This window comes from uncultured Sphingomonas sp., from assembly GCF_913777625.1.
Lineage (GTDB): Bacteria > Pseudomonadota > Alphaproteobacteria > Sphingomonadales > Sphingomonadaceae > Sphingomonas.
Genome location: NZ_CAJYTI010000031.1, coordinates 1 through 45031 on the forward strand (window position 1 = coordinate 1; position 45031 = coordinate 45031).

Here is a 45031-nt window from a genome sequence, read left to right on the forward strand (position 1 = left end):
TACACGCCCGGCACCCCAGCCCGATCGGCGCGGCGCGGCCGGCCAGGTCCACGCCGCGCGCCGCCGCCAGCGTCCCCGCCTCCGCCGCCGGCAGGCCCAGCGCGATCACGAAGCGCGGGCGCACGCCCCCGGGTGCACCCCCATGCGGATGCACGCAGCGCGCGATGGTGAAGGCGCGCGCGCCGTCCTCCAGCTCGACGAGCTGCACCGCCGTCTCGTCGGTCCGCGCAAAGGCGTCATAGGCGTTCCACAAGGGGCACGGCACCGCCGCCTCGACCAGCGCCGATCCGCTGGCGCCGGCATAGCGTTTCGAGACCTGCCCCGCGCGATCGAACCGCATCAGGAAGAAGCTCAGCCCCCGCGCGCCCACCCGCTGCAGTGTCGTCAGCCGGTGCGCGACCTGCGCCGCGCTCGCGCCGAAGCGCCGCTGGAGCAGCTCCAGGTCATAGCCGCTCGCCTCGCACGCGCGCAGGAAACGGGCATAGGGCATCGTCACCGCCGCGGCGAAATAGGCGGTGAGATGGCGGCGGAACGGGCGTTCGGCGGCGCGGTCCAGCCCGGCGCCGCGGACCAGCGCCTCGATCTCGTCGCGCGCCTCCACCGCCAGCTGCTCGGCCAGCGCAAAGGCGCGCGCGCTGGGATCGAGCGCCTCGGAGAGCTGCAATTGCCGCGCATGCAGGTCCAGCCGTTTCAGGGCATCGCCCATCACCTCGGCGGGCAGGATGCGCACGGCGAGCTGGTGCTTCACCCGCAGCCGATCGGCCATCGCGCCATAGGGCTCGCCGGCCATGCGCAGTTCGTCGGCCAGCGCCTCGCCGGCGGCGTCGAGATCGGCGAAATGGTTGCGCCAGCGCTCGATCGCGCGGCGGACCTGGGGGCCGGGATCCTGCGCGGCGCCGGGGAGCGGGGCGGCGGCGCTGCCCATCCGGTCATAGGCGCGGGCAAAGGCCTCGGCCCCGTCGGGCGCGCCGGCCAGCCATTCCTCGAGCTGGTGGCGATCGATGGCGAGATCGGCGAAGAGCGGGTCGGCCAGCCGCCGCCGCAGCGCCTCGGCCCCGCCGCCGGGCTCGGCCGCGGCGAGGCGGCGGGGGTCGAAGTCATAGGTCTCGGCCAGCTTGAGCATCAGCGCGGCGGAGATCGGCCGCTGGTTGCGTTCGACCAGGTTGAGATAGCTGGGCGAAATCTCCAGCGCCTGCGCCATCGCCGCCTGGCTGACGCCGAGCTGGAAGCGCAGCCGCCGGATGGCGTGCCCGGCGAAGAGTTTGCGTTCGGCCATGGTTCGTCGCGCTCCTTCTTCGATCCTCCCCGGCACGGGGAGGGGACCAGCCGCAGGCTGGTGGAGGGGGACCGCAGCGGGCGAGTCCCTCGTGGCGATCCCCCTCCACCACCGCCTGCGGCGGCGGTCCCCCTCCCCGTTCCGGGGAGGATCTAGGGGTGTCCTACACTTTGCGTTCTTGCTACGTTCCTAGCAAAGAGCCGCAAACCATCTGTAAATACTTTACACCACAACAAGGAGACCCCGCAACCCACCACACACCTACACCCTGTGCGAAGACGAAGTTGAATTCCCCGAACGCCTGAACTTCCTAAACTTAGCCACACAAGGTTCAGGCAGTCAGTCAAGGAATTCACAATGTCCCAGCCGCTTGGTTTCGAGGATCTCGTCCCCGCCCCTGCCGGGCGATTCGACGGCATCCAGCGCCCCTACACCGCCGCCGATGTCGCCAGGCTGCGCGGCTCGCTGCCGGTGGAGCACACGCTGGCCCGCCGCGGCGCGCTCAAGCTGTGGGAGCTGCTGCGCACCGAGGACTATGTCCATGCCCTCGGCGCGCTGTCGGGCAACCAGGCGATGCAGATGGTCCGCGCGGGGCTCAAGGCGATCTACCTGTCGGGCTGGCAGGTCGCGGCGGATGCCAATACCGCCGGGCAGATGTATCCCGATCAGTCGCTCTACCCGGCCAATGCCGGGCCCGAGCTGGCACGGCGGATCAACGCGACGCTCCAGCGCGCCGACCAGATCGAGCATCTGGAAGGCGGCGCGACGCGCGACTGGTTCGCGCCGATCGTCGCCGATGCAGAAGCCGGCTTCGGCGGGCCGCTCAACTGCTTCGAGATCATGAAGGCGTACATCGCGGCAGGTGCGTCGGGCGTGCATTACGAGGACCAGCTCGCCAGCGAGAAGAAGTGCGGCCATCTCGGCGGCAAGGTGCTGATCCCCACCCAGGCGCACATCCGCAACCTCGATGCGGCGCGGCTGGCGGCGGATGTGTGCGGTGTCCCCACGGTGATCTGCGCCCGCACCGATGCGGAATCGGCGCGGCTGATCACCTCGGACGTGGATGAAAGGGACCACCAGTTCCTCACCGGCGAGCGGACGCCCGAGGGCTTCTTCCGGCTGAAGGAGGGGACGGGCGTCGATCACTGCATCCAGCGCGGGCTGGCGTTCGCAGCCCATGCCGACCTGCTGTGGTGGGAGACGTCGAAGCCCAATCTCGACGACGCCCGCCGCTTCGCCGAGGCGATCAAGAAGCAGCATCCGAACAAGATGCTGGCGTACAATTGCTCGCCCAGCTTCAACTGGGAGAAGAATCTGGACAAGGACGATATCGCCCGCTTCCAGCGCGAGATCGGCGCGATGGGGTACAAGTTCCAGTTCGTCACCCTCGCCGGCTTCCACAGCCTCAACTACGGCATGTACGAGCTGGCGCGCGGCTATCGGGATCGCGGCATGGCGGCCTATTCGGAGCTGCAGCAGGCCGAATTCGCGGCGGAGACCGAGGGCTATACCGCGACGCGCCACCAGCGCGAGGTCGGCACCGGCTATTTCGACGCCATCGCCCAGACGGTGGCGGGGGGCGCCAGTTCCACCACCGCGCTCGCCGAGAGCACCGAAGCCGCCCAGTTCAATGCACAAGCCGCGTAAGGAGAGTATGTGATGACCAACGAACCGCAGCGCAGCCGCGCCGTCTTTTCCACCGAGGATTTCCGCCTGCTCCGCGAGGCCGTCGGGGCTCATCTGCAGGCGGTGAAGGACAAGCCGGAATCGGTAAAGTTCTCCAACCTCTACCACCGTTTGGGCCGCGTGGCCTGAAGTCTTTCCTGGGGAGGAAAGGATGCCCGCCGGGTTACGTACCCGGCGGGCATTTCCCGTGTTCAGGCGATGGGCACGGTCCAGCGCCGGAACCAGTCGGTCAGCGCCTCCACGGTCAGGGCACCGGCCGCCAGTTCCAGGAAGGTGGTCACCAGTTCGATATCGTCACAGGTGAGCGCATGGCCATTGAGGACGAGAAAGGTTTCGCTGACCACCGCCGCGGTCCGCTTGTTGCCATCGACAAACGGATGGTTGCGGGCAATGCCGTACGCATAGGCGGCCGCAAGCTCGGCAACGTCCGGCGCGCCGCAGGCGACGAGGTTGATCGGCCGCGCCATCGCGCTTTCCACCATGTTGCGGTCGCGGATGCCACACGCCCCGCCATGCTCTGCAAGCTGCTCGCCATGCGCGGCGATCGCCACCGCGACATCGACCCAGACCCAGTCGGCCACTTACTTCGCCAGTTCGCGCAGCGCCGCTCTCCGGCGTGCCATCACCTCGCGCGCCGCCTTCATCTGCGCTTCGAAATCCGGGTCGTTCCTGGTCAGCGTCACGCCGCTGTCAGTGTCACTGAGGAACAGCTCGTCCCCCAGCTCGACCCGGAGCCGGGCGAGGATTTCCTTGGGCAAGATGATACCGGCGGAGTTGCCGATCTTGATGATCTTGAGCGGCTTGGTCATACGCCTGTTATAACATCAGTTCGCACCACCTTCAACGCCGCGCAGCTGCGCCAGCCGGGCGGCATGCTCCGCCTTGCCGAAGGGGAAGCGCCGGTAGAAAAACGCCGCAATGCCGCCGAGCGCCAAATAGACGGCGCAGAAGATCAGGGTGAACCGGTCGACCACCGCCTCGGGCACCGTCCCCGGCTTGGCGCCGTCCGGGAAGCCCGAGACGCTGAGGATCAGGCCGGTTGCGAAGATACCGAGCCCGCTCGAGCATTTCTGGACGAAGAAGAAGCCGGCGAAGAACACGCCTTCGGAGCGCCGCCCGGTCTCGACCTCGCTGTGTTCGACCACATCGGCCAGCATCGAGGCGCCGAGCATGGTCGAGGAAACCGCGAAGGTCGCGTTGACGGTGAAGATGGTGAACAGCACCGGCAGCAGCAGCGGGTCGCCGGGCGTGGGGAACAGCCCGACGAGGCGGAGGACATAGGGCGCGGCGAGCAGCAGCACTGCGCCGATCAGTGCGATGGTCGCAGCGGTCGGCTTGCCCAGCCAGCGGGCGAGCCGCGGGGCGATCAGGAAGGCGAGGACGACGCCCAGGAACAGCGTCGCGCCGAGCAGCTGGAAGGCGAGGTTCCCGAAATGCCAGACATGGGCATAGAGATAGTTGGACATCGAGAAGCTGATGCCCTGTGCCACGAAATAGGCGAGCGCGGCGGTCATCAGCACCAGGAAGGCCGGGTTGCGCAGCGTGGCGAACAGCTCGGCGATACTCTGGCGGAGCGGCTGGGGCGCAATGTCGACCGGCGGCAGGTTCTTGATCTCGCGGTGCGTGCCCAGCGCCGAGCCGAGAATCGCCACCACCATCAGCGCCGCTCCGCCGATCGCGAAGCCGGGATAGCCGGCGCGGTCGAACTGGCCGTGTGGCTGGCCGGTCCGCTCGGCGAGGAACCAGCCATAGGAGAGCATCAGCATCGCCATGCCCCCGCCCCAGCCGAACAGGAAGCGATAGGCCATGATCCGCGTCCGCTCCTCATAGTCGGAGGAGAGCTCGGGGCTCAGCGCCTGCGAGGGCACCTCGAAGGCGGAAACGGCGGTGCGCACCACCACGGCGGAGACGAACAGCCAGCCGAGCAGCGCGCCCTGCGACCAGCTGATCGGCGGGTTCCACAGGAACAGCCAGCCGATGGCGATCGGCAGCCAGGCGGCGTACATCCACGGATGGCGCCGGCCCCAGCGGCTCCGCGTCCGGTCCGAGAGCATGCCGATCGCCGGGTCCACGAACGCGTCGAACAGCAACGCGCACATGATCACGAAGCCGACCTGCGCCGCAGGCAGCCCCACGACCTGGTTGTAGAACAGCAGCAGGAAGGTGACGAAGCAGAAGTCCTTCACCCCGTACGCCGCCGCGCCGAAGCCGTACGCAAGCATCGTCGGCGTCGCCACGCGCCGGCTGGGCGGTACGGGCGGGGTTTCGGCGGTGCGACCGGCCATCATTCTGTTCTCCATTTGCCACCCCGTTACAGGCCACGCACAGCTGCCGCAAACGAAACGCTTTGGAAGATCGGGTATGGCTTGCGACACGCAGCGCACCCGTTATACCTGCCGGCAATTAGAACCGAGAGGATGGCCATGGCCCTCGAACCCGAGCTGTTCGACGCGCTGATCGACACGGTACGCCGCTTCGTCGCCGAGCGGCTCCGCCCGCTGGAGGCGGAGGTGGAGGCGGCCGATGCGATCCCCGAACCTATCGTCGAGGAGATGAAGGCGCTTGGCCTGTTCGGGCTCTCCATCGACGAGGAACATGGTGGCCTCGGCCTCACCATGGCCGAGGAATGCCGGGTGGCGATCGAGCTGGGGCGGACCACACCCGCCTTCCGCTCGGCCTTCGGCACCAATGTCGGGATCGGCAGCCAGGGGCTGGTGATCGCCGGCACCCCCGAGCAGAAGGCGCACTGGCTGCCCAAGATCGCCCGCGGCGCGATCATCACCAGCTTTGCGCTCACCGAGCCGGACGTGGGTTCGGATTCGGGCGCCGTGCAGACCCGTGCGGTGCGCGACGGTGACGTCTATCGGCTGAGCGGCACCAAGCGCTACATCACCAATGCCGACAAGGCGCAGCTGTTCACCGTCATGGCGCGGACCGGCGAGGAAGCGGGCGGCCGCGGCGTCTCCGCCTTCCTGGTGCCGCGCGACCTGCCCGGCGTCTCGATCGGCGAGCCCGAGAAGAAGATGGGGCAGAAGGGCGCCCGCGTCGCCGACGTCCGCTTCGACGACGTGCCGGTGCCGGTGGCGAACCGGCTGGGCGCGGAGGGCGAGGGCTTTCGCATCGCGATGCAGGTGCTCGATCGCGGGCGGCTGCACATCGCGGCGGTATGCGTGGGCGTCGCCGAGCGGCTGGTCGCCGACTGCGTGGCCTACGCCAGCGAGCGCAAGCAGTTCGGCAAGCCGATCGCCGAGCACCAGCTGATCCAGGCGATGCTCGCGGATTCGAAGACGGAGGCGCTCGCCGCGCGCGCGCTGGTGCTGGAGACGGCGGCGGCCAAGGATGCGGGGGCGAACACCACCATGGAGGCGGCGGCGGCCAAGTATTTCGCCAGCGAGATGGTCGGCCGCGTCGCCGATCGGGCGGTGCAGATCTTCGGCGGCGCCGGGTACATCGCCGATTACGGGATCGAGCGTCTCTACCGCGACGTGCGGCTGTTCCGCATCTACGAGGGCACCAGCCAGATCCAGCAGCTGATCATCGCCCGCGAGACGCTGAAGCGGGGTGGATAAAAGCCCTCTTCCCGCCGGGGAGAGGGTACGGAGAGGGGCAGTCTGCAATACGAACCACAGGGCCGGATCGGAGAGACTGCCCCTCTCCCCGGCCCTCTCCCCGGAGGGGAGAGGGAGACAAAGCATGGACGTATCGTCGCTGTTTCGCCTCGATGGACGCGTGGCGCTGGTTACCGGCGGCTCGCGGGGCATCGGGCGGATGATCGCAGAAGGGTTCGTCGCGTCCGGCGCGAAGGTCTATGTGTCGTCGCGCCGCGCCGACGCCTGCGAGTCGACCGCCGCCACGCTGGGCCCCAACGCGATTCCGCTGTCGCATGACGTCTCCACGGTCGAGGGTTGCCGGGCCCTTGCCGCCGACCTGGCGGCGCGGGAGCCGCAGCTCGACATCCTCGTCAACAATGCCGGCGCCGCCTGGGGCGAGCCGTTCGAGAGCTTTCCCGAAAAGGGCTGGGACAAGGTGATGGACCTGAACGTCAAGTCGCCCTTCTTCCTGACCCAGGCGCTGCACGGCCTGCTCAAGGCGGGCGGCAGCACCGAGCGCCCGGCCAAGGTGATCAACATCACCTCGATCGACGGCCAGCGGCTCAATGCCTGGGAAACCTACAGCTACCAGGCATCCAAGGCGGCGCTGATCCACCTCACCCGGCGCATGGCCGCCCGGCTGGTGCGCGACCAGATCCACGTCACTTCGATCGCCCCCGGCGCCTTTCCCAGCGACATGAACAAGGCCGCGCGGGACCATGGCGGCACCGTCGCCCAGGCGATCCCGGCCAAGCGCATCGGCGTGGCCGAGGACATGGCGGGCGCCGCGATCTTCCTCGCCGCCCGTGCCGGAGACTATCTGGTGGGAGAAACGGTGACGGTCGACGGCGGGCTGGTCAATGCGGCCGTGGGCGCCAGCATCGATGGCTGAGCGCCGTCACAGCCGGTTGGCGACCTCGACCAGATTCTCGTCGGGGTCGTAGAAATAGACCGAGCGGATGGGGCCCTGCGCGCCGGTCCGCTCGATCGGCCCCTCGACGATCGCGATGCCCTGTGCGGCAAGATGCGCCATCACCGTCTCGATGGGCGTGCGGGTCAGCAGGCAGAAGTCGCCAGCGCCGCGCGCGGGGTGCCGGGTGTTGGGATCGACGCCCTTGTGCAGCTGCTGCAGGTTGATCTTCTGGCTGCCGAAATGGAGGGCGCCCCGCCCCTCGCCCACGCGCTGCGGCGTCATGCCGAGCACGCGGGCATAGAAGGCGAGGCTCGCCTCGACGTCGAGCACGGTGAGGACCAGATGGTCGATGGCGTCGATCATGCCGGTCCTCCGCCTGCGATCAGCGCGCGATTTCACCCGCTGCCAGCACCGCCAGCGTGACCAGTTCGCTGGCGGTCGCGGTCATCGGCGCGATCTGCACCGGCTTTTCCATGCCGATCAGCATCGGGCCGATCATCGAATCGCCGCCCAGCTCGCGAAGCAGCTTGGCCGAGATGTTGGCCGACTGCAGGCCGGGCATGATCAGGATGTTGGCGGGGCCGGAGAGGCGCGCGAACGGATAGTTGGCGAGCAGCTTCGGGTTCAGCGCCACGTCCGGCGCCATGTCGCCTTCATATTCGAAGGTCACGCCGCGCGCGTCGAGCACCTTCACCGCGTCGCGGATATTGTCGATCCACTTGCCCTCGGGATTGCCGAAGGTCGAGTAGCTGAGCAGCGCGACGCGCGGTTCATGGCCCATCCGCCGCGCGACCTGCACGGTGCGCTCGGCGATGTCGGCCAGTTCCTCGGCGTTCGGGCGCTCGCTCACCGTGGTGTCGGCGATGAACACGGTATGCGACTGGCCGACCAGCACATGGATGCCGAACGGCGTGCGGCCGTCGACCGGATCGATCACCCGGCGCACCTGGCGCATCGTCTCGGCATAGGTGCGGGTGACGCCGGTGATCATCGCATCGGCATGGCCCATGCGCAGCAGCAGCGAGCCGAAGATGTTGCGATCGCGATTGACCATGCGCTCGCAGTCGCGGTGCAGATAGCCGCGGCGCTGGAGGCGCTTGTAGAGCGTCTCCACCATCTCGCCGACCAGCGGCGAGTTGACGCTGTTGTGCAGCTCGAACAGCTCCGGGTTGGCGCCGAGCGCGCGCAGACGGTCGTGCACCGACTCGCGGCCGATCAGCACCGGCGTGCCATAGCCGCCTTCCTGGAAGGCGATGGCAGCGCGCAGCACCACTTCTTCCTCGCCCTCGGCGAAGATGACGCGCTTCGGCTGGGCGCGGGCGCCTTCATAGGCCATGCTGAGCACCGACGTCGTCGGGTTCATCCGGGCGCGCAGCTGCTGGCGATAGGCCGTCATGTCGATGATCGGGCGCGTCGCCACGCCCGAATCCATCGCGGCCTGCGCCACCGCCGCGGGGATGATCTCGATCAGACGCGGGTCGAACGGCGTCGGGATGATATAGTCCGGGCCGAAGCTGTGCGAGGTGCCATAGGCGCTCGCGACTTCCTCGGGCACCTGCTGGCGGGCGAGTTCGGCCAGCGCGCGCGCAGCGGCGACCTTCATCGCGTCGTTGATGCCGGTCGCGCGCACGTCGAGCGCGCCGCGGAAGATGAACGGGAAGCAGAGCACGTTGTTGACCTGGTTCGGATAGTCCGAACGGCCGGTGGCGATGATCACGTCGGGCCGCACGCGCTTGGCCTCGGGCGGAGTGATCTCCGGATCGGGGTTGGCCATCGCGAAGATGATCGGCTTGGGCGCCATCTTCGCGAGCAACTCGGCCGGCAGTGCATTCGCGGCGGAGAGGCCGAGGAACACGTCCGCGCCCTCAAGCGCCTCGGCCAGCGTGCGGCGATCGGTCCTGGCGGCGTGCGCCGACTGCCACTGGTTGATGTCTTCGCGGCCCTGGTAGATCACGCCGGTACGATCGCACATCAGCAGATTGTCGTGCGGCAGGCCCATCGCCTTGATCAGCTCGGTGCAGGCGATCGCGGCGGCGCCGGCGCCGTTGACCACCATCTTGGTCGTCTTGATGTCGCGGCCGGTCAGGTACAGCGCGTTGATCAGGCCGGCGGCGGCGATGATCGCGGTGCCGTGCTGGTCGTCATGGAACACCGGAATGTTCATGCGCTCGCGCAGCGTCTGCTCGATCACGAAGCATTCGGGCGCCTTGATGTCCTCGAGGTTGATGCCGCCGAAGCTCGGCTCCATCAGCTCGACCGCGTCGATGAAGCGATCGACATCCTCGGTCTTCAGCTCGAGGTCGATCGAGTCGACATCGGCGAAGCGCTTGAACAGCACCGCCTTGCCTTCCATCACCGGCTTGGAGGCCAAGGCGCCGAGATTGCCGAGACCCAGGATAGCGGTACCGTTCGAGATAACGGCGACGAGGTTGCCCTTCGCCGTGTAATCATAGGCGGTCGCAGGATTTTCGGAGATGGCGAGCACCGGCACGGCGACGCCGGGGGAATAGGCGAGCGCCAGGTCGCGCTGGGTTGCCATCGGCTTGGAGGCGACGATCTCGATCTTACCCGGGCGGCCTTCGGCGTGATAGCGAAGCGCCTCGCGATCGGAAAACTGGACGTTGCTCTCTTCGGCCATCCGCTCGGCTCCTAATTTCTCGGACTGTTTGCGCCCCTAAAGCAGCCCGAGACGGCGATTGCAAACCGCAGAAGGGGGATTCCGTGCTTTCCCCTACGTCCTTTGGATAGGACGAGCGGCATAGAGCGCGCTGCTCCCCCACCGCCACACCGGCACCAGCCGCGGATCGCACGGGCCGGGCGGCAGCGCCGGCATCCGCGCATGGGCGAGCAGCAATGCAGCACGCGGGGGAGCATGCACGGACGGGAAGCTCGGCAGGGCGCCGCCTTATCCCCAGTTTCCACCAGCGTCATCCCATGGCGGCGGTTGTGCCGCCCCCCGTGCATCCGGTAGCGAGGCACGATGTCTTCCGCCGCCCCTACCCCGATGATGGCCCAGTATCTCGCGCTCAAGGAAGAGGCGGGAGATTGCCTGCTATTCTACCGCATGGGCGACTTTTTCGAACTGTTCTTCGAGGACGCCAAGATCGCCAGCGCGGTGCTCGACATCGCTCTCACCTCGCGTGGCGAGCATGATGGCGACAAGATCCCGATGTGCGGCGTGCCAGTGCACGCGATGGAGGCCTATCTCGCCCGGCTGATCAAGGCCGGCCAGCGCGTCGCCATCGCCAACCAGACCGAAACGCCCGAGGAAGCGAAGAAGCGAGCGGGCTCCAAGGCGCTGGTTTCGCGCGCGATCGTCCGCGTGGTGACCGCGGGCACGCTCACCGAAGAGGCACTGCTCGACAGCCGCACCGCCAATTGGTGCGTCGCGGTGGGGGAGGCGAGCAGTGGAGTCGCGATCGCCTGCGCTGACATTTCCACCGGCCGCTTCGAGCTGATCGAGACCGATGCTGCCCGGCTCGGCGCCGAACTCGCCCGCCTCAATCCCGCCGAGACCATCGCCTGCGAGGCGACCGAGTTCGCCGAGCTGGCGACCGCGCTTCGGCCGAAGATCGACTTCGACAGCACCGGGGGCGAGGCGCGGCTGAAGCGGCTGTTCGGCGTGGCGACGCTTGACGGCTTCGGCCAGTTCTCGCGCGCCGGCCTTGCGGCGGCGGGCGGATTGGTCGCCTATCTGGAGCATACCGCGAAGGGCTCGCTCCCCTTTCTCCGCCCGCCACGCGTCAGCCGAGCGGAAGCCGCGATGGCGATCGACGCCGCGACACGCGAGAGCCTGGAGCTCACCGTCAGCGCCGCCGGCACCCGCAAGGGCAGCCTGCTCGACGCCGTCGACCGCACGGTGACCGGCGCCGGCGCCCGCCTGCTAGGCGCCGACATCGCCGCGCCGCTGATGGACCGCGCCGCGATCGACGCGCGGCTCGATCTCGTCACCCTGTTCCATGACGATGCCGGCCTGCGCGACAGCATCCGCGCGACGCTCCGCGCCCTGCCGGACATTGGTCGCGCGCTCGGCCGGCTTGCTGCCGGCCGCGGCTCCCCGCGCGACCTCGGCCAGCTCCGCGACGGTCTCGACGGCGCCTGGCGTCTCGGCGAGAAGCTCGACCGCATTGCCGACGCGCCGCAGCTGCTCCGCGACCTCGCCCCCCAGCTGCGCGGGCACGGCGCGCTGATCGACCTGCTCACCCGCGCGCTGGTGCCCGAGCCGCCGGTCGACGCCGCGCATGGCGGCTATATCGCCGAGGGCTATGACGCAGCCCTCGACGATCTGCGCGACGCAGGCGCCGGCGGCCGCCGCGCGATCGCCGCGCTGGAGGGCGAGTATCGCGCCCGTACCGGCATCACCGCGCTCAAGATCCGCCACAACGGCGTGCTCGGCTATCATATCGAGGTGCCCGCGCGCTCCGCCGATGCACTGATGAAGCCGGACAGCGGCTTCACCCATCGCCAGACGCTGGCCGGCGTCGTCCGCTTCAACGCGCCCGAGCTGCACGACGTGGCGGTGAAGGTGACGCAGGCGGGCGCCCATGCGCTTTCCGCCGAGGCCGCGCATCTGGAAGAATTGACCGGCGAGGCGCTCGCCCGCCGCGAGCCGATCGCCGCCACGGCGGACGCGCTCGCCCGCATCGACGTCGCCGCCGGGCTTGCCGAACGCGCGGCCGCGGGTGGTTGGGCGCGGCCGGAGCTGGTCGAGCATAGCTGCTTCGACATCGAGGGCGGGCGGCATCCGGTGGTGGAAGCCGCCGTCGCCCGCGCAGGCGGCCGCTTCGTCGCCAATGACTGCAAGCTTTCCGAAGAGTCGCGCCTCTGGCTGGTCACCGGCCCGAACATGGGCGGCAAATCGACGTTCCTGCGCCAGAACGCGCTGATCGCCGTACTCGCCCAGGCGGGCAGTTACGTCCCCGCCGCCCGCGCGACGCTGGGGCTGGTCGACCGGCTGTTCAGCCGGGTCGGCGCCTCGGACAATCTCGCGCGCGGCCGCTCGACCTTCATGGTCGAGATGGTCGAGACCGCCGCGATCCTCGCCCAGGCGACGCCGCGCAGCTTCGTCATCCTCGACGAGGTCGGCCGCGGCACCTCCACCTATGACGGCCTGGCCATCGCCTGGGCGGTGGTCGAGGCGATCCACGAGGAAAATCGCTGCCGCTGCCTGTTCGCCACCCATTATCACGAGCTGACCCGACTGGCCGAGCGCTGTGACGCGCTCAGCCTCCACCATGTCCGCGCGCGCGAATGGAAGGGCGAACTGGTGCTGCTCCACGAGCTGGCGGAAGGACCGGCGGACCGCAGCTACGGCATCGCCGTGGCACGCCTCGCCGGCATGTCGCCTGCCACGGTCAGGCGCGCCAAGGCCGTGCTCGACAAGCTCGAAGCCGGCCGCGCCAAGACCGGCGGGCTGGCGGCCGGCCTCGACGACTTGCCCCTGTTTGCCGCCGCCGCGCAGGCCGAGGAGGAGAAGGTAGACGCGCTCCGCCACGAACTGGACGGCATCGATGTCGATGCGCTCAGCCCGCGCGAGGCACTGGACGTGCTCTACCGGCTGAAGGGGCTGGCCAAGGAAGCGTAGGCGCGCGGAGCGTTCGCCAGGCGCTCGGCGCCGGCGTAGATTGCGGCTCCTCCTTCGGAGTCGCGCCGATGCTCCTGTTCGCCCTGATTGCGACAGCCGCACCGCTTCCTGCCGGGGCGGCTGCCTACATCACCGGCACGCTGCACCTCACGCAGTACCGCGCAGTGGCGACCGATCTGAATGGCGACGGGGTGCCCGAGGTGCTCGCCTATGCGGAAGGGCCCGAGCATTGCGGCAGCGGCGGCTGTGATCTGTACGTGCTGACCCGACGCTCCCATGGATGGCGGATCGTCACCCGGACGAGCGTCACCCGGCTGCCGATCCGCATGCTGCCCGGCAAGGCGCATGGATGGCACGACCTGGGGGTGCATGTCGCCGGCGGCGGGATCCTGCCCGGCCAGGACGTGCGGCTCAGGTTCAACGGTGCGCGCTATCTCGACAACCCCAGCCTGCTTCCGCCCCGCTCAAAGGGAGCTGCGCCGGGACGCATCCTGCTGCGCTGATCAGGCAGCCTCGCGGGCCGCGTGCGCTTGGAGGAACGTCGCGGCGTCGCCGGCGGGAAGCGGCCGCGAGAACAGATAGCCCTGGAATTCGTGGCAGCCGAACGCGCGCAGGAACAGCTGCTGCGTCTCGTCCTCCACGCCTTCCGCCGTCACGCCAATGCCGAGCGACTGGCCGATGCCGAGCACCGCCTGGATGATCGCGCGCGCATCCTGCGAGCTGCCAAGGTCGCGCACGAAGCTCTGGTCGATCTTCACCCGGTCGATCGCCAGCTTGTGGAGGTGCGACAGGCTCGAATAGCCGGTACCGAAATCGTCGAGCACCAGTTGCACCCCTGCCGCGCGCAGCCGGGCAAGACCTTGCTCAACGCCGCCGTCCATCGCGAGCATCGCGCTTTCGGTAACCTCGAGCTGCAGCTGGCGCGGCTTCATGCCGTGCCGCGCCAGGATGGCGAGGACCCGGCCGTCGAGATCCGGGCTGCGCAGCTGGATCGGCGAGAGATTCACTGCCAATGCGATCTCCGGGAAGCGCACCATCATCGCGACGGCGCGATCGAGCACCCAGTCGCCCAGCGGGACGATCAGGCCGCTCGCTTCCGCGATCGGGATGAAACTCGCCGGCGGGATCATCCCCTGTTGCGGATGCTGCCAGCGGACCAGCGCCTCGACACCGACGACCCGGTGACCGCTGGCATCGATCACCGGCTGGTAATGCACATCCAGCTGATCGCCAGCGACGAGCGCCTGGCGCAGGTCCGCCTCCAGCGCCCGGCGTTGCTGCACCTCGACGGCGAGCGCTTCGTCGAACAGCCGGAACTCGTTGGCGGAAAGCTGCTTGGCCTCGTAAAGCGCGAACTCGGCACGCCGGTGCAGCTCGGCCGCCCCCATGCCCGGCTGCGCGCAGGCACAGCCGATGGTAAGCCCCAGCGAGACCTCCCCCGCAGGACTTGCGAGCGGCAGATCGGCCAACGCGAGCAGCCGACGGCACTCGGCCTCCGCCGCGGCGACGTCGGAGCAATCCGCCATCAGCAGCGCGAAGGTGTCTCCGCCCGTCCGCGCTACCCGGTCCGACCCGCGGGCAGCGCCCGCGAGCCGGTTCGCAAAAGCACGTAGCAGGGCGTCGCCGGTGCATTCTCCAAACGCATCGTTGATGTCCTTGAACTGGTAGAGGTCGATCAGCAGCAGCGCGGGGTGCGCCGCCGTGCGGGCCGCGAGCACCTCGGTCAGCTGATCGTGGAGCGCCGCGCGGTTGGGCAGCCCGGTAAGCGCATCGTGGAAGGCAAGATGCCGTACCCGTGCCTCGGCATTGCGCAGGGCGGTGATGTCGGTGAGGATGGTCAGCACCAGTGCTTCGCCGTCCAGCTCGATCCGGCGTCGCCGGGTAACGACGTGGCGCGGGAGGCCGTCATGGCCGTCGATCGTTTCCTCGGTTTCCATGTCCTCGCCCGTGGCGAGAACCTGGGCATGCTCGGCGGTGAACCGTTCGATCTGGGCAGGCGGGAGATACGCCTCCATCGGGTGGGATAGCCAATAGTCGCGGTCTTGCCCCGCAAGCGTACAGAAGGCGGCGTTGACCTCGACGAGGCGGTCGTTGCCGTCGATCAGCATCACGGGCGAAGGCAGCGCTTCGAGCATGGCGCGCAAGCAGGCGCCGCCCGCCGCGCCTCCTTCAATCTGCCCTGACTGCGCCATCTGGCACTCCGCCGCCCTGTTCGACCAGCATGCACCTCTGCCCGCCCGACTCGGCGGCGGCCAAGTTGGGGCAAGTCCATATCGACATCGTAACTTTTTGCTAATCTTCGGGCGCAGGCTGCGCGGGGGAAGACACCCCAAAATGAAAGAGGTCGCCGGGCCCCTATCCAGGGTACCCGACGACCCCCGACATGGTCAGCGGCCGGAGCGCTCCAGCCCGGGAGACCATGCGGACCGCTTTACCTGCAGCTGCCGGCGTTGATTGGAGGAAAATACCTCCCGCGCGGCACCACGGACGGAGGACTTCCGTCCGCGCGGCAGGGTCAGCGGCGCGTCTCCCGAACGAACTGAACCGACCTCACTGCTGAACCATGAGACATCGGATCACCTCCTTTCGCTTGTTGAAGAGCCTGTGCCTCTCGACACACTTGACATGTAGGATGACCCCGAGTCGTAGAACAAGTCTTGTAAAAGATTTTTATCGGTGCGATTCTGGAAGTCTGGGCCGAACGGGTGCCGCGCGCCGGATCATTTCCGGCAGTCCTCCACCACCCGCAGGATCTCCGGCCAGGCCGGGATCACCAGCGTCGGCAGGCCAAGCCCCTCCACCACGAACCGCCCGCGGCTATAGCCGATCGCGTCGAGGAAACTGTCGTTCGCAGCGAAGCTGACGACGATCATGCCGGATGCGCGGGCATCCGGCACCGCGGGTACCCCGCGGACCGCGCTTGTGGTGCGCAGCGTGAGCGTCGCGGCCGTGGCCGTGGCGCCCATACGGGCCAGCGTCACGCGCCGCGTCGCGAGATCGCAGCGCAGGGTGGCGACCGGCATGCTCCCCGCCACGCCGAAGCTGGCGCTGCCGCCGCCCGGCTCGGCGCGATAGCGCCAGTCGCCCGGCGTCAGCGGCCAGTCGCGCCAGTCCGCCCCCAGCGTCGGAGCCGGGCGAGGCGCGACAGGAGTCGCCGCGGGCAGAGGGCGCGGCGCAGGCGCGGGCGGCGCGACGGTCGGGGCGGGCACGCAGCCGGCGAGCGCGACGAGGCCGGCACCGGCGAGCAGGGAAAGCGAACGCATGGCGCGCTTATGGGGGAGCATGCGCGACGGCTCAACCGGCGGCTGCGGCGATCACGACGGAACGTAAGCTGACGACGACATGTTGGGCGTCAGGCGGCGCGGGGGGCGATCCGGTCGAGCGCACCGTTCATCGCGCGCTTGGCTTCTTCGAGATCGAAATCCATCTGCAGTCCGAGGAAAAAGCCCTCGGACATGCGGAGGTAGCGCGTCAGGCGCAGATCAGCGTCGGCATCTACGGGCGCCTCACCTGCGACTAATGCTGCCAGCTTCGCCGGGTCGAGACCGGTACCGACCGCAACCTCCTCCAGCGAGAGTTCGGACCCGACGAGAAAATCCTCACGCAGGACGTCGCCCGGGTGGACATTGTCCAGCCGGTCCTTATCCGCGATGGTAATCCTCGATCCGGACATCGTCCGCGCCTCCGTCGACCCAGCGGAAGGTGATCCGCCACTGGTCGTTGATCCGGACACTATATGTCCCTTTGCGCTCCCCCTTCAACTCCTCCAGCCGATTCCCCGGCGGCACGCGCAGTTCGAGCGGGCTCTTCACCCGGTTGAGGATACGCAGCTTGCGGCGGGCAGTCTGCTGCATATCCGGCGGCAACTTGCGGCTGCGCTGACCCGCAAGGATGAGCTCGGCTTCAGACTCGATGCTGCGGATCATTTTGGATCAATCCACTACCGCGTGCGCGAGAATGATGTTCGCAAGGCGCTTAGCCTCTGCTTGGGTCAAGTCAGCTGGGACATTCGCAATGCGAATAACCGTTCCAGGCCGGATAGGCACCCGGATGGTGCCGTCCCAGTCCTCCTCAACCTTTTGTTGAACGGGGGTAGAACCCGAGCCATTCTGAACCAAGCCCATCTGCAGCCACACCGCAGGCACGCCAAGGATCTCAGCCAAAACAGAAATTTTCTCCTGCCGAGGGGCGGTCTCCCCTTCATGCCACTTTCGCACCGTTTCGGTGGAAATCGTATCCCCCGTTCGCTCGGCAAACTGCTTAACAATGAAGACATACCGCCCTTCATGCTTTGCAGGGACAGAGGGCGAATCGTCACAAGCGCGCCTAAATCTTTCGGCGAACTCACGTGCACGAGCCCGCTTCACAAATTCTAGCGCCATCGCAGCCTCCAATCGAAGAAGGCACGAATTATCACGCAAAGCGTGATTTTACAACTAGCCCCGTCGCGGCCCGCCGAACTTCGTCTTGGTCTGCTTGCCGAAGCGCGTCTTTCGCGTGCCCGGCTTGCCTTCGTTGCTCCGCCCCATCACCGGCGCCTTGCGCTCGCCCTCGGGCAGGCCGAGTTCCTCCGCCTCCAGCGCGCGAATCTCGTCGCGCAGCCGGCCCGCTTCCTCGAACTCCAGGTTCGCGGCGGCGTCGCGCATCTTCTTCTCGAGCTCCTCGATATAGCCGCGCAGATTGTGGCCGACCATGTGCGGGCGATCGGCGTCGATCTCCACCGTCACCCCGTCCTTCGACGCGACATGGGCGATGATGTCGCCGATATTCTTCTTCACCGTTTCCGGCGTGATCCCGTGTTCGAGGTTGTACGCCATCTGCTTCTCGCGGCGGCGGCCGGTCTCGGCGAGCGCGCGCTCCATGCTGCCGGTCATGCGATCGGCATAGAGAATCACCCTGCCCTCGACGTTGCGCGCGGCGCGGCCGATGGTCTGGATCAGCGAAGTCTCGGAGCGCAAAAAGCCCTCCTTGTCGGCATCGAGGATCGCGACCAGCCCGCATTCGGGAATGTCGAGCCCCTCGCGCAGCAGGTTGATGCCGATCAGCACGTCATACACGCCCATCCGCAGGTCGCGGATCAGCTCGATGCGCTCCAGCGTCTCGGTGTCCGAGTGCATGTAGCGGACCTTCACGCCCGCCTCGTGCATATATTCGGTGAGGTCCTCGGCCATGCGCTTGGTCAGTGTGGTGACGAGCGTGCGATAGCCCTTGGCCGCGGTCGCCTTGCACTCCTGGATAAGGTCCTGCACCTGCTCCTCGACCGGCCGGATCTCCACCGGCGGATCGATGAGGCCGGTGGGGCGGATCACCTGCTCGACGAACACGCCGCCGGTGCGCTCCATCTCCCAGTCGCCGGGCGTGGCCGAGACATAGGTGGTCTGCGGCCGCATCGCGTCCCATTCGTTGAAGCGCAAGGGTCGGTTATCGATCGCGCTAGGCAGGCGGAAGCCGTATTCGGCGAGCGTCAGCTTCCGCTTGTGGTCGCCGCGCGACATGCCGTTGATCTGGCCGATCGTCTGGTGGCTCTCGTCGACGAAGAGCAGCGCGTTCTCGGGCAGATATTCGAACAGCGTGGGCGGCGGCTCGCCGGGCAGGCGGCCGGTGAGGAAGCGGCTGTAATTCTCGATTCCCGCGCAACTGCCCGTCGCCGCGATCATCTCCAGGTCGAAGTTCGTGCGCTGCTCCAGCCGCTGCAGCTCCAGCAGCTTGCCCTCGGCCTCCAGCTCCTTGAGCCGCTCGGTCAGCTCGTGGCGGATCGCCTCCATCGCCTGCTTCAGCGTCGGCCCCGGCGTCACATAGTGGCTGTTGGCATAGACGCGGACATAATCGAGGCTCGCCACCTTCTTGCCGGTCAGCGGATCGAACTCGACGATCTCCTCGATCTCGTCGCCGAAGAAGCTGATCCGCCAGGCGGTATCCTCATAGTGCGAGGGGAACAGCTCGAGATTGTCGCCGCGCACGCGGAAGGCGCCGCGCCCGAAGGCGGCATCGTTGCGCTTGTACTGGAGCGCCACCAGCTTGCGGATGATCTCGCGCTGGTCGACCACCTGGCCCTTCTTCAGGTCGAAGATCATCGCCGAATAGGTCTCGACCGAGCCGATGCCGTAGAGGCACGAAACCGAGGCGACGATGATCACGTCGTCGCGTTCCAGCAGCGAGCGGGTCGCCGCGTGGCGCATCCGATCGATCGCCTCGTTGATCGAGCTTTCCTTCTCGATATAGGTGTCGGACCGCGGCACATAGGCCTCGGGCTGATAGTAATCGTAATAGCTGACGAAATACTCGACCGCGTTCTCGGGGAAGAAGCTCTTGAACTCGCCATAGAGCTGCGCGGCGAGGATCTTGTTCGGCGCGAGGATCAGCGCGGGGCGCTGCAGTTCCTCGATCACCTTGGCCATCGTATAGGTCTTGCCCGATCCGGTGACGCCGAGCAGCACTTGGTCGCGCTCGCCGGCCCGCGCCTGCTCGACCAGTTCGGGAATTGCGAAGCGCTGGTCGCCCGAGGGCTGGTATTCGGAGACGAGCTTGAAGCGCTTCCCGCCCTCCGCCTTTTCGGGGCGCTGCGGGCGGTGGGGGATGAACGCCTGGCCCGTCTCGGGCTCGGCAAGGTTGGTCCGAATCTGGATCGCCATGACGGCGAATATGGGGTGGCGCGGCGGACCTGAAAAGCCGCGCCCGTCCCCTTTTTGTTCAGGCAGTTGCGGGTCGCGCCAGACGGCGCAGCGCGGCACCGGCCATCGCGGCACCGCCGATCAGCAATGCCCAACTCGCCGGCTCGGGGACCCCGCTGGTACCGAGCGTGAAGGTGACGTTGTCGATCTGCACGCCGGGCGGGTCGGCAAAGATGGTGAAGCGCTTCAGATCGGTGAGGTTGAGCGACACGGTCTGAAGGCCTGGCGTGATATCGAGGTTGAACAGCCCGGTGCCGGACCCGCCCAACGACTCGTAGCTGTAGACGATCGGCCCGCCACTGCCGAAATTCATCACATCCGCCACGTCGAACCGAACAAGATCGAAGGTGGTCCCGCCAGCCGTGCTGATCGTCAGATTGCCGTAGGACGAGGGCGCCAGCGTCGCGCCACCGGGTTGGGCATTCCCAGCCGAACCCGTTCCCCAGACGAAGAAGCCGAAGGGGTTCGACATCGCGAACTTCAGCCCCTTTTCGACATAGGGGCCCGCAACACTATGGCTGGCAGCGCTGGCAAGTGGCGCAAAGGTGATGATCTCGGCCGCGTGCGCCGCCATCGGCAGCGCCAGCCAAGCCGCAGCCAGCGGCAGAAGCAATCCTCGCATGCTGCTCCCTCTCTTCTTTGTCGATACGAGGCATTTACCATGCGAGGTGTAGGCAGATCGACTCCCAAATATCTGATATACGAGTCTTATTTCAGGACTTCGTTGGCCGGTAGGCGATCCGCCACATGGCAAGGCCGATGCCGGCGGCGAGCAGCGCGACCGCACCGCCCTGCGCTGCCTTGAACGCCAGCGCGAACAGCCAGCCCCGCGTATCGATCGGCGCGATGGTAAAGCGGCTGCTACCCTGCGCGCCGGCCCATAGCCCCCAGCCGAGCAGCCCGGTGACGATCGCCGCATAGCGCCCGCCGCGCAGGCCGAGCGCATGGAGGATCAGCCAGATCGGGCCGCCCACCGAGACGAGCGCGATGGCGACGAACAGGCTGCCGAACAGCACCCCCGCGATCAGGGCAGGCGCGGTCCGCTGGCCGGCGGCGACCAACAGCAGCAGCACCAGCAGGCCGCCGAGTCCGCTGCCGATCGCGAGCGCCTTGCCGACCCGCTCGATGCTCGTCTGATAGTCGCGCGCCGCGCCGGTTTCGCTGCTCATCCACCCCGCCCCTGCCGCTCCTGTACGGGCGACAGCGCGGCGGCTCAAGCTTAGCGGAAGCGGTCGAACCGCCCATCGGCGCGGCATTTGGCAATGCCGTCCTCGCGGGGCGGCGCCGGCGGGGTGCCGATCGCCGGCACGTCGAAACTTTGGCCGAGCGGATGGTCCGTGAACCGCGCCGGATCGGTGCCGCCACAGCGCAGCATCGCCGCCAGCATGTCCGGCGGAGTGCGATAGGCCTCCCAGGAGAGGCGGAAGGTACCCCAATGGATCGGCAGCGCCCAGGGACGGCCAAGCCCGTCCCACACCCGGACGGCATCGTGCGGCCCGATATGCGCGTCGGCGGCCATCTGCCCGGGCTTGAAGCGGAAGGCACCCACCGGAATCGCCGCAAAGCGCACCGGGCCCAGCGCCGCAGCTTCCGCGGGCCATTTCCCGTCGCCCCAGCCGGTATCGCCGGCGAAGAACAGGTTGCCGCCCGGCAGCGTCACCACGAAGCTCGACCAGAGCGCGCGGTTGCGATCGGCGAACCAGCGGCTGCTCCAGTGATGGTTGCGCGTCACGACCACGTCGATGCCGGGCCGCAGCGTCAGCCGCTGCCCCCAGTCGAGCCCGCGCGCCGGTACGCCCGCCTGGCCGATCACGCTGTCGTTGCCGAGCCCGGTGACGATCATCGGCCGGTCCCGCTGCCACAGCGCCTTCAGCGTCGCGAGATCCATGTGATCATAATGGTTGTGGCTGACGACGATCAGGTCGATCTTCGGCAGGTCTGCCAGCCGGACACCGGGCACGGCGACCCGCTTCGGCCCGAGACCGAACGGCCCGGCCACGTCGCTCCAGACGGGATCGGTGAGGATGTTGAGCCCTTCGGTCTGGATCAGCACGCTGGCATGGCCGATCCAGGTGGCCTTCATCGCTTGGCCCTCCACCTGCGCCGGCGGATGCCCCAGGGCCACGGCCACGCTGGCGGGCCATAGCGGCTGCTGCGTGGCGCTCGCCACCCGGTGGGCGAGGAACACGAAGGCGAGCGCCGGCGCGGGCGCCGTCTCGCCGTCGGGATTGGCGAAATGCTGCCCGTCGAAATGGCCGGTCTCCGCACCCCGATAATAGATGCGATCGAGAAACGGCGGCACCAGCGTGAGGAACAGGCACAGCGCCACCACGATCCAGAGCAGCGCGGCGATCAGCCAGCGCGCGAACGTCTTTGCCATCGCCATGCACCCTCTCTCGCAACCGCCCCGCCCTAGATCAACCCCGTCCGCCGGTGCACCCCAGTGCATTGACCCAAAGATATGTTGTGTATACACAACGAATCGCGCCAAGGATCCAATCGTTCCATGATCATTCACAACCGCATCGCGCTGTTTCGCGCCGAATCCGGCATGACCCGGCGGGCGCTGGCCGAGGCGGTGGAGGTGAACCCGCAGACGATCGGCTATCTAGAGCGCGGCGACTACAAGCCCAGCCTCGAACTGGCGATGCGCATCGCGCAGGTATTCGGCGTGCCGGTGGAACTGCTCTTTTCCTTCGAACCCTTCGAACCGGTGGCAGTTGCACTGCGCCGGGCAGGAGACGCGTGATGCGCTATGATTCGCGGGCGTGGACGGGCAACAGACGCGCGAGCCAGCGACGTCGGCGCTCGAGCCGCTGGGTGTTGGTCGCGGGCATCCTGATCGCCGCCGGATACGCAGTGGCGCGCATGTTCCCGCTGGTGGCGCCCGATACGCTTTGGGGTTTCGAAGCCGGGGTGCTGCTCCCCGTCATCCTCGGTGTCCGCATCTCGCCGTTCGGAAGGGACAGCTGGCTGACGCCGCGCGGGCTGTCCGTGTTCGACGAATGCGAGCGAGACCTGCTGCAACGCGCCTCCAGCTACAGCTATCGGGTTGTGCTGGCGCTGCTGCTCTGCGGCCTGGCCTGGCTTGCCTACGCCACCCGCTTCGGCGGCCCGGCGCCACGATCCTGGCAACAATGGGCGAGCCTCGCGATCGTCGTGACCGGCATCGGCGCGGCGCTGCCGGTGCTCTTCGCCGAATTCCTGGTCCCGTTGCCGCCCTTTGACGGGGAAGAGGAGGAGGAAGTAGCGTGAGCGGGTACATCTCCCCGGGGTTTCGATCCGGCGGTTCCATTTGGGGAATCCGGCGGCGGCGCAGTACGCGCTGGGTCGTGCTGGCGGCCATCTCGCTGATGCTAGTCTATGCCGGTGCGTGTCCGTGGGTCACGGACAAGGACGCCTATCTTCGGCTTCTAACGCCGTTTGTCCTTCTAATGACGATCGCAGTCAGCGCGTCGCCCTTCAGGATACAATCGAGGCGACGGGACGAGGCGGTCGTTTTCGACGAGTTCCAGCGCGATACGCTGCAACGCGCGACCATGCGCAGCTTTCAGGTCCTGTTGCTGCTGGTCGGACTCGTCTTCGGGTGGCTTTGCGTCGCGTCTTCCTTTCGCTGGCCGATGCCGGCCGCACCCCAGGACTGGTTCCTGTGGGGCGGCGCGATCCTGTACGCGGGCCTCCTGCTACCCATCCTCTTCGCCGAGTTCACGATACCGATGCCGCCCGAAGCCGAAGCCCAAGAGGATCTCATGCTGTGACCAACCGCTTCATCGCCACGCTGGACGAGCTTTCCCGCCGCACCGGCATTCCGGCACTTGCAGAAGGTCGGCCGCGTCGGCGCCGAATGCGATGGCTGCCCCTCCTTGCCCTGACGCTGGCCGCAACCGGCGTCGTCATCGAATTCCTTCTGTCGGGCAGACAATTCTACCTCGGCTACGCCTTGGTGATGGTCGGGTTCGTCGGAGGGGTGATGTTCCCGCTCTACGGGCCGGTAAAGCCCTGGGGCACGGCCGAGACCGTGGACGAATGGGATCGCGATCTGCGTCGCCGCGCCTTTCTGGTCACCTTTGCGAGCATGGCGGTGGCGGGGCTGATATTGTTCTGGGGCATCGCAGCCATCGCAGCCTTGCAAGGCTGGTCGGGCGCCGACCTGTCGTTGCGGGCGATGGGCTGCGCCTTCTTCCTGATGACGCTCTACAGCGCCGTCCCCACGCTCTACGCCAGTTGGGCGACGCGCCCGCTCGACCCGGCCGAGGAGGAGGCTTGATCCGTCGCGCGTCCTTCCCCTAGCTGCGCGGCATGACGCTGCCCCGGACGCCCTTAGACGCCGCCGCCGAACTCGCCCGCCTCGCCGCCGAGATCGCGCACCATAATCGTCGCTATCATGACGAGGACGCGCCGGAGATCAGCGACGCCGAGTTCGACGCGCTGGTCCGCCGCAATGCCGAGATCGAAGCGGCCTTCCCGGACCTTGTCCGCGCCGACTCCCCCTCGCGGCAGGTGGGCGCGACGCCCTCGGGCCCGCTCGCCAAGGTGGCGCATGCGCGGCCGATGTTCAGCCTCGACAACGGCTTTTCGGACGAGGACGCCGCCGACTTTCTCGGCCGCGTCCGCCGCTTCCTCAAGCTTGCCGACGATGCGCCCGTCGAACTCACCGCCGAGCCCAAGATCGACGGCCTGTCCTGCTCGCTGCGGTACGAACACGGCGTGCTGGTCCAGGCGCTCACCCGCGGCGACGGCCGGATCGGCGAGGACGTGACGCCGAACGTCCGCACCATCGCCGACATCCCCCAGCGCATCGCAGGCGCACCGGCGGTGTGCGAGGTTCGCGGCGAGGTCTATATGGCCAAGGCCGATTTCGCCGCGCTCAATGCCCGGCTGCTCGCCGAGGCCGAAGAGACCGGCAAGGAAGCACGTCAGTTCGCCAACCCGCGCAACGCTGCCGCCGGATCGCTGCGCCAGAAGGACGCCGCCGTCACGGCGACCCGTCCGCTGCGCTTTCTCGCCTGGGGCTGGGGTGAGCTGAGCGAACCGCTCGCCGACAAGCAGTATGAAGCGATCGACCGCATTCGCGCCTGGGGCTTCCCCGTCTCGGATCTGTTCGTTCGCGCGCCCACGCTGGCGGACGCGCTCGCCCAGTATCGCGCGATCGAGACGCGGCGCGCTGACCTGCCGTTCGACATCGACGGCGTGGTCTACAAGGTCGATCGGCTCGATTGGCAGGAGCGGCTCGGCTATGTCGGCCGTGCGCCGCGCTGGGGCCTGGCGCACAAATTCCCCGCCGAACGCGCCCAGACCACGCTGCAGGCGATCGATATCCAGGTCGGCCGTACCGGCAAGCTCACCCCCGTCGCGCGGCTGGAGCCGGTGACGGTGGGCGGCGTCATCGTCAGCAACGCGACGCTGCACAATGCCGACGAGATTGCCCGCCTCGGCGTGCGCCCGGGCGACCGCGTCGTACTCCAGCGCGCCGGCGACGTGATCCCGCAGATCGTCGAGAATCTCACCCGCGACGAGCCGCGGCCCGCGTGGCACTTCCCCAGGCACTGCCCGATCTGCGCATCGGAAGCGGTAGCCGAGGAAGGCGAGGTCGATGTCCGCTGCACCGGCGGGCTGATCTGCCCGGCACAGCGGCTGGAGCGGCTCAAGCATTTCGTCAGCCGCGGCGCGCTCGACATTGACGGGCTGGGCGAGAAGACGCTGATCGAGCTGCTCGATCTGGGCTGGATCGCCGAGCCTGCCGACATCTTCCGCCTCGCCCGGCACCGCGACCAGCTGGTCGGCCGGGAAGGCTGGCAGGAAAAGTCGGTCGACGGGCTGATGGCCGCGATCGAGGCGAAGCGCGCACCCGATGCGGCGCGACTGCTGTTCGGCCTGGGCATCCGCCATATCGGCGCGATCACCGCGCGCGACCTGCTCAAGCGCTACGTCACCCTGCCCGCGCTGGAAGCCCTGGCCGACGAGCTGATCGCGCTGCGCGAGGCGACTCCGCCGCAGCTCGGCGAAACCGAAGCGAAGCACCGCACCCGGCTCGACAAGGCGATCGCCGAGCGGATCGGGGTCGAGAATGTCGGCGCGGCGGTGGGCCATGCACTGGCCGACTTCTTCCACGAGCCGCACAATCGCGCGGCCTGGGCCGATCTGCTGGGCGAAGTCGCACCGCCGCCGTTCGTCGTCGAATCGCGCGACTCGGAGGTAACCGGCAAGACGCTGGTGTTCACCGGCACGCTGGAAGCGGTAAGCCGTGACGAGGCCAAGGCGCAGGCGGAACGGCTGGGCGCGCGTGTGTCCGGTTCGGTCTCCGCGAAAACCGATCTCGTGATCGCCGGCCCGGGTGCCGGATCGAAGCTGAAAAAGGCGGCGGATCTGGGAATCCGGGTGATCAGCGAGGCGGATTGGCTGGCCATCGTAAGCGCCTCCGAGTGATGCGTTTTTGCAACGCACCATCTTGGAACGTTAAGTAGGGATTGACTGTCACAATTCCGCAATCAAACCCAAGCAGGGGGGCAGCCGGAACAGATGGCGCGAGAAGCGCCGCGACTGGTAGCCACAGGCTCTAAAAGGGAACTCTAGATGCGAACCAACCTCTATGCGGGCGTGGCCGTTGCCGCCCTGCTTCTTCCGGCGAGCGCCTTTGCGCAGTCTTCGGGCTCCACCAGCTTCGAAGAGCCGAGCGAAATCGTCGTCACCGGCGCCCGCACGGTCAACGAATCGGTCGTCATCCCGGACGTTCCCAAGTCGCGCATCACCGTGGGCCGCGACCTCATCAGCCGCCAGCGCCCCGGCCAGACCGTCAACGACATCATCAACATGGTGCCGGGCGTCAGCTTCCAGAACAACGACGCGACCGGCGCGGCCGGCGGCACGTTCACGATCCGCGGCTTCGACAGCTCGCGCATCTCGCAGACGCTGGACGGCATTCCGCTGAACGACACCGGCAATTACGCGATCTATTCGAACCAGCAGCAGGACCCGGAAACGCTCGAGTCGATCAGCGTCAACCTCGGCACCACCGACGTCGACAGCCCGACCGCGTCGGCCGTGGGCGGCACCGTCAACATCCGCACCCGCGTTCCCTCCGAGCAGTTCGGTGCGATGCTCTCGGGCACCTATGGCGATTACATCGGTGAAGGCGGCAACATGCACCGCCCGATCTACCGCATGTTCGGCATGATCGACACCGGCGACATCGCCCATACCGGCATCCGCGCCTTCTTCTCGGGCTCGAGCACCGAAGCGAACCAGCCGTTCAACAACTACGGCAAGCTGAAGAAGCAGCAGTACAACGCCCGTATCTACAAGAGCCTGGGCGACAATGGCGACTTCGTCTCGGTTGCCGGCCAGTACAACGAAAACCGCAACAACTTCTTCGGCTCGGTGCCGCTGCGTACCGACGGCTCCGCAAGCTACGCGCTCGTCAACGGCGTGGTGACGCCCACCGGCACCCGCATCGTCGGCCCGAACACCGCGAACCGCTATCCGGTGACCCGCAGCGAGCGCTTCTACAACATCAACTATCCGTGCACGCTGAATGCGACCGCGCGCCCCGGCGTCGCCGACGTGCTGGCGGCAGCCCCTGCCGCGCCGACCGCCGGCGCCAGCTGCGGCCAGGAGTTCGATCGCCGCTACAACCCGTCGAACACCGGCAGTGTCCGCTTCGGTTCGCGCTTCACGCTGACCGAGAAGCTGATCTTCACCTTCGACGCCAGCTACCAGTACACCAAGGCCAATGGCGGCGGCACGGTCAGCCTGCTCGAAGGCTGCGGCAACCTGGGCAGCACCACCAACCGCGCCTGCACCGCCAGCAGCGTGCAGGGCGTGATCAACACCACCGGCAACACCGGCAACGGCTCGCCCGGCGGCTTCGGCTATTATGTCGGCCGTGACCTGAACGGCGACGGCGACACGCTCGACACGATCCTCGGCATCGCACCGAGCCAGACCCAGACCCGCCGCTTCGGTGCGGTCGCCGGTCTCGCCTACGAGCTGAACGAAAACAACCGCATCCGCCTGAACTACACGCTGGACTACGGCAAGCACCGCCAGACCGGCGAAGCCGGCCTCGTCCAGGCCAATGGCGAACCGTTCGATGTCTTCCCGGTCAACAACCCCGTTCTCGACGTCAACGGCAACCCGATCGAGAAGCGCAACCGTCGCTCGAAGGCGATCCTGAACCAGGTGTCGGCGGAATATCGCGGCCAGTTCTTCGACGAGGCGCTGACCGTGAACGTGGGCGTCCGCGCACCGTTCTTCCGTCGCGAACTGAACCAGCTCTGCTTCACGGTCCAGGCCAACGGCAACGTCGCCTGCCTCGCGCAGAATCAGGTCGCTGCCTACGCCGCGGCCAACCCCTACACCTACTTCGCGCCGGGTACGGCCACGGTGGGCAGCGTGAACCGTCCGACCACCGGCTCGTGCGCCAACCTCAAGAACGCCTGCGTCATCGGCTTCGCGCCGCCGCAGGCCCGGACGCTGAACTACAACCGCGCGCTGCCGAACATCGGTGCGACCTACAAGTTCGGCAACGGCTACAGCGTCTATGCCAGCTATGCGAAGGGCCTCTCGGTCCCGAGCACGGACAACCTGTACAACTCGTTCTACTATCCGAAGGGCAGTTCGCAGGCGACGCCGAAGCCGGAGACGACCGACTCGTTCGACCTGGGCTTCCGCTACAACACCAGCAAGGTGCAGGCGCAGCTGTCGGGCTGGTACACCCAGTTCCAGAACCGCACCGTCTCGGTCTACGACATCGAGAGCGACACCAGCGTGTATCGCAACCTCGGCACGGTCGATAAGTATGGCGCCGAAGCTTCGGTTCAGTACACCCCGATCCGTCGCCTCAATCTCTATGCGTTCGCTTCGTATCTGCACTCGCGGATCCGCGACAACATCGAGGCAGGCCAGTTCTCGACCACCGCGAACGGCGTGACCACCTACACGACCAACTACTTCCAGACGAAGGGCAAGCGCGAAGGCGGTTCGCCGACCTGGACGTTCGGTGGCCGCGCGCAGGGCACTATCGGCCTGTTCGACCTGGGCGTGCAGGGCAAGTACACCGGCGCGCGCTTCGTCAATGACGAGAACCTGCCGGTCTATGCCTGCGCGGGCTCGCTCGTCGGCGGCCTCTGCCCGGATGCGTCGCAGGTGAAGATCTATGGCGCCCGCATCCCGTCCTACGTCACCGTGGACGTCGATGTGCGCTTCAACCTGGGCAAGCTGATCAACAACAACAAGACCTTCTTCCAGGTCAACGTCAGCAACCTTTTCGACGAGTTCTACGTCGGCGGCCTCAGCGGCTCGAGCGGCTTCGTCGGCCTGCCGAACCGCTACTCGATCGGCAACGCCATCATCGGCACGCCGCGTTCGATCACCGGCTCGCTCGTCGTCGCCTTCTAAGTCGACCGACGAATACCGAAACAAGCCGCCGTCCCGGGCAACCGGGGCGGCGGTTTGCTTTTGTGCCGGCCTTTGCCCCCGGCGCCCGCCGATGGTAGAGGCGCGCTGTGGCAAAGACTTCGCTTCCGCTCCCGCGCGTCAAGACGTTGGGCCTTTCCAAGCCCGACCTGTTTTCCCGTCCCTTCTTCGAAGACAAGGGCCGCGCCTTCTGGATCCTCCAGGCCACCGGCTGGAGCGGCTATCTGCTGCTGCGCTCGGTTTCATCGATTTCGAACGGCTTGTCCGTCGAAGGCCTGATCAAGGCGATCATCGAAGCGATCGTCGGCTATTGCCTCACCCTGCTGCTGTCCGCGCTCTACGGCTTTTACCGCCGGCTGCCGCGCATTCCTGCCGTGCTGCTCACCCTCGCCACGCTGGGCGTGGCGACCCTGCTGTACGCGGCGCTGGAGGCCTTCACCTATTCGTTCAACGCGGCCGAGCCCGGGATCACCGTGGCGCGCGTGATCGGCGCCAGCTTCCTCACCTTCACGGTGCTGGCCGGCTGGTCGGCGCTGTATTTCGGGATCAACTTCTACCTGATCGTCGAGCAGCAGATCGACCGGATGCAGATCCTGGAGAACCAGGCCTCCAGCGCCCAGCTGGCGATGCTGCGCTACCAGCTCAATCCGCATTTCCTGTTCAACACGCTCAACTCGATCTCGACGCTGGTGCTGCTCAAGCAGACCGAACGGGCGAACATCATGCTGTCCCGCCTGTCCTCGTTCCTGCGCTACACGCTGGCCAACGAGCCCACCGCGCACGTGACGCTGGCGCAGGAGATTGAGACGCTGAAGCTCTATCTCGAGATCGAGAAGATGCGCTTCGACGACCGCCTGCGGATGCATTTCGACCTCGATCCACGCGTCGCCAAGGGGCGGCTGCCGTCGCTGCTGCTCCAGCCGCTGGTCGAAAATGCCATCAAATATGCAGTGAGTACGCAGGAAGAGGGGGCCGACATCATCGTTTCGGCTCGGCTCACCGGCGATAGGGTGCAGATCGCCGTGTCCGATACGGGTCCGGGATTGATCGAAGCGCGTCCCCGGCCGACGCTTTCCACTGGCGTGGGGCTCGCCAATATACGGGAGCGGTTGGCACAGGCCTTCGGGCCTGACCATCGTTTCGAGACGCGAACGAAACCCGGGGAAGGTTTCAGCGTTGAGATCGAGATACCGTTCCAGCTTGAGGAACCGAACCGAGAGGCCGCATGACCATCCGTACCATCCTCGTCGACGACGAATCCCTGGCGATCCAGGGACTCGAGCTCCGGCTCCAGGAGCATGAGGATGTCGAAATTATCGACAAATGCTCCAATGGCCGCGAAGCCATCCGATCGATCAAGACGCACAAGCCCGACCTCGTTTTCCTCGACATCCAGATGCCGGGGTTTGACGGGTTCTCGGTGATCCAGGGCCTGATGGAGGTCGAACCGCCGCTGTTCGTCTTCGTCACTGCCTATTCCGACCACGCCATCCGCGCCTTCGAAGCGCAGGCGGTGGACTATCTGATGAAGCCGGTCGAACCGGCCCGTCTCGCCGACACGCTCGACCGCGTCCGCCAGCGCCTCGCCGAGAAGCGCGGCGTCGAGGAAGTGGAGAAGCTGAAGGAAGTGCTGGCCGAAGTCGCGCCGGATGCGGTCGACGACATCGCCACGGGCGACGGCGGCGAGCCGGCAGCGAACCGCTTCGAGAAGCTCATCAACATCAAGGATCGCGGCCAGATCTTCCGCGTCGACGTCGACACGATCGAGCGGATCGACGCGGCCGGCGACTACATGGTGATCTACACCGGCGAGAATAACCTGGTGCTGCGCGAGACGATGAAGGACCTGGAAAAGCGGCTCGACCCGCGCCGGTTCCAGCGCGTGCATCGCTCGACGATCGTCAATCTCGACCTGGTGCGCCAGGTAAAGCCGCACACCAATGGCGAGTGTTTCCTGGTGCTCGAATCGGGCGCGCAGGTGAAGGTCTCGCGCTCCTATCGCGACGTGGTGGCGCGCTTCGTCCACTGACCCTCTCGCCATCCCCGCACGAGGGCGGGGGGACAGCAAAGCAAAGGGCCTCGTCCGGCAGGACGAGGCCTTTTCTCTACCCGGTCCGGCCGATCAGAACCCGGCAGACAAGGTCAGGAACCACTGGCGCGGCGCATTCGGATAGACCGAATAGCTGTTGGTCGCCGAGCCGACCGAGATCGTCGACCAGCCGCCCACATCCGCCAGGTTGGTGACGTTGAGGCTCAGCTCCGCCTTCTTCAGCCGCACCATCTCCGCCGGCAGCTTGGCGGCGATGCGCAGCGACGTGAGGAAGTAGGACTTCACGCTGGTGTCGTTGGTGTAGGTCGCGTAGCGGCGGCCGACATAGTCGCCGGTCACCTGCGCCTCGAACGCGCCGAGCGACAGCGTCGCGACCGACTTGTTCATCCACTTCGGCGAGCCCGGCACCTGCTTGCCGCAGGTCGGCACCACGCCGCCGCTCACGACATAGCCGCCGATGCAGCCCGGCACCGCCGCGCCGATGCCCAGCGCCGTCGAGCTATAGTCGCTCTGATAGGTCGAGCTGTTGTACGAGGTGGCGTTGTACAGCGACAGCGCGCGGCCGAAGTGCAGCGTGAAGGCGGCGTCGACGCCGTCGGTGTGCACGCTGCCGACGTTCACCAGGATCGAGGTGCCGCCGGTGATCGCACCGCCGGCGATGCCGCCCGGGTTGGTGCTGATCGCCAGCAGGCGGTTGCTGAAGGTGACGTGGTAATAGTTCACCTGCGCGTCGAGCCCGCTCAGGAAGCCGTCGAAGCTGCGGTGCGTGCGCGCGCCGGCTTCGTAGGTCCAGCTGGTTTCCGGCTTGCCCTGCTGGGCGAAGGCGTCGAAGGCCGACTGGCTGCCGGTGAACCAGGGCGAAAGCGAACCGCCGCCCAGATAGGCCATATACTGGTGCAGGTTCTTCTGGACGTTGAAGTAGAGCTGCTCATGACCGTTCAGGTCGTAGGTCGCGCCCAGCGAGGGCAGGAACCAGTTCTTGGTGTTGATCCGGCCGCTCGGCAGGTTGCCGGTCAGCCCGGAGAGCGAGCCGAGCTTCGGCTGCACCGGGAACCACCCGTTCGCCCATTGCGCGCTGGTCTTCACCCCGGCTTCGACGCGCAGCTTCTCGTTGACCTTCCAGGCATCCTGCAGGTGGAGCTGGAGCACGTTGACGCGCGCCTCGCCCTGATACTGGGTGAACAGCGGGTTGGACGGGCGGATATAGGGGCTGCTCGACGCCGGATTGTTGACGTCCAGGCCGTACCAGCGGCGCCACTGCGTCGCGCTGTTGTGCTCGAACCAGGCGCCGAGCTGAACCTGATGCGCGCCGAAATCGAGGTCGAGGTTCGAGATGCCGCCCTCGCGATCGATGCGATATTCGGTGGTGCGCGTCACCAGGCCCGAGCCGCCGGTCGCCGCGACGAGCGCTGCCGAGGCGTTGGCGTTGGCCTTGTACTTGGGGCCGGTGGCATAGTTCGGATCGAGATAGGCCTGGATCACCGTGATCGACTGTCCGAGCGGTCCCGCAACGACGCCGACGCCGTCGTTATGATGGTAATAGGCCGTGTTGGACCAGGTCGCACGGTCGCCGAGCTTGGCGTCGTAGCGGGCATAGGTCAGATAGTCGGTGCGCTGCGCATCCGAATAATAGTTGCGGTAGTTGCCGCCGTTCGACGCGGGGGTGTTGCCGAACGCGTCCATATAGGCGCGCATGCCGGTGAGGTCGGCATAATAGAAGGGGCGGGTGCGCGGGGTGTAGAGCTGCGCTGCCGTTGCGGTGCCACCAGCCGAGGGCTTGAAGAAGGTGGTTGCGTCCTCGTTCGGCTCCTTCTTGTCCGAATAGTCGAAGAACACGGTCAGCTTGCCCGCGGCGTTATCGTGGACGAACTTGCCGTTCGCCTGCCAGCCGCCCTGGATGCCGTTGAAGTCCCAGGCACGCGCACGCTGGCGCACGCCGGACACATAGGCGCTGTTCTCGCCACCGGGTCCGAAGGCGCCGCTGTCGAGGCGGAGATAGGTGCGCGAGGTGCCGTAGCTGCCCACCGTCTGATTGAAGGTACCGCCCATCGTCTTGGCCGGGTCGGCCGAGAAGGTCTCGACCGTGCCGCCCAGATTGCTGGTGGACGGCGTGCCGAGATCGCCGGCGCCGGTGGTCACCACGACGCGGCCGACATTCTCCGAGATCACCGCGCGCTGCGGCGAGAGGCCGTTGTAATTCCCGTAGCTCTGGTCGCCCAGCGGCACCCCGTCCATCGTGTAGCCGAGCTGCTGGAAGTTGAAGCCGTGGATGAAGATCTGGGCGTTCTGCTCGTTGTTCCCCCAGGGATCGGCGGTGATGTAGAGCACGCCGGGCAGCGTCTGGATCGCCTTGAGCGGCGAGACGCCGGGAAGGATCTTTTGGATCTCCTCCGCCGAGATCGCGGTGGCCGAGCGGGTGGTCTTGGCGGTGACGACGATGGTCCCGGCGGTGTCCTCCGTGCTGCCGGTATCGGCATCGGCGGCGACCTTGGCGGTCTCCTGCGCCTGCGCCGGAAGCGCGGCAGCGGCGGTAAGGAACGCGGCGACGGAAACGGTCGCGCGGAGTGCGGTGTGGAATTTCATGACGGACCCCCCAGGTCTCGCGGGTGTTGCGGTTGCGAACGCGCCGCTACGGCCGACATGTTTCAGTTCGGGGGCGTTTCGATAAAACTGGCGTGACGTTGCTCTTTTGCGTCGGTTACCGTTCGCAGCGGCACTAGACCCCGCCGGGCTCGTCCATCGCCCGCGGCGGCCCCGCGGTGTCGGTGCCGTAGCGCGGCATCAGCCAGTGGCCGAGCAGCAGCACCGGCTCCAGCACCGCCATGCCGATCAGCACGGCGAGCAGCCGCTCGATGCCGGGCGTCACATCGCCATCGGCATAGCTGTCCGGCACCAGCATCACGAGCACGGCCAACGTGAACTGCGTGCCGACATAGCGATAGCTGTGCGGCCCGTTCTCGATGGCGCGCCCGATCGCCACGCCGATCGCGGTACCCGCGATCAGGATCGGCGCATGCCCCTGCGCGAGGAGCAGACACAGGGCCGCCATCGCCGCGCCGGCAAGGCACCCGACGAAGCGCTGCGCCAACCGGACGCTCACCGGTATCAGCCCACCGCGGCCCAGCCCCTGGGTGGGCACGAGCATCACCGCCATCACGCCCACCGCGCTCTGCGCCAGCGCCGGCAGGGCGAACGCGCGCGCCACCCCGATCAGGAGCGCGAGCGCGATCCCTGCCTGCGCCGCATGGGCGAACGCCGCGGGATGCCACAGCGCTTCCGGTGGCGGGGGCGTGCGCTCGGCCGGCCAGCGCCGTCGGACGGTCAGCGTCGAGACGATGCTGACCGCCATGCAGGAAACCGTACCCGCCACCGTCTCCAGGATGCGGGTGAGCACGAACCGGTCGAGCGCGGTGGCCGGCGTCTCGATCTTGTCGAGCAGCACCATCGCGAAGGTGAGGCCGAAGAACAGCCAGGCATAGGATCGCCGGGCGGTGAGCGCGCGGTAGAGGCTCAGCGTGCCCACCACCAGCAGTGCCACCGCGCTGCCGGCCCAGCTGGCGGCGACCAGCGGCGCCAGTCCGAGAGCGAGCAGCCCGCCCGCCACCGTGCCGACGATTCGCAGCAGCCCGCGCAGCACCGTCTCGCTGGCATGGCCGCGCATCACCATATAGCCGGCGAACGCCGCCCAGGCGACATTGTCGCCGCCGATCGCGTGCGCCACCAGGATCGCCAGCAACACCGAGGCCACGCACTCGCCGGCGTCGACCGTGCGCGGGCTGATCCGTGCAAGCAAGGCGTTCCAGGCGGCGCGGGCGTTCATCTCATCCGAACAGCGCGGCGAGGAAGTTGGTCATCGCCTGCCAGCTGCGACGGTCCGCCTTGGGCTCGAACGCGACCTTGGGGTTCGGACCCTGCTTGCGGCTGACATCGGTGAAGGCATGGCCGGCATGGCCATAGGCATGGAGCTGCCAGTCGGCGCCGGCCTCGGTCAGTTCCCGGGCCAGCGCAACGGTCGCCTCGGGCGGGGCGATCGGATCCTCCCAGCCATGGCAGACCAGCAGCTGGGCGGTGATCGGCGAGACGCTGGCATAGTCTGGCCGGTCATAGACACCGTGGAACGAGACGCCGCCCAGGATCGGCAGCCCGGCACGCGCCATGTCGAGCACGCACTTGCCGCCGAAGCAGAAGCCGATCGCCGCCGTGCGCCCGGCATCGGCCTGCGCCAGCCCGGTGAGCGCCGCGAGCGACGCCTCCAGCCGCGTCCGCAGCAACGTGCGATCGGCATTGAGCTCGGCCATGTAGCGACCCATGTCCGGATCGCTCAGCGTCGTGCGCTTGCCCTGGCCATAGACGTCCGCGACCAGCGCGACATAGCCGAGCGCCGCCAGCGCATCGGCCTTCACATTGTCCTCCTCCTTCTGGCCGAGGATGTTGGGGAGGACCAGCACCGCGGGGCGCGGCCCCGATACCGCATCGTCCCATGCCGCCACGCCCTCGAACGGGCCACCCGGGCCCTCATAGACCAGCGTCTGCCGAACCACCGCCATGCTTGTCGTCTCCTGCGCTTGTCCCTGTCGGCCCTTTCGCTAAGGACGGCGACGCGCAGTTACAAGGAGAACGCCCATGCCCACCCTCGTCCTGATCCGCCACGGCCAGTCGGCCTGGAACCTGGAAAACCGCTTCACCGGCTGGTGGGACGTCGACCTGACCGAGCAGGGCGTGCGCGAGGCGACCGCCGCCGGCACGCTGATGAAGGAAAAGGGCCTCGACTTCGACCAGTGCTTCACCAGCTTCCAGAGCCGCGCGATCAAGACGCTGCACCTGGCGCTGGAGGCGATGAACCGCCTGTGGCTGCCCGAAGAAAAGGACTGGCGCCTCAACGAGCGCCATTATGGCGGCCTGACCGGCCTCGACAAGGCGGAGACCGCAGCCAAGCATGGCGACGAGCAGGTGAAGATCTGGCGCCGCAGCTTCGACGTGCCGCCGCCGCTCCCCGAGGCCGGCTCGCCCTGGGACCTGACCAAGGACCCACGCTATGCCGGCATCCCGATTCCGCAGACCGAGAGCCTGAAGGACACGATCGCCCGCGTGCTGCCCTATTGGGAACGGCGGATCGCGCCGGAACTCAAGGCCGGCAAGCGCGTGCTGATCGCCGCGCACGGCAACTCGCTGCGCGCGCTGGTGAAGCACCTGTCCGGCATCGCCGACGAGGACATCGTCAGCCTGGAAATCCCGACCGGCCAGCCGATCGTGTACCAGCTCGACGACGAGCTGAAGGAAATCGAGCGCTACTATCTGAGCGAGCGGTGAGTTCTGTCCTTAAGCCCCTCCCCTGAAGGGGAGGGGCTAAGGCTGCGCAGCGCGTTCAGCCTGCCGCCGCCTCGCCGCGCCCGACCCGATCGATCAGCTCATACACCGCCCGCGCGTTCGGGATGCGCAGGAACTGCGGCACCGAGTCAAAGGTAGGCTGCCAAACGGCGAAGTTGCCGCCCTGCAGCAGCCCCCCGCCCGATCCGAAGCGGAGCGTGCCACTACCGTCCGATCGCTCGTGCAGATCCAACATCGGCAAGGCGTTGATAGTGACAGAGCGCAATCCCGATTTCCCGCGCAGGATCAGCACGCGCTTGTTGGTGACGGCGTAGCGCAGCGTGCGGCGGATAGCGATGTCGAGCAAGAAGCGTCCCACCGTCGCGTAAACGCCTATGACGAGAAAGAGGCCGGAAATCATGACCGCGGGTCCGGGCACTTCCGCAAGTCCGTCCTGAAAGAGCATCGATGCAGGAAAGCCCGCCCACACAAGGGAGAAGGGCACCAGGAAGATATCAATCGGCCGGAACATCAGCCCCGTATAGGGCCGCCCTTCCCAAAGCAGTTGCTCCCCCGGCAGGCGGACCCGCTCAAACGCTTCCATACGTCCCCCAACCAACGACGCCTTCGCGCGCCAGCCGACCTCCTATCCGCCGGTTTGCGCGCCGGCGCCATATCAAACCCGCCTCACCGCCCGCGCGGCCCCAGATCCGCCGGGATCGTCGCCCGGTACGCCGGCGCCACCCGCGCCTTGCTCGCCTGCTCATACGCATAGCCCGCGCGCAGCAGCAGCCCGTCCGAATAGGCCGTGCCGATGAACGAGAGGCCTGCCGGCAGCCCGTTCACCAGCCCCATCGGCACCGTGAGGTGCGGATAGCCGGATACCGCCGGCAGCTCGCTCGCCGAGGGGCCGACGAACTGGTCGCCATGCGCCGGGTCGCTCAACCACGGCGTGCCATAGGTGGGCGTCACCAGTACCTCGGCGCCCGCCGCCTTGAGCATCGCATCGATGCCCTCCGGTCCGGCGAGCCGCTGCGACTTGGCCCGCGCCGCCTTGTAGTCGGGATCGTCGAGGCCCTTGGTGGCCTCGGCCTTGACGAAGGTTTCCTGGCCGAAGAACGCCAGCTCGTCGGCCATGTGGGCCTTGTTGAAGGCGATCACGTCGGCCAGCGTCCGCACCTTCACCGCCGCCGGCGTGGTGGCGAGATACGCGGCGAGATCGGCCTTAAGCTCGGTATAGAGTACCAGACCCTCGGCTTCGCCCAGCCCGTCGAGCTTGGGCACCTTCACCTCGACCAGCGTCGCGCCGGCCCCGCGCAGCGCGTCCAGCGCCTTGTCGAACCGGGCGGCGAGATCGTCCGCCATCTCCGGCCGCCAATAGCCGATGCGCATGCCCTTCAGCGCATCGGCCGCGAGGCCCTGCGCATAGTCCTTGCGATACGCATTTGCGCCCTTGGTCGCGGGATCGGCGGGATCCTCGCCGACCATCGCCGAGAAGAGCAGCGCCACGTCCGCCACGCTGCGCCCCATCGGCCCCGGCGTATCCTGGCTGTGGCTGATCGGCACGACGTGCGTGCGGCTCACCAGCCCGAGCGTCGGCTTGAGGCCGACCAGCCCGTTCATCACCGAGGGGCACACCACCGAACCATCGGTCTCGGTGCCGACCGCGACCGCCGCGAAGCTCGCCGCGGCCGCCGCCCCCGACCCGCTCGACGAGCCGCAGGAGGTGCGATCGAGCGCATAGGGGTTGCGCACCAGCCCACCGACCGCGCTCCACCCGCTCATCGAATGATCGGAGCGGATATTGGCCCATTCGCTGAGATTGGTCTTGCCGAGGATAACCGCGCCGCCCGCACGCAGCTGCGCCACCACCGGCGCGTCGCGGCCGGTGCGGTTGTCCTTGAGCGCCAGGCTGCCGGCGGTGGTCGGCAGCTCCTTCGTCTCGATATTGTCCTTGATCAGCACCGGCACGCCATCGAGCGGGCCGAGCGGCTTGCCGGCCTTGCGGCGTGCGTCGCTGGCACGTGCCTGGGCGAGCGCGTCGGGGCTGACCGCGATCACCGAGCGCAGCGTCGGGCCCTTCTGGTCCATCGCCGCGATGCGGGCGAGATAAGCGGCGGTCACTGCCGCGCTGCTCGTCTTGCCGGAAGCCAGATCGGCGGCGATCCGCGTCGCCGGCACCTCGTCCACCTGCACCTGCGCCACTGCCGGACCGGCAATGACAAGCGCCAGCATCGCAACACCCCAAATCCGCATCGCAGCCCCCTTTTGTCTGGTTTGGCAGCAGCCTAACGTGACACCGGACAAGCGCAATCCTGCCCCGATTGACATAGGGCAAGATCGGTCGGGCGGGCCGCACCACCGCCGCATAGGAAGGCGTCGCCACGGAGGAACTGATGCAGACGCCGCTCGCCCGCTACCATGCCCGGATGCAGCGCGTGCTCGACCATGTCGACACGCATGCCGAGGACGATCTCGACCTGGAGACGCTGGCGGGTGTCGCGGCGTTTTCGAAGCATCATTTCCACCGCCAGTTCAGCGCGCTGTTCGGCCTGTCGGTGCATCGCTACGTCCAGCTCGTGCGGATGAAGCGGGCCTCTTATCGCCTCGCCTATCGGCCCGGCGAGCCGATCACCGGCATCGCGCTCGACGCCGGCTATGAAGCGCCCGAGGCCTTCGCCCGGGCCTTCCGCCAGCGCTTCGGCCAGGCGCCCTCGCAGTTCCGCGCGGCGCCGGACTGGCAGCCCTGGCACGCGGCGCTCGCGCCGCTCACCCAAGCAAGGAGCCAGACGATGCAGACCCGATTCACCGCAGACCAGGTGACCCTTCTAGACTTCCCCGCCACCCCGGTAGCCTTCCTCACCCACCGCGGCGATCACGCCCATCTCGGCGACACGATCCGCCGCTTCATCACCTGGCGCAAGACGACCGGCCACCGCCCGCCGGCCAGCGCCACCTTCACCATCTTCCACACCGACCCGCGCACCACGCCGCCCGAAGACTATCGGCTCGACCTGTGCGCCGGTGTGGCGCATCCGGTTGCAGACGCCGCCCGCGACATCGAACCCGGCCTGATCCCGGCAAGCCGCTGCGCGATGCTGCGGGTGGTGGGCCAAGCCGACGATCTCGAGCCCGCCGCGCTGTTCCTCTACCGCGAATGGCTGCCCGAAAGCGGTGAGGAACCCGGCGACTTCCCGCTCTTCGCCAGGCGCGTCGCCTTCTTTCCCGACGTGCCCGAGCATGAATCGGTGACCGAGCTGTATCTGCCGCTCCGGTAGCCCCCATGGTGCAGCTTGCGCCGCCACGCCCACCAGCGGTTGTGGCGGGGGTGATTCATCCCCCAAAATTTATTTGCAGTTCCACGTTCGTTCCCTTGCCTTTTCCGGAGGCAAGGGAAGACCGCGCGTCGCGGCTTTTTGCACGCGCCCGCCCTGCCATGAGCCGAGTCATTTCAGCGATGAGCCGTTGCATTCCAGCTTCATTTGGGCTCTTGTGCCCGGACTCGGATTGGCACAATCTGTAGTGGTCGCACCAAGGGGCAAGCCCAAGCACTGGTAACCTATCGTCCGCATCTCCATATGCGGCCTAGGCAGACTCGTGCCGGGCACCGGGCCGATGGACACTTTTTGTTCTCGCGCAAACCCGGCTGGTGCTACGCTCTGTATCGTGCCCCGAGTCGGTTGTTGCGTGCAGCAGGAAGACAGGGGTCCGAGTAATGGAATTCAGGGATAGTGAGAACAGCGTGAACGAGACCGCCACCATCGAAGCCGCCCCCGCCAGCAAGGCGCTCGACAGCAAGGCGATCGTGCCGCAGCCCTATCCGGTCGAAGTCGATCATGCGCGCGACGCGCTGCTCACGGATTTCGGCAAGGAGACGCTGAAGGACCGCTATCTCCTTCCCGGCGAAAGCTATCAGGACCTGTTCGTCCGCGTCGCCTCGGCCTATGCCGACGACCAGGCGCACGCCCAGCGCCTGTACGATTACATCTCCAAGCTGTGGTTCATGCCGGCGACGCCGGTGCTGTCGAACGGCGGCACGGGCCGCGGCCTGCCGATCAGCTGCTATCTGAACTCGGTGCCGGACAGCCTGGACGGCATCGTCCAGACCTGGAACGAGAATGTCTGGCTCGCCTCGCGCGGCGGCGGCATCGGCACCTATTGGGGCAGCGTGCGCGGCATCGGCGAGCCGGTCGGCCTCAACGGCAAGACCAGCGGCATCATCCCCTTCGTCCGCGTGATGGATTCGCTGACGCTGGCGATCTCGCAGGGCTCGCTGCGCCGCGGTTCGGCCGCCTGCTATCTCGACATCTCGCACCCGGAGATCGAGGAGTTCCTCGAGATCCGCAAGCCGTCGGGCGACTTCAACCGCAAGGCGCTCAACCTGCACCACGGCGTGCTGATCCCCGATGCGTTCATGGAAGCGGTGCGCGACGGCCGCGAATGGCAGCTCAAGAGCCCGAAGGACGGCTCGGTCCGCGCCACGGTCGATGCGCGCGCGCTGTTCCAGAAGCTGGTCGAGACCCGCCTCGCCACCGGCGAGCCCTACATCGTGTTCTCGGATCACGTGAACTCGACCATGCCGAAGCACCACCGCGATCTGGGCCTCAAGGTATCGACCTCGAACCTGTGCTCGGAAATCACGCTGCCCACCGGCCGCGACCATCTCGGCAATGATCGCACCGCGGTGTGCTGCCTCTCCTCGCTCAACCTCGAAACCTGGGACGAGTGGAACAAGGACAAGCTGTTCATCGAGGACGTGATGCGCTTCCTCGACAATGTGCTGACCGACTATATCGAGCGCGCGCCCGACGAGATGGCCCGTGCCCGCTATTCGGCGGCGCGCGAGCGTTCGGTCGGCCTCGGCGTGATGGGCTTCCACAGCTTCCTTCAGGCGCGCGGCATCCCGTTCGAAGGCGCGATGGCGAAGAGCTGGAACCTGCGCATCTTCAAGCATGTCAGCGCGCAGGTGAACGAAGCCTCGATGGCGCTCGCCGTCGAGCGCGGGCCCTGCCCGGATGCGGCCGACATGGGCGTGATGGAGCGCTTCAGCTGCAAGATGGCGATCGCGCCGACCGCGTCGATCTCGATCATCTGCGGCGGCACCAGCGCCTGCATCGAGCCGATCCCGGCGAACATCTACACCCACAAGACGCTTAGCGGCTCCTTCTCGGTGCGCAATCCGTATCTGGAGAAGCTGCTCCGCGAGAAGTCGAAGAATTCCGATGCGGTGTGGAATTCGATCCTCGAGCAGGGCGGCTCGGTCCAGCACCTCGACTTCCTGACGCCGGAAGAGAAGGACACGTACAAGACCAGCTTCGAGATCGACCAGCGCTGGATCCTCGAACTGGCGGGCGATCGCGCGCCGTTCATCGACCAGGCGCAGTCGCTCAACCTGTTCATCCCGGCCGACGTGGAAAAGTGGGACCTGCTGATGCTCCACTTCCGCGCCTGGGAACTGGGCATCAAGTCGCTCTACTATCTGCGCTCGAAGTCGGTGCAGCGCGCCGGGTTCGCCGGCGGGGTCGAGGCCGACAACACGATCGAAAAGCCCAAGTTCGATCTGGGCGAGTCGACCGATTACGACGAATGCCTGGCGTGCCAGTGATCTCGGCAGCGGCCGCTAGTCGGTCGCCCGTCTGACGATCTCACGCCCTCCCCGTCCGCCGGACCGGGAGGGCGTATTGCATCGGGGGCTGCACAAAGGGGCAGGTTCACCGCCAACCGTTGAACCCGACCCTTGAATATCAGTAGCTTAGCAAAATTCCGCCGACTTCCCCTAGGGACGGGGGTGGCAACGCCAAGATGATTCCACGGTTTTCTCCAAACCTGATCCAGGTTGAGGAGATTGATCGTGCCCGTTTCAAAATTGCTGATTGCCGCTCTTGGCGGCCTCGTCGTTGCCGCAACGCCGGTCTCGGCCTTCGCCCAATCGAAAATGGTCGGCGGCGCCGAGATGGTCGCCAGCAAGACGATCGTCGAAAACGCCGCGCAGTCGGCGGATCACACCACGCTGGTGGCGGCAGTGAAGGCGGCGGGTCTGGTCGACACGCTGAACGGCAAGGGCCCGTTCACCGTGTTCGCACCGACCAATGCCGCATTCGCCATGCTGCCCGCCGGCACCGTCGACACGCTGCTGAAGCCCGAGAACAAGGCGACGCTGACCAGCATCCTCACCTACCATGTCGTGCCGGGCAAGGTCACCGCGACCCAGCTGATCGGCAAGATCAAGGCCGGCGGCGGCACCGCGATACTGAAGACGGTGCAGGGCGAGACGCTGAAGGCCAGCCTGTCGGGCGGCAACGTCGTGCTCACCGATGCCAAGGGCGGCCAGGCCATGGTGACGATCGCCGACGTGCCGCAGTCAAACGGCGTGGTGCACGTGGTCGATCACGTGCTGATGCCCTGATCCAAGGCGATGGTGAAAGGAGGATAGCGACATGCAGAAGCTGGAACGACGCAAGCGGCTGGCCCTGAAATGGGGTGCGCTTCTCTTCGTGCTCTTCTGGATCGCGGTGATCGCGTTTCGTATCTCGCTGATGGCGTCGGATACACCGAATTCCTGGTCCTTCACCTGACATGCCGCGCCGGGGGAGGCAAAGCTTCTCCCGGCGCACCGCGTGCAAAACCGTTCTACCATATCTGGGGGCAGATGGCTGGCCACAGCCTCTAGATGTCGGATTATCCACAGCCAAAACTTGCGCCGGTACCGCTATTTCGGTGGCGCGGCGCGGGCGATTTCGATAGGGTTGGCGACCTGGAATTGGTAGCGCCGAAACGCGGCGCCTGCACAGATTAAGGTATCGCTGAAAGCCTGTCATGCGCCCGCATCGTATCGATCTTCGCGCTCCGGGCGCCCTGTCCTCGACGATGGTGGGATCACGGCGTCGGGCGCGCAGCATCGTGCGCGCGGCCGGCCGCACCCGGCAATGCGGGGGAAGCAGAGGCTCCCCCCGCCGCCCGGTGTCAGGCTTCTTCTTCGAACAGTTCGGCCGCGACGTCGGCGTTGGCCGACAGGCGGACCTTGTCGCCCTCGACTTCGGCGACCAGGCCGCCGGAGAGATAGTGGTGGTGCCCTTCATGGCTGCCCTCGGCGCCTTCGATCTGCGCGCCCGAGTCCTTCTTGGTCAGCTTGATGCGGTCGCCATCGACATGGTCGACGGTGCCGACATGGACGCCGTCGGCGCCGATGACTTCCATATGCTCCTTGATTGCGCTCAGATCTGCCATGGGTCTTCTCCTGCTAGGGGTTCGCGCACCGAACGCACGCGCAGCCCAATCGATGCACATTGCACCAAGGGACGTCTGCCATACGCAGGGATAGCTGCATGAAGATCCGCACTGCCGTGACCCTTGCCGCCCTCGCCCTGCTCGCCGCCTGCGCGCACCAGGCGCCGAGCGCGGTGCAGCCGCAGGCCCCGGGCTTCCTGCTCGGGCTGTGGCACGGCTTCATCTTTCCGGTCGCCTGGGGGCTGTCGCTGCTCTTCCCGGACGTCGCCGTCTATGCGGTGCCGAACAATGGCGGCTGGTATGATTTCGGCTTCTTCATCGGCGTGGTGTTCTTAGGCGTCGGCGCGCAGGGTGGCCGCAAGGTCGTCTATCGCGAGCGCATCGTCGTGCGCGATGGCATGAAGACCGTCCGCGGACGGGTGATCGACCAATGACGCGCACGCTCGCCCTTCAGGCCGGCCTCGGCATCGCCTCGGGCACGGCAGGACTGATCGTCCTCCTCCGCCCCTCGGCGGCGCGTAGGCTGCTGCGCATCGAGGCCAGCGAGCCGGCGACCTATGCGCTGCGCATCGCCGGCATGATGCTGGTCGCGCTCGGCCTGTTCCTCACCGGCTTCGCGCTGACCTTTGCGAGTGCGGGAGGAGTGGCGTGAGCGGCTTCTTCCGCAATCCTCCCCTGCAAGGGGAGGTGGCAGGCCGCAGGCCTGACGGAGGGGTGTCCCCGCTGGGGGTGTCTGCCTTCGTCCCCGGCCGCGATACCCCTCCACCGCCCTCTGGGCGGTCCCCCTCCCCCTCGGGGGGGGGGGGGGGGATCTCAGTTTTCCCGTTTCTACCGAATCTAACGAATACCTGCCGGAGTACCCCAGATGTCGCTTCTCGAAGCCCGCAAGACCTACAAGCCCTTCGAATATCCCTGGGCCTATGAATATTGGAAGCGCCAGCAGCAGGTCCACTGGCTGCCGGAAGAGGTGCCGCTGGGCGAGGATTGCCGCGACTGGGCGCAGAAGCTGTCGGATCACGAGCGCAACCTGCTCACCCAGATCTTCCGCTTCTTCACCCAGGCCGACGTGGAAGTGCAGGATTGCTACCACGAGAAATACGGCCGCGTGTTCAAGCCGACCGAGGTGAAGATGATGCTCACCGCCTTCTCCAACATGGAGACGGTGCACATCGCGGCGTACAGCCACCTGCTCGACACGATCGGCATGCCCGAGAGCGAATATGGCGCCTTCCTCGAATATGCCGAGATGAAGGACAAGCACGACTATCTGCAGAAGTTCGGCGTCGACAATGACGAGGATATCGCGCGCACGC

At 67.1% G+C, this 45031-nt stretch carries 43 protein-coding genes; 22 read left to right on the forward strand and 21 right to left on the reverse strand.

Going from position 1 to position 45031, the window contains the following annotated elements; all coding sequences use genetic code 11:
• A partial coding sequence (locus QZ814_RS15355) for a short-chain fatty acyl-CoA regulator family protein (RefSeq protein WP_294333954.1) occupies positions 1 to 1276 on the reverse strand: 1276 nt, incomplete at its 3' end.
• A gap of 357 nt (positions 1277 to 1633) precedes the next feature.
• On the opposite strand from QZ814_RS15355, the gene aceA reads away from it, so the two are divergent.
• Positions 1634 to 2923: an isocitrate lyase gene (aceA, locus tag QZ814_RS15360; RefSeq protein ID WP_294333956.1), complete on the forward strand. Its 1290-nt coding sequence runs from the start codon at positions 1634 to 1636 to the stop codon at positions 2921 to 2923.
• 12 nt (positions 2924 to 2935) lie between these two features.
• A complete protein-coding gene (locus QZ814_RS15365; RefSeq protein ID WP_010545528.1) occupies positions 2936 to 3091 on the forward strand; it encodes a hypothetical protein in 156 nt (51 codons plus the stop codon).
• 62 nt (positions 3092 to 3153) lie between these two features.
• Here the strand turns inward: QZ814_RS15365 and QZ814_RS15370 are convergent, their stop codons facing one another.
• The 3 genes from QZ814_RS15370 to QZ814_RS15380 are packed head-to-tail and all read right to left on the reverse strand — an operon-like array spanning position 3154 to position 5250.
• Positions 3154 to 3543 carry a type II toxin-antitoxin system death-on-curing family toxin gene (locus QZ814_RS15370; RefSeq protein WP_294333960.1) on the reverse strand — a complete coding sequence of 130 codons (390 nt, stop codon included), beginning with the start codon at positions 3541 to 3543 and terminating at the stop codon, positions 3154 to 3156.
• Positions 3544 to 3771: an AbrB/MazE/SpoVT family DNA-binding domain-containing protein gene (locus tag QZ814_RS15375; protein ID WP_294333962.1), complete on the reverse strand. Its 228-nt coding sequence runs from the start codon at positions 3769 to 3771 to the stop codon at positions 3544 to 3546.
• Between the two features lie 15 nt (positions 3772 to 3786).
• Complete coding sequence (locus QZ814_RS15380; protein WP_365898796.1) at positions 3787 to 5250, reverse strand: MFS transporter; 1464 nt, start codon at positions 5248 to 5250, stop codon at positions 3787 to 3789.
• A gap of 135 nt (positions 5251 to 5385) precedes the next feature.
• Between QZ814_RS15380 and QZ814_RS15385 the strand changes: the two genes are divergently transcribed.
• Positions 5386 to 6531, forward strand: coding sequence for an acyl-CoA dehydrogenase family protein (locus QZ814_RS15385; RefSeq protein WP_294333964.1), 1146 nt, complete (start codon positions 5386 to 5388; stop codon positions 6529 to 6531).
• 124 nt (positions 6532 to 6655) lie between these two features.
• A complete protein-coding gene (locus QZ814_RS15390) occupies positions 6656 to 7444 on the forward strand; it encodes an SDR family oxidoreductase (protein WP_294333965.1) in 789 nt (262 codons plus the stop codon).
• 6 nt (positions 7445 to 7450) lie between these two features.
• Here QZ814_RS15390 and QZ814_RS15395 read toward each other — a convergent pair whose 3' ends face one another.
• Together QZ814_RS15395 and QZ814_RS15400 are read right to left on the reverse strand one after the other, a co-directional pair.
• On the reverse strand, positions 7451 to 7828 hold the full coding sequence (locus QZ814_RS15395; protein WP_294333967.1) for a VOC family protein: 378 nt from the start codon (positions 7826 to 7828) through the stop codon (positions 7451 to 7453).
• A gap of 19 nt (positions 7829 to 7847) precedes the next feature.
• Positions 7848 to 10103, reverse strand: a complete 2256-nt coding sequence (locus QZ814_RS15400) for an NADP-dependent malic enzyme (RefSeq protein ID WP_294333969.1) — start codon at positions 10101 to 10103, stop codon at positions 7848 to 7850.
• A gap of 366 nt (positions 10104 to 10469) precedes the next feature.
• Here QZ814_RS15400 and mutS point away from each other — a divergent pair, with 366 nt between their 5' ends.
• Positions 10470 to 13049: a DNA mismatch repair protein MutS gene (gene mutS / locus QZ814_RS15405; protein WP_294334059.1), complete on the forward strand. Its 2580-nt coding sequence runs from the start codon at positions 10470 to 10472 to the stop codon at positions 13047 to 13049.
• Positions 13050 to 13117: 68 nt separating this feature from the next.
• Positions 13118 to 13552 carry a hypothetical protein gene (locus tag QZ814_RS15410; RefSeq protein WP_294333971.1) on the forward strand — a complete coding sequence of 145 codons (435 nt, stop codon included), beginning with the start codon at positions 13118 to 13120 and terminating at the stop codon, positions 13550 to 13552.
• Here QZ814_RS15410 and QZ814_RS15415 read toward each other — a convergent pair whose 3' ends face one another.
• From QZ814_RS15415 to QZ814_RS15455, 9 genes are all read right to left on the reverse strand, one after another.
• Positions 13553 to 15184: a sensor domain-containing phosphodiesterase gene (locus QZ814_RS15415; RefSeq protein WP_294333972.1), complete on the reverse strand. Its 1632-nt coding sequence runs from the start codon at positions 15182 to 15184 to the stop codon at positions 13553 to 13555.
• Between the two features lie 585 nt (positions 15185 to 15769).
• On the reverse strand, positions 15770 to 16312 hold the full coding sequence (locus QZ814_RS15420; protein ID WP_294333974.1) for a hypothetical protein: 543 nt from the start codon (positions 16310 to 16312) through the stop codon (positions 15770 to 15772).
• Positions 16313 to 16401: 89 nt separating this feature from the next.
• Positions 16402 to 16722: a HigA family addiction module antitoxin gene (locus QZ814_RS15425; RefSeq protein ID WP_294333977.1), complete on the reverse strand. Its 321-nt coding sequence runs from the start codon at positions 16720 to 16722 to the stop codon at positions 16402 to 16404.
• Entirely contained in the window at positions 16691 to 16975 is a 285-nt protein-coding gene (locus tag QZ814_RS15430; RefSeq protein ID WP_294333979.1) for a type II toxin-antitoxin system RelE/ParE family toxin, read from the reverse strand. Before QZ814_RS15430 ends, QZ814_RS15425 begins: the two co-directional genes overlap by 32 nt.
• 6 nt (positions 16976 to 16981) lie before the next feature.
• A complete protein-coding gene (locus QZ814_RS15435) occupies positions 16982 to 17431 on the reverse strand; it encodes a helix-turn-helix transcriptional regulator (protein ID WP_294333982.1) in 450 nt (149 codons plus the stop codon).
• Between the two features lie 54 nt (positions 17432 to 17485).
• A complete protein-coding gene (gene uvrB, locus QZ814_RS15440; RefSeq protein ID WP_294333984.1) occupies positions 17486 to 19681 on the reverse strand; it encodes an excinuclease ABC subunit UvrB in 2196 nt (731 codons plus the stop codon).
• A 58-nt stretch (positions 19682 to 19739) separates the two neighbouring features.
• Positions 19740 to 20342 (reverse strand): PEPxxWA-CTERM sorting domain-containing protein, encoded by a 603-nt coding sequence (locus tag QZ814_RS15445; RefSeq protein WP_294333986.1) that lies wholly within the window; start codon positions 20340 to 20342, stop codon positions 19740 to 19742.
• Positions 20343 to 20433: 91 nt separating this feature from the next.
• Positions 20434 to 20889, reverse strand: a complete 456-nt coding sequence (locus QZ814_RS15450; RefSeq protein WP_294333989.1) for a hypothetical protein — start codon at positions 20887 to 20889, stop codon at positions 20434 to 20436.
• Between the two features lie 50 nt (positions 20890 to 20939).
• Positions 20940 to 22106 carry an MBL fold metallo-hydrolase gene (locus tag QZ814_RS15455; RefSeq protein ID WP_294333993.1) on the reverse strand — a complete coding sequence of 389 codons (1167 nt, stop codon included), beginning with the start codon at positions 22104 to 22106 and terminating at the stop codon, positions 20940 to 20942.
• 120 nt (positions 22107 to 22226) lie between these two features.
• Here QZ814_RS15455 and QZ814_RS15460 point away from each other — a divergent pair, with 120 nt between their 5' ends.
• The 8 genes from QZ814_RS15460 (at position 22227) to QZ814_RS15495 (ending at position 31163) form a co-directional block, all read left to right on the forward strand.
• Positions 22227 to 22469, forward strand: a complete 243-nt coding sequence (locus QZ814_RS15460; RefSeq protein ID WP_294333995.1) for a helix-turn-helix transcriptional regulator — start codon at positions 22227 to 22229, stop codon at positions 22467 to 22469.
• Positions 22469 to 22975 carry a hypothetical protein gene (locus QZ814_RS15465; protein ID WP_294333999.1) on the forward strand — a complete coding sequence of 169 codons (507 nt, stop codon included), beginning with the start codon at positions 22469 to 22471 and terminating at the stop codon, positions 22973 to 22975. The genes QZ814_RS15460 and QZ814_RS15465 overlap by 1 nt, the downstream gene beginning before the upstream one ends.
• A complete protein-coding gene (locus QZ814_RS15470; protein WP_294334002.1) occupies positions 22972 to 23478 on the forward strand; it encodes a hypothetical protein in 507 nt (168 codons plus the stop codon). The genes QZ814_RS15465 and QZ814_RS15470 overlap by 4 nt, the downstream gene beginning before the upstream one ends.
• Positions 23475 to 23987 carry a hypothetical protein gene (locus QZ814_RS15475; RefSeq protein WP_294334004.1) on the forward strand — a complete coding sequence of 171 codons (513 nt, stop codon included), beginning with the start codon at positions 23475 to 23477 and terminating at the stop codon, positions 23985 to 23987. Before QZ814_RS15470 ends, QZ814_RS15475 begins: the two co-directional genes overlap by 4 nt.
• 32 nt (positions 23988 to 24019) lie before the next feature.
• Positions 24020 to 26146: an NAD-dependent DNA ligase LigA gene (gene ligA / locus QZ814_RS15480; RefSeq protein WP_294334005.1), complete on the forward strand. Its 2127-nt coding sequence runs from the start codon at positions 24020 to 24022 to the stop codon at positions 26144 to 26146.
• A 147-nt stretch (positions 26147 to 26293) separates the two neighbouring features.
• Positions 26294 to 29116 carry a TonB-dependent receptor gene (locus QZ814_RS15485; RefSeq protein WP_294334008.1) on the forward strand — a complete coding sequence of 941 codons (2823 nt, stop codon included), beginning with the start codon at positions 26294 to 26296 and terminating at the stop codon, positions 29114 to 29116.
• A gap of 107 nt (positions 29117 to 29223) precedes the next feature.
• Positions 29224 to 30363, forward strand: coding sequence for a histidine kinase (locus QZ814_RS15490; protein ID WP_294334010.1), 1140 nt, complete (start codon positions 29224 to 29226; stop codon positions 30361 to 30363).
• Positions 30360 to 31163, forward strand: coding sequence for a LytTR family DNA-binding domain-containing protein (locus QZ814_RS15495; RefSeq protein WP_294334012.1), 804 nt, complete (start codon positions 30360 to 30362; stop codon positions 31161 to 31163). The genes QZ814_RS15490 and QZ814_RS15495 overlap by 4 nt, the downstream gene beginning before the upstream one ends.
• 93 nt (positions 31164 to 31256) lie before the next feature.
• Here QZ814_RS15495 and QZ814_RS15500 read toward each other — a convergent pair whose 3' ends face one another.
• The 3 genes from QZ814_RS15500 to QZ814_RS15510 form a co-directional block, all read right to left on the reverse strand.
• Positions 31257 to 33767 (reverse strand): TonB-dependent receptor plug domain-containing protein, encoded by a 2511-nt coding sequence (locus QZ814_RS15500; protein ID WP_294334015.1) that lies wholly within the window; start codon positions 33765 to 33767, stop codon positions 31257 to 31259.
• A gap of 133 nt (positions 33768 to 33900) precedes the next feature.
• Positions 33901 to 35004 (reverse strand): FUSC family protein, encoded by a 1104-nt coding sequence (locus QZ814_RS15505; RefSeq protein WP_294334018.1) that lies wholly within the window; start codon positions 35002 to 35004, stop codon positions 33901 to 33903.
• Between the two features lies 1 nt (position 35005).
• Complete coding sequence (locus QZ814_RS15510; RefSeq protein WP_294334020.1) at positions 35006 to 35731, reverse strand: dienelactone hydrolase family protein; 726 nt, start codon at positions 35729 to 35731, stop codon at positions 35006 to 35008.
• A 76-nt stretch (positions 35732 to 35807) separates the two neighbouring features.
• Between QZ814_RS15510 and gpmA the strand changes: the two genes are divergently transcribed.
• Entirely contained in the window at positions 35808 to 36494 is a 687-nt protein-coding gene (gene gpmA / locus QZ814_RS15515; protein ID WP_294334022.1) for a 2,3-diphosphoglycerate-dependent phosphoglycerate mutase, read from the forward strand.
• Between the two features lie 55 nt (positions 36495 to 36549).
• On the opposite strand, the gene QZ814_RS15520 is transcribed toward gpmA, so the two are convergent.
• Positions 36550 to 37095 (reverse strand): hypothetical protein, encoded by a 546-nt coding sequence (locus tag QZ814_RS15520; protein ID WP_294334024.1) that lies wholly within the window; start codon positions 37093 to 37095, stop codon positions 36550 to 36552.
• Between the two features lie 83 nt (positions 37096 to 37178).
• Complete coding sequence (locus tag QZ814_RS15525; RefSeq protein WP_294334025.1) at positions 37179 to 38747, reverse strand: amidase; 1569 nt, start codon at positions 38745 to 38747, stop codon at positions 37179 to 37181.
• Positions 38748 to 38887: 140 nt separating this feature from the next.
• Between QZ814_RS15525 and QZ814_RS15530 the strand changes: the two genes are divergently transcribed.
• The 4 genes from QZ814_RS15530 (at position 38888) to QZ814_RS15545 (ending at position 43066) form a co-directional block, all read left to right on the forward strand.
• Complete coding sequence (locus QZ814_RS15530; RefSeq protein ID WP_294334028.1) at positions 38888 to 39769, forward strand: AraC family transcriptional regulator; 882 nt, start codon at positions 38888 to 38890, stop codon at positions 39767 to 39769.
• Between the two features lie 437 nt (positions 39770 to 40206).
• Positions 40207 to 42096 (forward strand): ribonucleoside-diphosphate reductase subunit alpha, encoded by a 1890-nt coding sequence (locus tag QZ814_RS15535; RefSeq protein WP_294334032.1) that lies wholly within the window; start codon positions 40207 to 40209, stop codon positions 42094 to 42096.
• Positions 42097 to 42342: 246 nt separating this feature from the next.
• Entirely contained in the window at positions 42343 to 42897 is a 555-nt protein-coding gene (locus QZ814_RS15540; protein ID WP_294334035.1) for a fasciclin domain-containing protein, read from the forward strand.
• Positions 42898 to 42928: 31 nt separating this feature from the next.
• The gene (locus tag QZ814_RS15545) at positions 42929 to 43066 is read left to right on the forward strand and encodes a hypothetical protein (RefSeq protein ID WP_294334038.1); all 138 of its coding nucleotides are present in this window, start codon (positions 42929 to 42931) and stop codon (positions 43064 to 43066) included.
• A 388-nt stretch (positions 43067 to 43454) separates the two neighbouring features.
• On the opposite strand, the gene QZ814_RS15550 is transcribed toward QZ814_RS15545, so the two are convergent.
• Positions 43455 to 43718, reverse strand: coding sequence for a DUF2171 domain-containing protein (locus QZ814_RS15550; RefSeq protein ID WP_294334042.1), 264 nt, complete (start codon positions 43716 to 43718; stop codon positions 43455 to 43457).
• Between the two features lie 98 nt (positions 43719 to 43816).
• Here QZ814_RS15550 and QZ814_RS15555 point away from each other — a divergent pair, with 98 nt between their 5' ends.
• The 3 genes from QZ814_RS15555 to QZ814_RS15565 all read left to right on the forward strand — a co-directional run.
• Complete coding sequence (locus QZ814_RS15555; protein WP_294334045.1) at positions 43817 to 44152, forward strand: hypothetical protein; 336 nt, start codon at positions 43817 to 43819, stop codon at positions 44150 to 44152.
• Positions 44149 to 44370 carry a hypothetical protein gene (locus tag QZ814_RS15560; protein WP_294334048.1) on the forward strand — a complete coding sequence of 74 codons (222 nt, stop codon included), beginning with the start codon at positions 44149 to 44151 and terminating at the stop codon, positions 44368 to 44370. Before QZ814_RS15555 ends, QZ814_RS15560 begins: the two co-directional genes overlap by 4 nt.
• A 213-nt stretch (positions 44371 to 44583) precedes the next feature.
• On the forward strand, positions 44584 to 45031 hold a 448-nt coding region (locus QZ814_RS15565; protein WP_294334052.1), incomplete at its 3' end, for a ribonucleotide-diphosphate reductase subunit beta.

Bases quoted from the DNA above. Each gene is read 5' to 3' on its own strand.
- QZ814_RS15555 (WP_294334045.1), top strand. From the start codon at position 43,817: ATGAAGATCCGCACTGCCGTGACCCTTGCCGCCCTCGCCCTGCTCGCC.
- QZ814_RS15400 (WP_294333969.1), bottom strand. From the start codon at position 10,103: ATGGCCGAAGAGAGCAACGTCCAGTTTTCCGATCGCGAGGCGCTTCGC.
- QZ814_RS15495 (WP_294334012.1), top strand. From the start codon at position 30,360: ATGACCATCCGTACCATCCTCGTCGACGACGAATCCCTGGCGATCCAG.
- QZ814_RS15445 (WP_294333986.1), bottom strand. From the start codon at position 20,342: ATGCGAGGATTGCTTCTGCCGCTGGCTGCGGCTTGGCTGGCGCTGCCG.
- aceA (WP_294333956.1), top strand. From the start codon at position 1,634: ATGTCCCAGCCGCTTGGTTTCGAGGATCTCGTCCCCGCCCCTGCCGGG.
- mutS (WP_294334059.1), top strand. From the start codon at position 10,470: ATGATGGCCCAGTATCTCGCGCTCAAGGAAGAGGCGGGAGATTGCCTG.
- QZ814_RS15510 (WP_294334020.1), bottom strand. From the start codon at position 35,731: ATGGCGGTGGTTCGGCAGACGCTGGTCTATGAGGGCCCGGGTGGCCCG.
- QZ814_RS15430 (WP_294333979.1), bottom strand. From the start codon at position 16,975: ATGATCCGCAGCATCGAGTCTGAAGCCGAGCTCATCCTTGCGGGTCAG.
- QZ814_RS15455 (WP_294333993.1), bottom strand. From the start codon at position 22,106: ATGGCGATGGCAAAGACGTTCGCGCGCTGGCTGATCGCCGCGCTGCTC.
- uvrB (WP_294333984.1), bottom strand. From the start codon at position 19,681: ATGGCGATCCAGATTCGGACCAACCTTGCCGAGCCCGAGACGGGCCAG.
- QZ814_RS15535 (WP_294334032.1), top strand. From the start codon at position 40,207: ATGGAATTCAGGGATAGTGAGAACAGCGTGAACGAGACCGCCACCATC.
- QZ814_RS15385 (WP_294333964.1), top strand. From the start codon at position 5,386: ATGGCCCTCGAACCCGAGCTGTTCGACGCGCTGATCGACACGGTACGC.
- QZ814_RS15415 (WP_294333972.1), bottom strand. From the start codon at position 15,184: ATGCTCGAAGCGCTGCCTTCGCCCGTGATGCTGATCGACGGCAACGAC.
- QZ814_RS15560 (WP_294334048.1), top strand. From the start codon at position 44,149: ATGACGCGCACGCTCGCCCTTCAGGCCGGCCTCGGCATCGCCTCGGGC.
- QZ814_RS15425 (WP_294333977.1), bottom strand. From the start codon at position 16,722: ATGTCCGGATCGAGGATTACCATCGCGGATAAGGACCGGCTGGACAAT.
- QZ814_RS15395 (WP_294333967.1), bottom strand. From the start codon at position 7,828: ATGATCGACGCCATCGACCATCTGGTCCTCACCGTGCTCGACGTCGAG.
- QZ814_RS15390 (WP_294333965.1), top strand. From the start codon at position 6,656: ATGGACGTATCGTCGCTGTTTCGCCTCGATGGACGCGTGGCGCTGGTT.
- QZ814_RS15365 (WP_010545528.1), top strand. From the start codon at position 2,936: ATGACCAACGAACCGCAGCGCAGCCGCGCCGTCTTTTCCACCGAGGAT.
- QZ814_RS15530 (WP_294334028.1), top strand. From the start codon at position 38,888: ATGCAGACGCCGCTCGCCCGCTACCATGCCCGGATGCAGCGCGTGCTC.
- QZ814_RS15550 (WP_294334042.1), bottom strand. From the start codon at position 43,718: ATGGCAGATCTGAGCGCAATCAAGGAGCATATGGAAGTCATCGGCGCC.
- QZ814_RS15420 (WP_294333974.1), bottom strand. From the start codon at position 16,312: ATGCGTTCGCTTTCCCTGCTCGCCGGTGCCGGCCTCGTCGCGCTCGCC.
- QZ814_RS15460 (WP_294333995.1), top strand. From the start codon at position 22,227: ATGATCATTCACAACCGCATCGCGCTGTTTCGCGCCGAATCCGGCATG.
- QZ814_RS15450 (WP_294333989.1), bottom strand. From the start codon at position 20,889: ATGAGCAGCGAAACCGGCGCGGCGCGCGACTATCAGACGAGCATCGAG.
- QZ814_RS15525 (WP_294334025.1), bottom strand. From the start codon at position 38,747: ATGCGGATTTGGGGTGTTGCGATGCTGGCGCTTGTCATTGCCGGTCCG.
- QZ814_RS15410 (WP_294333971.1), top strand. From the start codon at position 13,118: ATGCTCCTGTTCGCCCTGATTGCGACAGCCGCACCGCTTCCTGCCGGG.
- QZ814_RS15380 (WP_365898796.1), bottom strand. From the start codon at position 5,250: ATGATGGCCGGTCGCACCGCCGAAACCCCGCCCGTACCGCCCAGCCGG.
- gpmA (WP_294334022.1), top strand. From the start codon at position 35,808: ATGCCCACCCTCGTCCTGATCCGCCACGGCCAGTCGGCCTGGAACCTG.
- QZ814_RS15375 (WP_294333962.1), bottom strand. From the start codon at position 3,771: ATGACCAAGCCGCTCAAGATCATCAAGATCGGCAACTCCGCCGGTATC.
- QZ814_RS15435 (WP_294333982.1), bottom strand. From the start codon at position 17,431: ATGGCGCTAGAATTTGTGAAGCGGGCTCGTGCACGTGAGTTCGCCGAA.
- QZ814_RS15520 (WP_294334024.1), bottom strand. From the start codon at position 37,095: ATGGAAGCGTTTGAGCGGGTCCGCCTGCCGGGGGAGCAACTGCTTTGG.
- QZ814_RS15485 (WP_294334008.1), top strand. From the start codon at position 26,294: ATGCGAACCAACCTCTATGCGGGCGTGGCCGTTGCCGCCCTGCTTCTT.
- QZ814_RS15465 (WP_294333999.1), top strand. From the start codon at position 22,469: ATGCGCTATGATTCGCGGGCGTGGACGGGCAACAGACGCGCGAGCCAG.
- QZ814_RS15505 (WP_294334018.1), bottom strand. From the start codon at position 35,004: ATGAACGCCCGCGCCGCCTGGAACGCCTTGCTTGCACGGATCAGCCCG.
- QZ814_RS15545 (WP_294334038.1), top strand. From the start codon at position 42,929: ATGCAGAAGCTGGAACGACGCAAGCGGCTGGCCCTGAAATGGGGTGCG.
- QZ814_RS15500 (WP_294334015.1), bottom strand. From the start codon at position 33,767: ATGAAATTCCACACCGCACTCCGCGCGACCGTTTCCGTCGCCGCGTTC.
- ligA (WP_294334005.1), top strand. From the start codon at position 24,020: ATGACGCTGCCCCGGACGCCCTTAGACGCCGCCGCCGAACTCGCCCGC.